Origin of the sequence: Psychroserpens algicola (assembly GCF_014526325.1) — a bacterium.
GTDB lineage: Bacteria > Bacteroidota > Bacteroidia > Flavobacteriales > Flavobacteriaceae > Psychroserpens > Psychroserpens algicola.
On record NZ_JACNMJ010000001.1, the window covers coordinates 1,095,441 to 1,153,111 of the forward strand.

The following is a 57,671-nucleotide window of genomic DNA, read 5'->3' on the forward strand; positions in this document are numbered from 1 at the left end:
ACACCTCTGATATACTTCCTTTGGTTTCTAAAGAATTACTTAAAAATAAAAGTAAGCGAATGGAGTTTGCTAAGCGTAGTAGAGAAAAACTCAAAAAATATAATGTGATTTGGGTAAATCGCTTAGTAACTTCTGATGCAACATTAAGAGAAAAGATGACCTTGTTTTGGGCGAATCATTTTGTATGTCAAGACCAAAATATCTTTCATGTACAACAATATAATAATACCCTAAGAACCTATGCTCTTGGTAATTTTGGTGATTTTGTAAAGGCAATTTCAAAAGAGGCTGCTATGCTTAAATATTTAAATAATAAGCAAAACCGAAAGCAAAAGCCAAATGAAAATTTTGCCAGAGAACTTATGGAGTTGTTTACTTTAGGAGAAGGACATTACTCAGAAGACGATATTAAAGAAAGCGCTAAAGCTTTTACGGGCTATGATAATAATTTCAAAGGTGAATTTATACTTCGAAGGTTCTATCATGATGATGATTTTAAAACTTTTTTTGGACACACAGGACGTTATGATGGCGATGATATTATTGATATCATTTTAAAACAAAAGCAGTGTGCTCGTTTTATATGTGGAAAAATCTACAAGTATTTCGTTAGTGACACTATACATGAAAAACGAGTTGAAGAATTAACAAATATCTTTTTCAAAGACTATAATATTGAACGCTTAATGCACCATGTGTTTATGTCTGACTGGTTTTACGAAGAAGCCAATATAGGAACAAAGATAAAATCTCCAATTGAGTTTTTAGTCGGTATGAGAAAAACAGTACCTGTCACTTTTGAAAAAACGAATGATGTTTTAAAAATTCAAAAATTACTCGGACAAACATTATTAAATCCACCAAATGTAGCAGGATGGTCTGGTGGAAAAAACTGGATCGACAGTAATACTATTATGTTGCGATTAAAGTTACCATCAATTATTTTATCCAATGCTAAAATATCAATACGTGAAAAAGGTGAGTTTGAGGATACATTTGAAACATATTACAACAGTAAAAAGAAGAATAGGTTTGTAACCGTAAAAGTAGACTGGGATACATTTAATACTCAATTTAAAAGCTTCTCGGCTAACGAATTAAAGTCACAAATTATAGTTCCAAAGTTAAGTGATGGAACTGAAACTTATCTAAAGACATTAAGTCAATCGTCTAAACAAGACTTTTGCGTTCAATTGATGTCAATACCTGAATATCAAATGTGTTAATTATGGATAGAAGACATTTTTTAAAACAATCAAGCCTTGCAAGTAGCCTTTTTTTTGTGCCTAGTTTTATAAAGGCATTTGAAAACTTTTCAGCGTCTAGTTTGGGGTATAAACGATTAGTGATTATTCAGCTGTCGGGAGGAAATGATGGTTTAAATACAGTTATTCCGTTTAATAATGATACATATTATCGCAATCGCCCCAAAATTGCTATTCCCAAAACAGATGTGCTAAGACTTACCGATGAATTAGGGTTTCATACCAGTTTATTGCCACTTAAAATATTATATGATGCAGGTCAACTTACTATTATAAATAATGTAGGATATCCAAATCCTAATCGGTCTCATTTTAGAGCAACCGATATATGGCAAACAGGAAGTGGTGCACACCAATATATACAAACCGGTTGGATTGGACGCTATTTGGATGCCTACGGAAATAAGCCATATAATGCGATCGAAATTGATGATAGTTTGTCCTTGGCTTTAAAAGGAAAGCAAACCCATGGGATTGCAACAACTAATCCCGAAGTGTTGTTTAGAACATCTCAAGACCCATATTTTAAAAATGTTCTTAAGCATTATAAAGATGAGCATCTCAGTGAACATAATTTAGGTTATTTATATAAAACAATGATTTCGGCAGAATCTTCTGCTACATATATTTTTGAAAAACATAAAACAGCATCTAGCACGCAAGAGTATCCAAAGAATACATTTGCTAATCAGTTAAAAACAACGTCTAGACTGATAAGCTCAGGTATAGAAACAAAAGTATTTTATGCGTCTCTTGGCGGATTTGACACACATGCTGGTCAATTAAATAGTCAATCACGTTTGTTAAAAATATATGCAGATAGTATTCAAGCTTTTGTTAAAGACCTAAAGCAGCAAGGAACTTTTAATGATACACTTATTTTAACATTTTCAGAATTTGGTAGACGCGTAAAACAAAATGCCGCTAATGGGACAGATCATGGTGCTGCAAGTAATTTATTTGTTATTGGAAACCAGTTAAAAACTCCAGGTTTTTATAATGAATTAGCTAGTCTTTCTGATTTAGATAGTAATGGAGATTTGAAGTATACTGTAGATTTTAGATCAGTATATGCTACTGTTTTAGACAAGTGGCTGGCAGTTGAAGATGATGCAATCTTAAATGGATCTTTTCAGAAATTAAATTTTATTTAAATGCCTAAAAAACAAAAACCCTGTTTCACATTCGATACATCGACAATGAAACAAGGTTATATGTAATTGATTAATAGCACTGCTAAAATCGTAAAAATTAAGGTTGCTTTCTAAAAAAAACTATAAGTGGTAAAAAAAACTGTATGAATGGTAGTTATAAAATTTTTCTAAGCTAAAAAACGGAATTTTTAAAACAATTTGGAAAGATTAGTAATCTTATAAAAAAACAAAAACCTTATTTCGTATTCGATACATCGACATTGAAATAAGGTTATATGTAATTGATTAATAGCAATCCAAAAATCGTAAAATGCTTAGTAATTGTAGAATTAATACTACAAGAGGCAAAAAAAAAGGTATGAATGGTAATTTATACCAAATTACTTCGATTAACTGTACTTAACCTTCCTTAATATTCGAGTAGCTTCTTGATATGAACTATACACAGATGTACTGTGTTTTTTTAAATATGGCTTAGCTTCGTTAAGTTTGTCTATTGCTTCATGAAATAAGTTAAGATAGCAAATAAGATAAGTTGCAGGTAGGTTATTAAGGTCTAACTCCTCATTTTTGTTAAGAGTCAACCCTTTCTTTAATTTTTCTAAAATAGCATTATTGGCATTGTAGATATGGTGTAAAACTTTCTTATCAAATTGTGGTGGTTCAAATAAGAGTTTGGTTTCAATATTATAATGAGCATTATCTTCAAAATGAATGATGGTTTCTTCGAGTTTATAATATTTGTTTTGATTTTGAAGTCCTAAGCTAACATATTCAACAATCTTAAATGTATCATTATTATAGGTTATAGCGACTTCATCAAGAGTAGAAAAAAATAAACGTACCTGCTCATTAATTAATTCAATATCAACTCTTGAGTAAAACACATCTTCTTTAATTATTTTTTTCTGTCCAGACCAACACAAGACAAAATATTCCTTAAATACTTTGTATTGAGGGTTGTAATCTTTTCGCTTATTCATAAAATCGAAAACGCCATCTAAAGTGTACTCGATATTATTTTGAGCATGAGACTCAATAGCATGAACAATTTTTGAATTAACATCTTTTATTTCAATATCAAAAACCTTGGGCATACTCATACTGCCATCTCTAAAGAAGACAGAACCACCATAATATTTCCAGATATTTTTTCTTAACGATGTAATTTTATCGATAGGTCTGATAGTGACCAATCCAACAACCTTATCGTCTGGTAAATGTGGAAATGGAATATTTTCGTACTGTACAATTGGAGGATTTGTAAGATAAGCATTGATGAGGTTTTGAATTTTGCTGTCATCAAAAAAGTTAACACCAATTATCTTGTTGTCTTCATCTTCAACACCAATTACGATATACGAATTGTTTTTAGGATTGCTGTTTGAAAGTGCACATATATGCTTTAGAAACTTCGCCTTTCCTTCTTTATGAGTGATATCTACTTTTCGCTTCTTATCATAAAAACTGTTCTCATCATTGTGAGCAAGTAAATTTTTAATAAGTAAACGTTTGTTAATCATTCTTTAATTTCAGCAATTATAACTCCAAAATGTCCATCTAATTGCTCCCATTTTTTCTTTGGAAGGTATGTTCTTGAAATAAAACCGTCCAGATACAATGCGTTTTCGCAGCCCTGACTTTTAAAAAAATCAGCAAAATCGTATAAGGTTATTGTGTCTTTAGACATGGCAAATAATAGCTTCCCGTTAGGTAAAACACCAACACCGTTTCTAATATGAAAATGTTCAGAATTTTTTTTAAAGACAGCATGAATTTTACCGTCAATAACAAGCATTGGTCCAGATTGAGTAGCATAGGTAATTTTAGGACTGTATGTATATTGTGACGTCTCACAAACTATCGCCTTATTCTCATTCGTTATATAAAACACACCATTAGGTTGTAAATAAAAGTTGCCATACCCTGATTTTATAGTATTAACGGGTTTTTTTATGGTTCCGTTTTCGATATATAAACCTTGAGGAGAACCGTCTTTGAGGTACATCCCTCCATTTGTGGCAAAAATGAGTTCCTTGTTTTTGGTTTTCAATTCGTTTTTAAGTTCGTAATGATTTCCAAAATTATATCCGTTGTCATTTTTTAAGTAAAACTTTAATGTTTGTTTGTTTAAATCTACAATATAACTCACAAAGCGTTCATCATCAATTTGTTGTGCAGAAGATGAATTTGCTAATAGGAGCATTGAAAAGACAATAGTACATAAGAATAGATGTTTCATAGTTATAATAAACTGATTTCTTTTTTTAAATTGATACGTGCTTGCTCTTCATATTTATTTTGATAGTATTCAGTAAAGTAAATTGTTGGACGCTCTAAAAAATGTAACATGGCTTTTTTACGACCTTTTTTATAAATGAAATCGGGATATATGGCATATTCTTTTCTGATATTCTGAGTGTAGGCTTCATACAGATTCCAATCTGTACCCAAAATGGACAAATCCATATCTAACAAATAAGCATTGTCGCTTGTTGTGTTCAATAGAATATCGTGTTTTTGAGTTGATTTTATCAATTTATTGACGATTTTCAGGCTTTTTTGATCAAAATTTAAAGATTTTAGTCGTTTTTCGGAAAATTCTGCACTTTTTGTTTCGTTATTCTTTTTAGTGGCGTTATAAATAATATCATGATACCATATAGCAAACCGAAACGTATTATAATCAATAATAGTAGCTTTTAGATTATGAGCTTGTTGCAGCATGTTATAGATATGAGACAGATTGTGATAATGTCTGTTTTTAGAGGTGTAATGGTTTTCGATATCTTCCCAATATTCTGAAATGACTGCATCATCTTTAGTATACAATGACACTAAAGTTTTCCATTCGTTACGCAGCCAATCAATCATGAGTCTTTTTTTACAATTGTAGAATTAGCCTGTGCTGTACAAAATAATAGTACATCTGCAATATTTACATGAGCGGGTCGGGAAATGGCGAACTGAATAACTTCAGCAATATCCTCAGCCTGTAAAGCTTTGTAGCCTTTGTATACGTTATCGGCAATAGCATCACCTTTAAAGCGGACTTGTGAAAATTCGGTTTCGACAAGGCCAGGATTTATAGCAGTAACTTTTATTCCAAAAGGATTCAAATCAATACGCATCCCTTCAGTTATGGCCAGAACGGCATGTTTACTTCCGCAATATACATTGCCTTTTGGATATACTTCTTTTCCAGCAGACGATCCAATATTGATAATATGTCCGCTTTTTCGTTCAGTCATTTGAGGAATAATAGCTTTACTCACATATAATAAACCTTTAACATTAATATCCATCATGGCATCCCAGTCGTCTATATTTCCAGATTGAATAGGATCTAATCCGTGAGCATTTCCAGCATTATTGATTAAAATATCAATGGTTTTAAAATCATCAGGAAGTGAGGTAATAGCATTAAACGTCGCATCTTTATCTCTTACGTCAAAGTTAAGTGTATGCACTTGAGTTTGTTTACTTAATGCTTGTTGAATCGTGTGTAGTCGTTCTTGTCGTCTACCACAAAGAATCAAATGAATCCCGTGTTTTGCAAATTCATGAGCAGTTGCCCTTCCAATTCCACTGGTAGCTCCAGTTATTAATGCTGTTTTAGTCATAGTTATTTTTATAAGTTATGGAACTTCAATGCCTTGACTAGCTTCTAAGATTTTAAACCAGTCTTCTAATGCCAAATCAATGGTTAGCGCTTTGACAGCATCTGAAATTCGTTGTTTTGTAGTTGTGCCAATAACAGGATGAATTTGTGAAGGATGCTTTAAAAGCCAGGCCAATAACAATTGATCTTCAGTAGCATTATAGGTGTCTAGTAATTTCCCGAGTTGTTTGTGTATGCGTCGTGTTTGTTCATTGTCTTCCCTAAATACACTTCCTAGTGGTGACCAGGCCATAGGTGTTATATGTTTTGTGGCCATATGGTCTAAAGTGCCATCATACATGGCATTATTTTGGGTTAGGGAGCATTCTATTTGATTAACAGATATATCAACAGATTTTGATAACAACTCTAGTTGAGACACTGTAAAATTAGACACTCCAAAATTTGCAATCAAGCCTCTGTCTTTTAAATTCAATACTGCTTCAGAAATCTCGTCAGGTTGCATTAGTGGGCTTGGCCTATGTAATAAAAGCAGATCGAGATAATCGGTTTTTAATTGTTTTAAGGATCTTTCGGCAGACCATATAATATAGTCTTTGTTATAATTATAGTGTTTTACCGAATTCTTTCTATTGGCACTTTTCAGTTGAATTCCGCACTTACTAATTAGTTGAATATCACTTCTGCTTATGCCACTTTCAGCATACGCTTTACCAAAATTGGCTTCAGTGGTATAGTCGCCATAAATATCAGCATGATCAAATGTGGTGATATTTAGGTCAATACAAAAGTGTAGTAAGTCAATTATTTTGGTTGTATTGAGTTGTTTGCCCCAAATTCCCCAGGTCATTGTACCTGCAATTAATCGAGAATATGTCACTTTTTTTTCTGTTTATGCGGATTTTTTTGCAATTCACGTATAAAAATAGTCAAATAATGAAGAATGAGGTATTATTGATTTGTAATTATTTAATGTCCCAATCATGAAATATTTTAAAAACCATTACGCGACTATATATAGTATCATTCTTTTGTTATTTATGACAAGCTGTTCTAAGGAATACGATACAGAAACATACGATAATAGTAGTTTGGTTACAATAAAACTTCAAGGAACCGAAAGTATTTACAGTAAAGTTAATATTGAAATAATAGACGTGCAGTTTAGAGTTTTAGAAGATGAAAACGACCCGAATGCATGGATAAGTTTGAATACAGTAAACATAGGAATTCATAATCTGACAGATATTACCGATAATCAAGTTGTTACTTTAGTCGATTTTGAAGAAGTACCTTCAGAGTTTGTTTACAATATCAAACTAGTATTAGGAGATCATAATACAGTCGTTAAAAATGGTGTTGAATATGAACTGGATATGTCGCCTGAAAGTGAAAACACTTCAGTAAACATAGTAGAAAAACAATTGATTTCTAATAAGTTGTATGATTTTGTGATTGAATTTAATCTCGATGAATCTATAGAAATGTCTTCAGAAGGTAATGCAAATCTCAAACCTAAAATGAATACGTTGATGAGACTTTTTAATTTATTCTAAGTATTCTAACATCTTAACAGCTTACCTTAATCGTATATAGTTTGTAACAAATAAATGATAATATGAACTTGAATACTTTTAAAACTTTTTTATTTATAGCCTTTTTTTCACTTACTGCTCTAAGTTGTAGTGATGATGACTCATCTTCGATCACACAAGGTTCTTCTAAATTAACGATAAAATTAGTGGATAATCCTGGAGATTATGATCATGTCTATGTTGATGTAGTTGATGTCATGGTTAAAGTCAATGATGATACTGATGATGATAATGGTTGGCTGAGTTTAGAGGCAATTAATACAGGTGTCTATGATTTATTAGAATTAACAGGAGGTTTAAATGTTTTATTGGCTGATAATTACGAAATCCCTTCAGGCACTCTCAATCAAATTCGTCTAGTCCTTGGTGATAATAATACTATTGTTATTGATGGAGACACATTTCCATTAACAACGCCAAGTGCGCAGCAATCTGGACTTAAAATTCAAGTCAATGAAACCTTAGAACCTAATTTTGAATATACATTTTGGTTAGATTTCGATGTTTGCCAGTCAATTGTTGAGGCTGGAAATTCTGGAAATATTATTTTAAAACCAGTAATAAGAGCTGTAGCTGAAGTCTCTACGGGAAATATTAGCGGAAGTATTTTACCAAGTAATGTGCAAACCCAAATTAGCGTGATAGTAGGAACTGATGTAATTTCTACTTATACAGATGAAAATGGAAACTTTATACTAGTTGGCTTGCCTTCAGGAACTTATGATGTGATCGTGAATCCAAATCCTGAATCTGGCTTTGAAGAAGCTACTCTAGAAGATGTGGTCGTTGTTGTAGGTCAAACAACAGTACTTGAAACTATAGAACTACAATAAAACAAAATTTAGTTGTAGATAAGGGTAATGCTAATGGTATTACCCTTATTTTTTTAACCAATTCTTAACAGCATTGCAACGAAAATTTTAACAATTTGCGTAACTAAATTAAAGCGTGTTAAACATAGCGTTAAAAACCTATAAATAATGGAAGAAACAGGTACAATTGACATTAAGAGCATTAATGAGAAAATAGAAAAAGAAAGTGCTTTTGTTGATTTGTTAATGATGGAAATGAATAAAGTCATCGTTGGACAAAAACACATGGTAGAACGACTACTTATTGGTTTGTTAGGACGAGGCCATATTTTATTAGAAGGTGTGCCAGGACTCGCAAAAACCCTAGCAATTAATACGCTTTCGCAAGCGGTTGCTGGAAGTTTTAGTAGAATTCAGTTTACACCAGATTTATTACCAGCTGATGTTGTTGGAACCCTAATCTACAATATGAAAGAGAATGACTTCTCAATTAAAAAAGGACCAATCTTCGCGAATTTCGTTCTTGCAGATGAAATTAACAGAGCGCCAGCTAAAGTGCAATCTGCATTACTAGAAGCCATGCAAGAAAAGCAGGTGACTATTGGAGACGAAACCTTTATTTTAGATAAACCATTTCTGGTAATGGCGACTCAAAACCCTGTTGAGCAAGAGGGAACGTATCCTTTACCAGAAGCTCAGGTTGACCGTTTCATGTTGAAAACAGTTATTGATTATCCAAAACAAGCCGAAGAGCAACTCATCATGAGAGCTAACCTTAAAGGTAATTGGGATAAGGTGAATCCAGTGGTGTCTGTGTCACAAATCTTAAAAGCACAGGAGGTTGTTAGAGACGTTTATATGGATGAAAAAATCGAAAAATATATCCTTGATATCATTTTCGCGACACGTTATCCGGAACAATACAAACTTGCCGATTTGAAACCACTAATTTCTTTTGGTGCTTCTCCTCGTGGTAGCATCAACCTTGCTACTGCTGCAAAATGCTATGCTTTTATTAAGCGTCGTGGTTATGTGATTCCTGAAGATGTTCGTGCCGTTGTTCATGATGTGTTACGTCACAGAATCGGAATTACCTATGAAGCTGAAGCAGAAAATATAACATCTGAAGATATTATCAATAAAATTGTAAACGAAATCGAAGTACCATAGTAGATACTGAATATCAGTAAAAGGATAAAGAGATTAATTAATAGCTATTTAATATATGCTGCTATTAAATTCTAAATGTGTGAAAGCGACTATAAATGGATACTAAGGAATTACTAAAAAAAGTACGAAAAATTGAGATTAAGACACGTCGACTGTCTGATCATATATTTGGAGGTGAGTACCACTCGACGTTCAAAGGTCGTGGTATGACTTTTTCTGAAGTAAGACAGTATCAGTTTGGCGATGATGTTCGTAATATCGACTGGAATGTCACCGCACGCTATAATGAGCCATTTGTTAAAGTGTTTGAAGAAGAACGCGAATTAACAATGATGCTCATGGTTGATATTTCAGGATCTGAATTGTTTGGAACCGAAGAACAATTTAAAAATGAAATTGTTACCGAAATTGCTGCCACATTAGCCTTTTCTGCTACTCAAAATAACGATAAAATCGGACTTATTTTGTTTTCAGATGATATCGAATTATATATTCCTCCAAAAAAAGGACGCTCGCATGTATTGCGAATTATTAGAGAATTAATTGAGTTTAAACCTAAAAGTAAACTCACTAACATCGCCGAAGCTTTTAAGTTTTTGTCTAATGTGATGAAAAAGAAAGCCATCGTATTTGTACTTAGCGATTTTATTGCTGATGATTATAAACAAAACTTGAAAATTGCTGCCGGACGCCATGATATTACAGGAATTAGAGTCTTTGATAAACGCGAGGAATCTATTCCAAACTTAGGAATGGTACAAATGGAAGATGAAGAATCTGGAGAACTGGTTTTGGTTAATACAGCGTCAAAATCTGTAAGAACCAACTACAGTAAATATTACCACGAAAAAGTAAATTATTTTAAAGATACATTTACAAAATCTGGGTCTGGTACTATCGATTGTCGCGTCGATGAAAGTTATGTAAAAAAACTATTAGGCTATTTTAAACGAAGAGGATAATCTGGTTAAAAATCAAAAATTGAATTCAATAAACATCCATAAAAAAGAAAATAATTACAGCTTCAAGGTACTGTGCTTCTTTACTATTGTCTTTTTTTTAGCGCCTTTATATTTGTGTGCGCAGGTCACTTCGTCAATTGATACAACCAGTATAAAAATTGGTGAGCAAATCACTTATAAAATTCAAGTTGAAGCCGATACTACCGATTTGGTTGTGTTTCCAGAGGGACAAACATTTATGCCTCTTGAGATGATTGAATCATATAAAGTCGATACTACAAAAGTAAAAGCCAGACTTAAACTCATTAAACGTTATGGCCTAACGCAATTTGATTCGGGCTCTTATACTATTCCGAAGCAAAAAATTGTCATTGGAACCAAAACGGTGTTTACCGATTCTTTAAAAGTTGAGGTCAGAGCCATAGCTGTCGATACTACAAAACAAAACTTGTATGATATTAAACCAATGATTGAGGTTGAAAAAGCCTCAAGTGACTGGTGGAAATATTTTCTTATAGGATTGCTAATTGCTGGCTTGGCAGGATTTTTATTATACTGGTTAATCTGGCGTAAAAAACCTTTAACCGAAGAAGAAGAAATCGCGTTGTTGCCACCTTATGACCGAGCAAAATTAGCACTTAAAAAGTTAGATGGCAGCGATTACCTTCAGCGGGAAGAATTAAAAGATTACTATTCTGAGTTAACGTTTATTATCAGAAAATATTTAGACGAAAAAGTATATGATCGTGCCCTTGAGAGCACAACCGACGAATTGGTGAACCGACTACATTTACTTCGCGATGCTAATAAAATTGAGTTAAGTACAGACGATATAAATAATATTGAAACGATACTGAAACGTGCCGACTTGGTAAAATTTGCAAAGTCAGCTCCAGATATTGAGCTTGCAAAAATTGACAGAAATACTATCGATCTCGAAATAGATCAGGTTCGAGACGCATTACCAGAACTTACAGAAGAACAAAAATTAAGAAATAAGCAATACGAACAAGAGCAGGCTAAAAAGAAAAAGTTAGAAAAAATACTGCTAACGGTTGCTGCAAGCATTCTTATAATGATTGCGACTTATGTTGGTTTCGGACTTAAATACGGGTTCAAATATGTTGCCGATTCAATTGTCGGAAGTGACACCAAAGAGTTATTAGAAGGTGAGTGGGTGCAAAGTGACTATGGTATTCCGCCAATTAGTATTTCTACACCTATAGTTTTAGAACGTGTTGAAATGGCTAAAGACACTACTCAAAACACAAAAGTTAGCATGTTTACTTATGGTAATTTTTCATCGCCATTATATATCAGTTTAAGCACCACAAAGCTTAGTGAAGACAATGAAACCGAACTGGATCCTTTAGCTGTTGCCGAAATGCAAATTAAAACCTTTGAAAATAATGGCACGCAAAATATCATTGTAAAACGCGAACAATTTATTACACCCAATGCTGCCGAAGGGTTAAAAGTTTACGGAACAGGAAGTTTACCTGGTGAGGCTGCTGGAGAGTTTAAACCTATGGAATATGCCGTTTTTGTATTTACGGCTAAAGGTGTGATGCAACAAATTACACTAATTTGGAACAATCAAGATGATTATACTAATCAAACCGTTGAACGAATCATAAATTCAATAGAACTTATTAAACCAAAAGAAGAGTGATGTTTGAAGGTGTAGAATTTTTAAATAAAGAGTTTTTCTGGCTGTTTTTATTACTGCCTCTAGCAATTGTTTGGTATGTTTTTAAGCGAAAGTATCAAACAGCTGAACTTAAAATGTCGAGTATTAAAGGGTTTAAAGTTGGTAACTCTATCCTGCCTAAATTACGGCCGCTATTGTTTGTGTTTCGATTACTTGCCTTAGCTTTTTTAATTACAGCCTTGGCACGACCGAGAACCTCTGATGAAACAACAAAAACAAAAACGACCAAAGGAATTGATATCGTCATGGCTATAGATGTTTCGGCAAGTATGTTGGCAAAAGACTTGCTGCCAAACCGTCTGGAAGCTTTAAAAAAAGTTGCTGCTGAGTTTATTCAGGGACGACCAAATGATCGCATAGGCTTAGTGGAATATGCTGGTGAAAGCTATACTAAAACACCAATTACCAGTGATAAAGCCATTGTGCTAAGGTCTCTTCGGGATATTAAATACAATACCATTATAGAAGGAGGGACTGCCATTGGAATGGGACTTGCAACGTCTGTTAATCGTATAAAAGATAGTAAAGCCAAGAGTAAAATTATTATTCTACTTACAGATGGAGTTAACAATTCGGGATTTATAGATCCTAAAATTGCGAGTGAGCTCGCTGTTGAATATGGTATAAAAGTTTACACCATTGGAATTGGGACAAACGGAATGGCACTTTCGCCATATACCATGTCAAAAAACGGAACATTTCAATATCGTAGAGTGCAGGTAGAAATCGATGAAGATTTACTTAACGAGATTGCTGATGTAACAGGAGGTCGCTACTTTAGAGCGACAAACAATAAGAAACTTAAAGAGATTTATAACGAAATAAATAAACTGGAAAAAACTGAAATTGAAGAAATCAAGTATACAACTTACGATGAAAAATATCGTCCGTTAATCTTGATTGCCATTGGGCTACTGCTTTTAGAAGTATTACTTCGATTAACTGTTTTTAGAAGCTTTGTATAAATAATATGTTTGATTTTCAATTAGAAGAAAAAATTTGGTTTTGGGTATTGCTGAGCATTCCAGTGATTACCTTGCTGTTTGTGATACTTCAAATTTGGAAACGAAGCGCGCAAAAGCGATTTGGTAACAGTAAATTATTAAAACGATTAAGTCCTAATCAATCGCTGTTTAAATCAATTTTAAAACTTGTGGTATTGTCTTTAGCCATTGCCTGCCTTACAATTGCTTTAGTTAATCCTAAAATTGGAACCAAGCTGGAAACAATAAAACGTCAAGGTGTAGATATTGTATTTGCTGTTGATGTATCCAAAAGTATGTTAGCCGAAGATGTGGCTCCCAACCGATTAGATAAATCGAAACAATTGGTAACTCAAATTATTAATAATCTTGCCAGTGATCGTGTTGGAATTATCGCTTACGCTGGTAAAGCATTCCCACAACTGCCAATTACTACAGATTATGCATCTGCAAAAATGTTCTTGCAAAACATGAATACCGATATGTTGTCCTCTCAGGGAACAGCAATCAATGAAGCTATAGAACTGGCAAAAACCTATTTTGATGACGATCAGCAAACCAACCGAGTATTAATTATCATTTCTGACGGAGAAGACCATAGTGATGTTGCTGGTAATGTTGCTGAAGAAGCCAGCAATGAAGGCATTCGTATTTTTACCATTGGTGTTGGTGATGTCAAAGGAGGACCAATTCCTATAAAGCGGAATGGTGTACTTTTAAACTATAAAAAAGACAGTCAGGGAGAAACTGTAGTTACCAAACTAAATGAAGATACACTCAAGGAAATAGCCGAAGAGGCTAATGGCGCTTATATCAACGGGAGTAATACTTCCGAAGTTATTAAAGAAATCAAAGACATTTTAAATCGAATGGATAAAACTGAATTTGAAGCTAAAGAATTTGCCGATTTCAAAGATCAATTCCAATGGTTTTTAGGGTTCGGTATTTTTTTCCTATTCATAGATATATTTTTATTAGAACGAAAAACGGCATGGTTAAAACGATTGAACCTGTTTAATGAAAATTTTTAATTTTTAGCAAAATAATTTCTTTTATTAAATAGAAGTTGAGTTTTTATAGTCTCAACTTCTATTTAAAACAGATACTTCTTTAAGGTATTATTTTCTAACTTACTTAAATCTTAAAGTATTATAATTATTATAAATCCTTTCTTATTTTTTTAATTTTAAGTTTCAAATATTTAACCAGAAGAATGTATAAATAAATGATTCCTGCATAAAATAGAATAATAGATAAAATGTAAAAAATTATAAGCAAATTGCTCGCTTCAAAAAAGGAATCATTCTCTACTTTATAAGTATAGTCTTTTTGAATTAAAAATAATAGTATTGCATTCATGTTTTAATTTGTTTTTCATTCTCTAATCATATAGTAATCTATTACTGAGCCCGTTGAGTAATCAAATACTTGTACTAAGGTAACTAATTCTGTGATTTTAAAAGGGTAACCATCGATTTTTATTCCGATTGTCAATTTACCTCTTGTGAAAACAGTTAGTTGATTACCGTTATCTGAAACCTGTGTACTATGGTTACCAACTTGTTCCCATTCGGCAAGTGTCGTATTGCCATATAAAATTGTGTTTACATCCGTTATTTCTATACATTCACAAGAATTAGCTGATGGTAAATTTGAATCAACCTCTACTCTTAAAGTAAAAGAAAACAAGCTTAAATCAAACTCGTAATTAAAAGTTGTTCTTTTGGAGACACCATCATCATTTTCTGTTTCAGAAGATCCATAACTTACATCATCAAATAAATCATAATAAAATTCTTCAAACTCTTCAACAGTATCAAACCCTATAACTTCATAGTCGGTTAATGAATCATCAAATGTATAATCACCTTCATTTATTATATCGTTTAGCCTATCCTCAATTGAAATAACTTCACTGGAATAACATCCTCCATCACTACCCGTTAACCCTACATTACCTGTTATGTCATCTTCACATGTATTAGAAGGCATTGGATTTGTAGGATTCGAATTTGGAGATCCTCCTCCTCCTGTATTAGGACCAGAAGGAGGGTCAATTGATTCATTTAACGGGTCATTTTCACTAGTTTCATAGCATATGTCATATGTTATATCAAACATATCGGATGGTGTACAATTTTCACCCGCTGCATGCGTTGTACCACCATTGTCGCAATAAGTTAGTGTAATAGATTTACAAATTCTTCTTGCATTCAAACCGTCTAAACTACCATCGTAATTTAAAGGTTCATAATTGATTGTCCCTTGAAAAGGAGTTTGATTATTAGTTGGATATGAATTTAAATAATCTTGAGAGGGAACATAATTAAGAATAAATGCTGTTGTTGGACTATCATCAATAAATTTTACAATAAGGTTGCTAAATTCGTAAATGTTTTGGTTATTTTTTTGAATTGCCAATGTGTAAGTTGTTGAAGTAGAATCAGTATAAATATATACCTCTTTGTCTTCAATGATTAAAAAATCATTATTATCTTCAATTGAAGTTCGGCTCATTTTGCTCACTTGATTTTTTTTAAGTGTTTTGACATAAGAAGATAGCTCTTCAAGGTTATAATACATTTCAGTTTTAATAACTTCATTAGAGCTATTGCTAATCAACTCTAATGTAGTTGTCTGTTGTTCGTCAATAGATTCCTCTTGACAACTGTTTAATACTACTAAGAACCCCATGATTAGGATCCCAGTTTTGGTCAGAATTTTAATTGTACTTTTCATAATTTCTTGGTATTTATTAATTCAAACATAGAAAATATTCTATACAATTCATCGAATTATATAAAAAATATAGAAAATATTCTATGATTAATATAAATTTATTTCATTTTTTTGATTTGAATTTATATCTCATAACTAATAAAAACCTAATCAATAATTTATAAATTCTTTAACTATATCAAGGCATTCAGTTTTTTATCTTGCTGCTTACTAATATGAGAAATCTAGGTGCAAACATATTCGTCTTATTTTATTTAGTTCCAATGTCTATAATTGGTCAAGCTAATGAATTGTCTGTATTTGACAATCTAATCCATAAAACATGGAGTGCTGAGGGTCGATGGGAAAATAATGGACCGCAATTTAAACAGGAAATCACTTTTCAATTTGATTTAGAAAACACCATTATTATTGCTGACTCTAAAGGGTTTATTGATAAAGAACAAACTAAGTTTGGCCATAGAAATCATGGAATACGTCAATATGATAAAGCGAGCAATACGATTAAGTTTTGGGAGTTTGATGTCTTCGGAAATGTAACTTCCGGAACCGTTTTTGCTGAAGGTAAAAACATCATTTATCAATATAAATATGGTGAATCTGTACTGACTGATATGTGGGAATATGTAGATGAGTCAACCTATAATTTTAAAGTTGGAACTTATAATAATGGGACTTGGGAGCAAATTTATCTCAATACTGTTTTTAAAGAAAAAATTAAATGAAACAATTATTTATAATGTGTTTAGCGTTGTTAACGAGTATGTCCTTTGCTCAGGATAAGGACAAAGAAAAAGAGCTACAACGCACCCTTGAGACAGCCAAAGATTATGTCTATCAAGGAAACGAGCTTGTTGATGCTGAGAATTACATCAACGCTGAAATGGAGTATAGAAAGGCTATTTCTAAAGCTCCATCTGTTGTTGCAGGTGCCTATAACCTCGGTAACTCCTATTATGAAAAGGGTAATTATGAGGAGGCTTTATTTCGTCATGCTCAGGCTGCTGAAACAGCGACATCTAAAGCCGAAAAACATAAGGCTTATCACAATATGGGAAACATCCTGATGAAAGAAGAACTCTGTCAAGAGGCTGTTGAGGCGTACAAAAATGCTCTGAGAAATGATCCTACAGATGATGAAACACGCTATAATTTTGTAATAGCTAAAGACTGCGCCGAACAACAAAAAAAGCAGGATCAGGACAAAGAGGAAGATAAAAAAGACGAAGATAAAGAGGACGACAAGAATCAGGAAGATAAAAAAGAAGACGACCAGAAAAAGGATGACCCTAAAGATGAAGGTGATCAGGATAAAAAAGATGGTGATGATCAAAACGATGAAGGTAAGCCTAAGGATGAAAAAGACAACGGTGAAGGCGATAAGAAAGAGGATCAAAAACAAAATGGAAAACCTAAACCACAACCTGGCCAATTATCGCCGCAGCAAATTAAAAACTTGTTAGAAGCCATGAATAATCAGGAACAAAAAGTTCAGGAAAAAATAAATGCAGAAAAGCAAAAAGGGGTAAAAGTAAAAACAGAAAAAGACTGGTAAAAAAAGCAAATATGAAATTCATAAAACCTAGTTTAATGTTTGTCTTGTTACTGTTGTGTAGTAGTTTTACTAATACAGAATCAAAACTTACGTTTAGTACTTTGGAATTAGATAATGCTGTTCATTTCGTTGTAGAAGTTACCAATAATCATATAGCCTTAGGGCAATCTACCGAAGTAACACATAAACTCTATGTATCCCAAAGCGCAGGTATTTCGAATTGGAAAAACTTCAAGACACCGAACTTTAATGGTTTTGATGTTGAAAACATTGATGCGAAATCTATGAAGGTATTCACCGAAAAGTTTAAAGGAGAAACCTATCGATATGTTATATTGCGCAAATCAATATTAACAGCAAAACAAAAAGGAGAGTTTCAGTTTGAACCATCACAACTCAATGTGACTATTGAGATACCTTCCCAAAAAAAAGATAATAACGGTTTAAGGGCTTTAGAGACCGTAAATAAGGATTTTGAAACGGAACCTTTTACGATTACTGTCAAATAATTTAAATTGAATTGATAACTGAGATGAAAGTCTTAAAACACATCACATTACTTTTAATTGTACTATGCTCAGGTACAATGTTTGCTCAGGTCAAATTTGAAGCAAAAGTAAGTAAGGAAAAACTAGGAATTAACGAGCGCTTACGCATTGACTTTGTCATGAATCAGGATGGCGATAATTTTAGTCCGCCAGATTTTTCAAATTTTAATGTTGTTGGAGGCCCAAATACATCTGTAAGTAATTCATGGCTCAATGGGAAACATTCCTATACAAAAACATATAGTTATTTTTTAGCACCAAAAAAACAGGGTAAGTTCACCATAGGTCAAGGAAGTATTGAAATTGACGGTGAAGTATATAAGTCACAAGCTGTAACAGTTCAAATAACTAAAGCAGTACAACGACCAAATGATCCTTACAATGTTGAAGGTGTTGCTTCGGAGAACATTCACTTAGTCGCCGAAGTTTCTAAATCAGACCCTTATCTCAATGAAGCCATAACTGTCGTTTACAAGTTATACGTTTCGGCAACTACAGGTGTGAGTAACTGGAGAGAAGTTGAAAACCCTAGGTATAATGATTTCTGGAGCCAGAAAATCGAAACCAAAGGCCTGAAAATTCAAAATGGAACCTACAAAGGTGAAGATTATCGATATGTTGTACTTCGCAAAACAGTACTCTATCCTCAAAAAACTGGAAAGCTAGAAATTGAGCCATTAACACTTGATATCACAGTTGAGGTTCCGACGGCACGTCGTGATATTTTTGGAGGAAGACATATGGCACAAATAAACCGAACAGTATCAGCAGGAAGTAGAACTATCAATGTAAAACCTCTACCTGAAGCAGGTAAACCTGATGATTTTACAGGAGCTGTTGGTGATTTTGAATTCAATGTGATTACTTCTAAATCTGAACTTAATGCTTCCGAATCGTTACAAGCTAGAGTTGAAGTTACTGGAAAAGGAAACCTTAATTTGTTTCAGTTGCCTAAATTATCATTGCCAAGTTCTTTAGAAGTTTATGAGCCGGAACATAATGAAACTATCAGAACAAATTTAAGCGGCATGCAAGGTTCTATTTCTGATAATTACACCATTGTGCCACAATACAAAGGAAAATACCCTATACCAAGCGTGTCTTTTTCATATTTTGATTTAGAAACGGAAACGTATAAGCGGGTGTCTTCAGGAGAAATTATTATTGATGTTATTGAAGGTCCTGTGAATAATTCTTCAGGAGATGATCATTTAACAACTGCTACTGGAGATAAAAAAGAAGTAACATTAAGTAGCGATCAGTTTGCGTTTATTAAAACTAGCGCTAATCTGAAACCAATTGAAGGCGATAATTTCTTTAAATCTACAGGGTTTTGGAGTTCGTTATTACTTCCGTTATTGGCAATTCCATTAGCTATGGTTTATCGTAAAAAGAAAGAAGAACGCGATGCTGATGTCTTTGGAAATAAAATTAGAAAAGCCGATAGATTAGCTAAACGCTATTTAAGCGAAGCAAAAAAAGCACTAGGACAAAAAGAAGCATTTTACATCGCTCTTGAAAAAGCATTGCATAATTATTTAAAGGCGAAACTTCAAATTGAAACAAGTGATTTTAGCAAAGAAAAAATCGAACATATTTTATTAGAGCGTCAGGTCAATGAACCTTCTGTCAAAGAGTTTATTAGTATCTTAGAACATTGTGAATTAGCAAGGTATACACCTATTACAAATGTTGAAATGAAACAGGATTATGAAAAGGCAGCTTCAACAATTTCTATAATCGATAAAGAAATTAAATAGTGATGAAACAATTAATTTATGTGCTACTGCTATTATTTAGCGGATTGACATTTGCTCAAAATAATGCAGATTTCGAAAAAGCAAATACCTTATACAACGAAGGTAATTATACAGAGGCATTAGAAACATATAAGTCTGTTTTAGAAACCGGAGTGCATTCTGCTGAGCTGTATTTTAATATGGCTAACACACATTACAAGCTCAATCATATTGCGCCAAGTATTTATTATTATGAAAAAGCTCTGCTGCTTAAGCCAAATGATAAGGACATTCTTAATAATATAGCTTATGCCAGAAATATGACGATCGATAGTGTTGATGAGGTTCCTGATGTCGGATTTAGCAGATTAATTAATAATGCAACACATACGTTGAGTTTTGATAACTGGGCAAAACTATCAGTGGGTCTAATGATACTTTTCGTTTTATTATTCTTAGGCTATTATTTTTCTTATAAGACATCAAAAAAACGTTTAGCTTTTGTGACGAGTTTGTCATCCTTAGGTTTAGCTGTGGTAGCCATATTATTTGCATTTCATAAATATGAGTTGGTTGAAAAAGACCAGCCAGCAATAGTTTTTGCTCAGGAAGCTCAAATCAAAACGGAACCCAATCTGAGAAGCAATGAAGCTTTTAAAATTCATGAAGGCACTAAAGTGCAAGTGCTAGATACGGTTAACAATTGGAAGGAAATTAAACTGGCCGATGGCAAAACAGGATGGGTTGTTAGCGACGATATCAAAATGATAAAAACGTTTTAAAGTTTTTTTAACAAAAAAATTAATGTTCAAACCTTATCTTTGTACATTAAGCCCAACTATGAAATCAAAGCTTTCAGCGATTTTCTTTCTTTTGATATTTTCAGCGCTCATTACAGCGCCTTCCATACTTGTGGCTATTGATGACTCGATTGATATCACTTGTTTTTACACTATAACTGAAGAAGAGGAAGAATCAGGGCACCAAATTTCTAAGGAAGGTAAAGTGTTTTATCAGGAGTCAACAAATATGATAAACTACTTAAAAGGGTTTGAAAAAAATAGGCAACAAGCGTATTATTTTAAAAACTACCCCAAACCACATCTCAATTTAATTTCTCCTCCTCCCGAATTCATTTTATAATTTTTAACGTAACGGAAGGGATGATTACTATATCCCCAAAAAATTATTAAAAAATTAAGCTATAGAAAAGCATTCTATAGTACAAATGAATTATATATATGTTTAAAACTATTAAAAGCGACTTGCCAGCGAGTTTAGTCGTGTTTTTTGTTGCATTACCATTATGCTTAGGTATTGCATTAGCCAGTGGAGCACCTCTTTTCTCTGGTTTAATTGCTGGAATTGTAGGAGGAATTGTTGTAGGATCATTAAGTGGTTCTAAAATTGGTGTTAGTGGTCCTGCCGCAGGACTAGCTGCAATTGTATTGACTGCTATCGGAACTTTGGGTGGTTATCAAAACTTCTTGGTTGCCGTTGTTTTAGGTGGAATTATCCAACTTATATTTGGTTTTCTTAAAGCAGGAGTTATTGGGTATTATTTCCCTTCTTCTGTAATTAAAGGGATGCTTACAGGTATCGGTATTATAATTATTTTAAAACAAATACCTCACTTTTTTGGGTATGATTCTGAACCAGAAGGTGCTGATAGCTTTTTTGAAGCTTCAGGAGAAAACACCTTTTCAGCGATTTTAAATATCGTTGATAATATCACTATAGGATCAATGGTTATTGGTATGATTGGCTTAGCAATTCTATTACTATGGGATAAAGTGCTATCAAAAAAAGGAAAGATTTTTCAACTTATTCAAGGTCCTTTAGTAGCTGTTGTTGTCGGAATTATTTTCTTTTCATTAACACAGTCTAGTGAGTCTTTAGCAATAAGTCAATCGCATTTAGTTAGCGTTCCTATACCAGAAGATGCTGCATCATTCTTAGGACAATTTAGTTTTCCTAATTTTTCAGCCATATCAAATCCAGATATATGGATTGTTGCATTTACTATCGCACTTGTAGCAAGTTTAGAAACCCTACTTTGTGTTGAAGCGACAGATAAACTTGATCCTGAAAAAAATGTAACTCCAACAAATAGAGAATTATTAGCACAAGGAACAGGTAATATTGTTTCAGGACTAATAGGAGGTTTACCAATTACTCAGGTAATTGTTAGAAGTTCTGCCAATATCCAATCAGGTGGTAAAAGTAAAGCTTCAGCCATCATTCATGGGTTTTTCTTATTAATATCAGTAATTCTAATTCCAAGGTTGCTTAATATGATTCCGTTATCTGTTTTAGCTGCGATCTTATTTATTGTGGGATTCAAATTAGCAAAACCTAAACTGTTTAAGCAGATGTATCTGTTAGGATGGAAGCAATTTGTGCCTTTTATTGTAACTGTTTTAGGAATTGTTTTTATCGATTTACTTTGGGGAATTGGCTTAGGCTTAGCCGTTGGTATCGTTGTGATATTACTTAAAAGCTACCAAAACTCTCACTTTTTACATATGGTAGATGAAAGTAATGGGAAACATAAAATTAAAATGACTCTAGCAGAAGAAGTAACCTTTTTTAATAAAGGTGCCATTTTAAAAGAGTTAGACAGCTTGCCAAGAGATACCTATTTAGAACTGGATGTTAGAAAGACCAGATATCTTGATAACGATATAATTGAAATTCTAGATGACTTTGCCTTTAAAGCAAAAGAGCGAAATATTGATATTAAATTAGTATCTGAACGCGGTATCGTTGAGAATCCAGATAGTTTTATAGAATTTTTCAAACTAAGGCCCAAATCAGCTTAAATATAAAATGATATGACAAATAATAATAAATATAAGATATTGGTGCTTTCAGATTTAAAAGAAGGCACCAGTACTGCTTTAAAAAACACAATCAGCTTATCAAAGATGGTTGATGCCGATATTGAGTTGTTCCATGTGATAAAGCCAATTGATGTTGTAGAGACCGATAGTCAGTTGTCTGCTATGCGAACCATTAGTAAAAAGCATATTAAAGTTGAGAAAAAAATAAGAAAACTTATTGATCCAATTTCAGAAGACTATGGTTCAATTATCCATTCGTCATTTACAATTGGGAATGTGAAAAACGAAATAGAAGATAAAATCAAAAAAACTAAACCCGATATTATTGTTTTAGGGAAACGTAAACCTAAAAAATTGAGTTTTATCGGTGACAGTATTACAGAATTTGTTTTAAATACACACAAAGACATTGTAATGATAGCTTCTGGAACACAGAGTTTAGAACCTGAAAAGAAACTGTCATTAGGTTTTTTTAATAATGAGAAACAGTCTTTTGAGTCTAATTTAATCGAAACATTAATTAGTCAAACAGATCAATCTTTAAAATCGTTTAATATTATTGATAAATTAAATCAAACACCTAATGAATTGCCTAGTACGACTAATAAAAAGGTAGATTTTGTGTTCGAAAAAAACGATAATGTTTATCAAACACTATCTAGTTATTTGGTTAAAAATAAAGTCAATTTATTATGTGTAGGAAGAATTGATCAAGCCAAAACGCAAAAAGTCAATACAGTCAAATTACAAGATGTTATTGATAAAGTTGATGTCTCGTTGCTATTGACAAGCTAAAGACAAATTGTAATACGTTAATAAGTTTAAAGTTTATATATGAAATATCTGAAGCTCATTTCAATCGTCACACTTTTTCTCACATTAGTGTTTCCAAAAACAGCGCTTGCGCAAGAGAGTAATTTAGGTAATTGGCTCATTTATATTGGGAATAAAAAACTCAATGAAAAATGGAACATCCATAATGAAGTTCAATACAGAAATTATGACGCTATTGGAGATTTAGAACAATTATTGTTACGTACAGGATTGGGCTATAATTTAAGTGAAAACAACGATAATATTTTATTAGGATATGGTTATATTCTATCTGAAAATTATATCGATAATACCACTGATAAAATATCTGTAGAAGAGCATCGTATTTTTCAACAGTTTACCACCAAACAAAACGTAGGTAAAGTTGGGCTAAGTCATCGCTATCGATTTGAACAGCGATTCGTGGAAGATGATTTTAAAATGCGTTTCAGATACTTTTTAGGAATTAAGATTCCGCTTCAATATAAAGAAGACCATAAAAACCCATTGTATCTATCAGCATATAATGAGATATTTTTAAATACCGAAACGTCTGTTTTTGATAGAAATAGAGTCTATGGAGGCTTAGGCTATGAGTTTTCTAAAGCATTGCGTTTAGAATTGGGTTATATGAATCAATTTTTTGAAACTTCGGGTAGAGACCAAGTTAATATTATAGCATTTGTAAATTTCTAAATAATGTTGAAGATAGAATTTTAAAAACCTAAAAATTAGGTTAACTTAGGGAATCATGTAAAAACTAAATTATGAAAAACTTATTTTCAAACATCAAAGGAGACGCTTTTGGTGGAATAACAGCAGGAATTGTTGCTTTACCACTAGCTTTAGCCTTTGGGGTTTCCTCCGGATTGGGTCCCAGTGCAGGACTTTATGGAGCTATTTTTATTAGCTTCTTTGCCGCACTATTTGGAGGAACAAACACGCAAATATCCGGTCCTACGGCTCCTATGACAGCTGTGAGTATGGTCGTTATTGCGGGTATTATTGCTGCCAATGACGGAAGTATAGAAAAAGCACTTCCTGCAATTTTAACGGTTTTTCTATTGGCAGGTTTGATGCAAATAGGTTTGGGAGCTATTGGTCTGGGGAAGTATATACGATACATTCCTTATCCTGTAGTATCTGGTTTTATGACTGCTATTGGTGTCATTATTTTGGTCACACAAATTCTACCTTCAATTGGTTATTATCCAAAAGAAGATATGGATTTTGTAAATCAATATAAGCCGCAGGCAGAAGAAGTGATTCTTGAAAACATTCTCAAGGATGAAGCAGGAGAAGGTATTTTAGTTCTTGAAAATTTTAAAGAAACAATATCCAGAGCTGAGAAAATTACCCAAGACGATATTTTAAAAGAATCTCAAACATTAGCTGCTAAAAATGCTTCAGGTGTTTTAGGAGCAATTAAAGTGTTGCCAAGAGCCGTTAAAAACATCAATTGGTTAGAATTACTATTAGCTTTAGGGACCATTTTTATCATCTACGGATTTAAACGAATTACAACTAAAATTCCGAGTACGCTAGTCGCCCTCATCGTTATGTCCGCAATAGCCATACTCTTTAACTTAGATTATCGTCCCATTCCTGAAATTCCTCAAGGACTTCCAGAACTAAAGACAGAAATCTTTACCAATTTTAGCCTGGGAAGTATAACGCCCTATATTTTTACGGCGCTTACTTTATCCTTATTAGGAGCTATTGATTCATTATTAACGAGTGTTGTAGCCGATAATATGACAAAAACCAAGCATCAACCAAATAAAGAACTGGTTGGACAAGGTATCGGAAATAGTATCGCAGCTTTGTTTGGAGGAATCCCAGGAGCAGGTGCAACAATTCGTACGGTAGTCAATATAAATTCTGGAGGGAAAACAAAGCTTTCAGGGATGATAGCAGGTATTTTGTTGTTTATTATCTTACTGGCATTAGCACCAGTAGCATCACAAATTCCAGCAGCGGTTTTAGCAGGAATATTAATAACTGTTGGTATTGGTGTAATGGATTATAAAGGCTTACGTGCTATACCAGCATTGCCTAAAGATATCAAACTGGGTCCACTAAAATTAAGTTCAGAAGTATTAATTATGCTAGTCGTTTTAGTACTCTCGTCGTTTTGGGACCTCGTTTATGCAGTAGGTATCGGACTCATAATTGCCTCTTTAATGTTTATGAAGAAAATAGGAGACCTAACTGCCGAACGCTCTGATGTCAAACCGTTAAAAGAAGAAGCCTGGGCTGACGAATCTGAATTTCCAGCAAAATTAAAAGAAGAAGTGTTTATCAAACACTTAAAAGGACCTTTGTTTTTTGGTTCAACATCCGATTTCCAGCAGCTTACTTTGCAAATTCCAGAAACTGCATCTATAGTTATTTTACGATTAGGTAGAATGCAGTACATGGACCAGTCAGGATTGTACGCTATGGAAGATATGCTTCAAGAACTTAAAGCAAAAGGCGTCGATGTGTTATTTGTAAACGTATTAAGACAGCCTCGATATATGATGGAACGCATCGACATCATACCAGACTTCATTTCTGAAGATCACATATTTAAATCCTTTAAAGAATGCTTGACATGGATTAAAGAAAACGTAAAAGATGAATATTAAAAAAATAAAATATTAATAAAATGAAAAATATAGCAATTACAAAAGAAGTACAAAGTACATTAACACCTAGCAGTGTATTAAAAGATTTATTAGAAGGTAACAATCGTTTTGTTAGCGGAAATTCTCAAGCTACAGATAATTCTGCATTAGTAAATCAAACGATTGGAGGCCAGTTTCCAAAGGCTGTCGTATTATCTTGTATCGATTCTCGTGTTCCTGTTGAAACTGTTTTAGACCAGGCTATTGGTGATGTTTTCGTAGCCCGAGTTGCAGGAAACTTTGAAAACACAGATATCTTAGGAAGCTTAGAATATTCATGTAATGTTGCTGGAAGTAAACTAATTTTAGTACTAGGCCATGAAAGTTGTGGCGCAGTAAAAGCCGCTTGTGATGGAGTAGAACTCGGAAACATTACAGCAATGTTAGATAATATTATGCCTGCTGTTAGAAAATCAGCTAATGAAGTTGATGGCGAAGCTAATTCTTCTAATAAAGAATTTGTTGCTAAAACAGTAGAGAATAATGTAAAACTAACCATAGAGCGAATTCGTGAAAAAAGTCAGATCCTAACCGAAATGGAAGATAATGGCGATATCAAAATTGTTGGTGGTGTATACAGTTTACATACTGGAAAAGTAGAACTAATTTAAAAAGTAAATCACTTTATTTATAATCAAAACTGTCTATAGATTATAGGCAGTTTTTTTATGCTTCAGAATTTGCTTCTGTTTCGTCATCAGCATCACTTTTTCCCTTGTTTAAAATACTCGGAAAAATCATAGGCGCTAACGACTTAACAGGCTTGTAAAGTATAGACGTTTCCAAATCCTCTTCATCTGCAAAAGGAATAGAATTATTCATCGTATCAAAAACAATAAGCAATACACTAAGAATCAAGCCAATTTTTAAAGCACCAAAAAGACCTCCCAGAAGTTTGTTTAAAATCCCAAGTGCAGCAAAATCTGCAAGTTTAGTCAATGCTTTTCCCGCAAGTGCAATAATCAAAACAATAACCACAAAGGTGATTGCAAAAGCAACGATATTGATATACTTTTCATCCCAATCGACTTTACTGTCCAGAAACTCCGCAGCAAAATTACTAAAGTGAATCGCGCCATAAACACCAGCAATTAAAGCTACTAGCGAAGCAATTTCCACAAAAAAACCTTTCATAAAACCTCTAATAAGTCCAAAAAGTAAAAGGGCTGCTAAAATAATATCGATCAATGCCATAATGAAGTGCGTTTTAACAAACCTACATAAATTTTCTCATTTTAAAATAATAACGCGTATCGTGCGATTATAGTTTATTAACTTTGCAATCTAATTTTCTTTGATAGAAAACTTATGGCAAGAGACGAGCAGTTAAAACAACGTTGGGAACAAATAGTTAAAAAGCTTTCAGAACGATTTTCTGATGGAGATCCGCTAGATTTAGATGCCATCATATATTTAATTGGTGTTCAAGAATTAGGACAATTGGATCGTAAATTTAAAAAAGATCACAAACTCGATTTAATGCACATCGCCATTTGTAAATTATTGACGCCTTATGGGTATTATGAGTTCGATTTTGTAGATGACGAAGGCTGGCCACATTATAAAGTTAAAGAAGCATTACCACCACTAAAAGCTGGTGAACAAAGTGTTTTAATGAAAGATGCTATCGTTAATTATTTTATAGAAACTCAATTTATAGACTAATTTGGGCGTTACGCTCTTACGTACACAACTCCAGAGCGCCAGGCTCTCGGTAGTCGCTCTCTTCGAGGAGCTCCAACAATACCTCCATCCTTAACGCAACCCCTTGACACTTAATGCAAAAAAATTAATGAACGAAATATCTTACTCTAAATTAATTTTTTAAGTTTGCAGACTTAACCTTAAAATTTCAACAATGAAAAAAATTATTTTAGCCCTAAGTGTATTTGCTCTTCTTTTTACATCATGTAGTAGTGATGACGATTCAGGATCACGAGATCCATTCATCGGAAACTGGATATTTTTCCAAAGTTTAGAAAATGGAACTGAAGTTGCATTAGAAGATTGTGAATATGAAACTACAATCGTAATTACGTCTAGTGGTACCTTTACAACATCACTTTATGACGATGATTTAGATGGAGGATGCGAATTAGAATTTACCGTTTCAGGAACATGGGAAAACTTAGGTAATGGTCAATATGCAACCACTACTGATGGTGATACTTTTGTTCAGGAAATAAATTTTGAAGGCAATACAATGTCCTTCGAAGATGTTGAGGATGGAGTTACCTATACCGATGTTTTCATAAGACAATAATAGTCAATCACCTTATAAACAAAAAACTCCTTGATTCAGGGAGTTTTTTGTGTTTAAAATCCCTAAATTTGCGTTTCATTTTTAGGTATCATGATAGATAAGATAAAAGAACTCATAGAAGAAGCCGAAGCATTTACAACCCAGTCTAAAGAAGAGGTTGAAGCTTTTCGTATTAAATATTTAGGGTCTAAAGGACTTCTAAAAGCATATTTTGCTGAGTTTAAAAATGTGGCAAATGAACAAAAAAAGGAATTTGGCCAAACCATTAATCAGCTTAAAAAAACTGCCGAAGACAAGGTTAATGCTTTAAAAGAAGAGCTAGAAAGTAAAGAAGAAACCAAGAGTGTTTATGGTGACCTTTCGCGTCCAGGAGAACCTATAGAGATTGGTGCACGTCATCCAATTTCCATAGTAAAAAACCAAATCATAGATATCTTTTCTCGTATCGGTTTTAATGTGAGTGAAGGTCCAGAAATTGAAGATGACTGGCATAACTTTACTGCACTAAATTTACCCGAGTATCACCCAGCACGCGATATGCAGGACACGTTTTTTATTCAAACCGATCCTGATATTTTATTACGCACACATACCAGTTCGGTTCAGGTACGTTACATGGAAAACAACAAACCTCCAATTCGTACCATCTCACCAGGCCGTGTGTTTCGTAACGAAGCAATTTCGGCACGTTCCCATTGTTTCTTTCATCAGGTAGAAGGTTTATATATTGATAAAGACGTAAGTTTTGCCGATTTAAAACAAACCCTTCAGTATTTCACCACCGAAATGTTTGGCAAATCTAAAATTAGATTGCGACCATCGTATTTCCCGTTTACTGAGCCAAGTGCTGAGGTCGATGTGTATTGGGGACTAGAAACCGAAACCGATTATAAAATGACTAAAGGTACAGGTTGGTTAGAAATTATGGGTTGTGGTATGGTGGATCCAAACGTTTTAGAGAACTGTGGTATCGATTCTAAAACTTATTCAGGTTTTGCCTTCGGAATGGGAATCGATCGTATCGCCTTGTTACTGCATCAAATTAGCGATATCCGCTTACTAAGTGAAAATGATGTGCGTTTTTTAGAGCAGTTTAAGAGTGCTTTGTAATTAATATAGTGTGTATTTACTCACTTGCGTTAATAAGCATTTAATGTATTCTTCTATATCATTTGCTGCATTTACAAATTTAAAATCTTCAGTTGTTACTATGAACTAAGTTTTTAGAGTTAATTGATTTGGTTTTTTCAAATTCCTCCACGTCAATAACATAAACCTCTGATGAATCTACCATAAGCATTTGAAACGGTACCTATATCTCCCTTTTTGGCATAGATTGAAACGCGCTCTAAAGGAACATTGGTTTCGGCTAAAATTGTCCCTTGATCGTTTGCGTCATCAAAGTAGATGTTAATAGCAAGAACAATAAAACGAGTCTCATAGGACATGGAATGTTTAGGCTGTAAGACGAAGTTCGATTATTTATGCGAGATTATCAAAATCTTAACTATATGTTTTAGTTTTGTGACATGAAAAAAGACATTCAAATTCCTCAAGTAAAAGATGTACATGTTGCTGTTGTTCAAGAAGAGCATATCGAATACAAAACCAAAGACTGGAATGCCTACATCATTAATAATACAGATAAAGATTTAGAAACGGTTCTTATCGTGTCTCAAGGGTATACGGATACCAAAATGACACCACCAATGCGTCATACCATTTCAAAATTGCCAGCCAGAAGTTATGCTAAAATTGAGTATTTACAAGAACAAGTTTTAGAGCTAAATAACACCTTTAAGGTGACCTTTTTTGAAGGAAATCAAATGTTTGATAAATCGTATCTATTTAGAAAAAATACCATTAATACAAAAGCATTACAAACCATTCCTTTAATGCAGTTGAAGGGTGTTTTGGTGAAATAATTTCGCAATTGATGTGGAATCTGCTAGGATGAGATCCTGAAACGAGTTCAGGATGGCAAAAAAATTAATCCAGCTTATCGGTTAATTTTTTAAAGACTTTTTTAGGATCTTTATTTTCATAAAGCACATCGTAAACTGCATTAATAATAGGTAAGCGTGTTTTCTTTTTATTCTTTTGGTTCAGCAAATGCGCACTTTTGGTAGCGTAATAGCCTTCGGCAACCATATTCATTTCCATTTGTGCCGATTTTACCGTATAACCTTTCCCTATCATGTTTCCAAACATCCTGTTTCTAGAAAATGTTGAATAACCTGTAACCAGTAAATCACCCAAATACGCCGAGTTATTGATGTTGCGTTTCATCTTGTGCATTTTTTTGATAAAACGTTTCATTTCCCGAATCGCATTACTCATCAATACACTTTGAAAATTATCACCATAACCCAAACCGTGAGCAATTCCGGCAGCAATCGCATAAATGTTTTTAAGCATCACAGCATATTCTGTCCCAATGATATCATCACTAATTTTGGTTTTGATATAATCGCTAGATAAGGCATTGGCTATGGTTTGCGCTTTTTCGGCATCGGCACAAGAAATAGTCAAATACGATAAGCGTTCGAGCGCGACTTCTTCGGCATGACAAGGTCCTGCAATCACTGCAATATTTTCAAACGGAATGTGATAAATATCGTGGAAATGCTCGCCTACCAATAAACCAGATTCGGGCATAATTCCTTTGACTGCCGAAACAATCGTTTTTTCAGAAATATCAACAGTCAGCTTTTCTAATTCTGAATGAATAAAAGCCGACGGAATCACAAAAATCAATATATCGGCCCATTCAGCAATGTCATTGATATCATTACTCAGTTTAAGTTGCTCTGTTTTAAATTCTACAGAACTTAGATAACTAGGGTTGTGTTGCTCTTTTAATAAATGCTCTTTGGTATATACGCTACGCATGTACCAACCAACTTCGTCTAAATTTTCACAAAGCATCTTTACGATGGCTGTTGCCCAGCTTCCTGCGCCAAAAACTGCATATTTTAATGGTTGACTCATAAATGGATTATCAATTTCGGTTACCCAAAAATAAGCATTTTATAGGCTTTTTACGAAGAGAAATCCATAGACTTTCGTTTTTGGCACGTGTTTTGAAATCTAATACATAGAAATCAAAAAACGGAAGATTATGAAAACGATAAAACTACTCTTAGGCTTTGCTTTAACAGCAACACTATTTACTTCATGTTATACAGATGAGGTTATTATCAATGATTTTGACAATCAGCCAGGTATTACCATAAATCAGTTATTGAATTCGTATGAATTATGGTATGTAGATGTCAATCAGACTTTAGGTCCGGGTGAAACACCGTTTTTACAAATTGCATTTACAATTTCATTTAGAAACGGCGTACTTTACGCTAATAATAATTTAGTTGGTATTGGAAGCCAAGGTAATGGCTACGGAATCGACGTCGGAAGCTACGATGCCTATAATATGATTTTAGATATCAATCATGATATTGACGGTTTTGAAACCTTTGATGTCTATCAAATCGATAATAATACCATCGAATTATATAACCCATTTAATGATACCTCTTATTTTTTAAACGGATATCAAAGAAGTACGTTTGATTATGATTTTGTATTCTATGATAATATTCACTATTTCTTACAAGAGTACGAAGCATGGGAAAAAACATATACCAGTGAGTTTGGAGCGATAAATGAGTTTGACGAAGAAAACTATTTACAGTTTTTAGCAGGCGGAAATGATTCAGAATTTAGAAGCTCTCAAGATGTAAACATTGGAAATCCAGATAATATTTACTGGGATTATACAGGTGTTTACGGTGTTGGAAATGTTAGTGGAAATATGTATCTGAAAACATTAACACTAGATTATGATTTCTTCGACAATGAATACTTCGAGTTGAGCGTTATTAATGATCAAAGGATAGAATTATTCCATCCGTCGTCTGAAACGATATATGAATTTACCGGACGAGGATATATTCAATTCTTAAGAGAAACAGATGCCTTAGGAAGAAAGGTTGAAGGATCAAAACAATTAAAAAAACGTAAGCAGAAAACTGCTAAAAAAGAGAACCCTAGGGTCAATACAAGGAGCTAGATTTTGGTTGGTTATTTAGACTCCAGAAACGTCCACCTCATTTATTTGAGTTGGGCGTTTTCTTTTATATTCGGTTTGTGGTTTAAAAATAGTGACTTCTACAGTTATAACTGTGTCGAATAATGTAGTTGGTCATATAATTGGAATTCACAAAGAATTTCGCCAACTTTACAAATACAGATTTATAACCTTAAAAACAACAAACAATTATGGGACTATTTTCATTTATTAAAAATACAGGTGCTAAAGTTTTCGGTATTGGAAAAACAACCGAAGAAGAAGCTGCCGAAGCAAGAGCTAAAGCAAAAAGAGAGGCAGATGCAGCTGAGTTACGATTAGAAGAAGCTGCTGCAAGAAATTTAGAAGAAACGATTACTGACTTACAATTACAAGTAGAAGATTTAAACATATTTGTAGATGACGATATGGCTAGAATATCAGGAAAGGCATATGATCAAGCCACTAGAGAAAAAGTTATTTTAGTCGTTGGTAATACTGCTGGAATTGCTACTGTAGATGATAACATGACTGTAGAACACGTAGAGCCAGAAGCACAATTTCATACGGTTGTAAGTGGCGATACTTTAGGTAAAATTGCAAAGCACTATTATGGTAATGCCATGAAATACCCTGAAATTTTTGAAGCCAATAAACCAATGCTTACCGATCCTGATAAAATTTATCCAGGTCAGGTATTACGTATTCCTAGCTTAGACTAAGTTTAAAGTTTAGATATAAAAAAAAGCACAACATTTAGTTGTGCTTTTTTTGTGTTAAGTTTTCTGTAAATACATTATACCTAATAGACCTACCATGTAGTAAACTATTAATTTTTTAGGAAATTCTGATATAGGTTATCACCTATAAAATCATAATTAAATGCTTTTAAATAATTAGTTAACAGCACTTAACGTCTGTATGCTTAGCCTATTTAAAAGTGTAGTAAAAGCTTTTATTTCAAAGCCTTTTCCAAAGCTTCTAAATCATAAGGTTTAGCAATGATATGTTTGTCTTTATCTAATATAAAATACGAAGGTGTCGATTCTATACCATAAGCATTTGCTGTAGGGTTATCCCATTTGCCTAAACCTAAAACATGTATAAAATCGGGATAGTCTGTGATTTTTGTCTGCCAGCTGTCTGGTTCGTCTTCTAGTCCGAAGGCAATGACTTTGATATCCTTTTTATCGGCTAGCATAGTTTTAACTTTTGGCAGTTCATCTAAACAATGTCCGCAACCACTACTCCAAAAAATCAACAGATATTGATTGGCACTATCTAAATCATGAAGCGTTGTTGTTACAGTGGTTCCATCTTTTGTAACAGCTAAGTCAAAATTGGTAGCCTTATTACCTATGGTATTTGTTTTGTAGGTAATTAATTGTTCGGTCAACGCATCATAACTTGTTTTTTTAGATAACTCAAGCAAGTAATTATCAGTGACATAATTAGCTAATTCAGGATTATTCATGCTTTTAAACCGTCTCCATATCATTTCAAATAAAATCGTTTTAATTTCAATCTGACCTTCGCCTATGGTCTCCATTAAATCATCGACATCTTTTTTATAAGTATCATTGGTGGTGTTTGCGGTCATTCCGAAGATGTAAGCCAGCACGCGATCTACTAAGAAGTCTGAGCTTTGTAATAGTGGATTACTAAAATCTACATGCTCTAAATAAGTGCGTTTTAAGTTTTTTGAATAGGTCGATAAGTCTTCAAAACCCTGAGGAATATAAGGTGAGTTAGCTTTAATAAATACAGAAGCTAAGGTGCCTTCAGCAGATGTTTCATAAGCCGATTGCGTATCTTCTAAGGTTTTAATGATGTCGGCGTAAGCTTTTTTATCAGTGCTTTCTTGTGTGTAAAAATTACTAATGGTTCTGTTTACCATGTCCATACTTTTTGTGTAGGATGCCCATAGTTTATTGTCTTGACCGTCGGTAAACTCTAATCCGGTGTCTAGACTAAAGGTAAATGCAACTGACTCTTTTCCGTTGTAAATAAAATCAAAATTATTCTCTTCAGGAGGTAAGGCATAAACAATTTTATAAATGCCTGGAGTTGCTGTTGAATCAAGAGGAATACTAAAACTTCCGTCGACACCTAATTGTGCTCTATTGACATAATCTGAATTTGTTGGTGTTGCATGGTATAAAAAGGCATACGTAAATTCTTCAGCAGGAGAAAATATACCACTAATGGTATTTTGAGCACAAATAAATGTAGGAATAAGTGCCAGTGCTAATAAGAGTTTTTTCATGAGTATTAATTTTTATTTACTATTATAATATTCGTCATTCTGAACTTGTTTCAGAATCACATAAAAACTTATGTCTATCTACTGAATGAGACCCTGAAATAAATTCAGGGAGACGTAACAGTGTCATGAGAAAAGCAGATAAATATAATTTTTAAACACGTGTTCAATTTCAAATATCAAGCCAAATATCAGAATTTTTTTTATTTCGAGCGTATACTTTCAATAACGACTGTTGAAATGATTAATGCACCACCAATAAATGTATTCCAGGTTGGGACTTCTTTTAAAAATAAAAAGGCGATGATGATACCAAAAATAGGCTGTGTACTCGATATGATACTTGCGGTACTTACTTTAAAATATCTTAAACTGTTTACAAATAGTGTATGACCAATAGCTGTAGTTACAAGCGCAAGAGTAATAACATAAGGATATTGTGTTTTGATGTCAGAAGTCCCATTAATCAATAATGCAGGTGCTAAAACAAATGTTAGAGCCAAAACCTGATAAAACATTAACATGCTTCCATTATAAGCTGAAATATGCTGTTTTAGTAGTAGTGTTCTTATGGCATAAGAAATGGCAGAAATCATTCCCCAAAGTACACCCTGTAATTGCGAATTTTCTAAGTCAAAATCTGGCGCTAAGAAGTAAATACCAAGTAAAATCAATATTCCAAGCAGTATGTGAATCGGGTCAAATTTTACTTTAGTAAACAAGGGTTCTAAAATAGCGGTAAACACCGGAAATGTAAAAAGCGAGAGCATCCCTATAGCTACATTAGATACTTTTAAGGCATGAAAATATGTAATCCAATGCACTCCCAAAAAAAGAGCAGAGACAATAATTGTCATTCTATCCTGATTCGAATTAAATTTAAGCGTTACATTTTTGAATTTACAATAGAAGAGTAAAAAAAAGGCAGCTAAGGCACTTCGCCACCAGATAACGACACTAATAGGCATATCTATAAATTTACCTAAGGCTCCAGAAGTACTAATACATATAGTAGCGAAAGTGAGCCAAAAGATGTGTTTTAAGTGCGTGTCTTTCATATGTCCTGAAGTCTCGTAAGTGCCTGTTGAACAGATTTAATATGCTCAAAAGTAAGTAGTAGACGTAAACCATTTCTGGTTTGTTTTTCTTTCATTTTACAGTCTTTCGGACGCGTTTGTATGTATTGCAATACTTTAGTAAAGTTGTCACTTTGATAAAACGGACTCTGTTGATCGTTTATAAAATAACCTACAAAACGCCCTTTTTTCATGATGATTTTTTCGAGTCCGATTTTGGTTGCAATCCACTTGATACGAACACTGTTTAATAAATCGACAACCTGAATTGGTAATTCGCCAAAACGATCGACGATTTCAGTTTCAAAAGTTTGTAATTCGTCTTCTGTTTTAAGGGTATTAAGTTTGGTATAAAGGTTTAAGCGTTCGGTAATATTATTGACGTAATCATCTGGAAATAATAATTCGAAATCAGTATCAATAGTGATGTCTTTAACGTAATCTTTCTCTTTACCAGTATCTTGATATAGATCTTTAAACTCATTTTCTTTGAGTTCTTCAATAGCTTCGTTTAATATTTTCTGATAGGTATCAAAACCAATATCGTTGATAAATCCGCTTTGTTCACCACCTAATAAATCTCCTGCACCTCGAATTTCTAAATCCTTCATTGCAATATTAAAACCACTTCCCAGTTCGGTAAATTGTTCTAAAGCTGTGATACGTTTTCTGGCATCATTTGTCATTGCCGAATATTCTGGTGTAATAAAGTAGCAGAAGGCTTTTTTGTTACTTCGTCCAACACGACCACGCATTTGATGTAAATCACTGAGACCAAAATTATTGGCATTATTAATAAAAATAGTATTAGCATTAGGAACATCTAATCCACTTTCAACAATAGTAGTACTTACCAATACATCAAAATCACCATTCATAAACGCCAGCATGAGTTGTTCAAGTTTTTTGCCATCCAATTGGCCATGACCAATGCCAATTTTAGCATCAGGCACTAAACGCTGAATCATACCAGCGACTTCCTTAATATTCTCAATTCGATTGTGAATAAAAAAGATTTGTCCGCCACGCTGAATCTCATAAGTAACCGCATCTCTAATGGTTTCTTCATTAAATCGTATCACATGACTTTCTATCGGATAACGGTTTGGAGGTGCTGTAGTAATGACCGACAAATCTCGGGCGGCCATCAAGCTAAACTGTAATGTTCTTGGGATAGGTGTTGCAGTAAGCGTTAGCACGTCTACATTATCTTTTAAGGTTTTAAGTTTTTCTTTCACGGCAACTCCAAATTTTTGTTCTTCATCGACAATAAGTAAGCCTAAATCTTTAAATTTTACGTTTTTATTGACCAGTTGATGTGTTCCAATTATGATATCGACATGTCCTTTTTCAAGCTTTTCTAGAGTGATTCGTTTTTCTTTAGCTGTTCTAAAGCGATTGAGGTAATCGACAGTAACTGGAAAATCTTTAAGGCGTTCGGTAAATGTTTTATGATGTTGGTAGGCGAGAATAGTTGTTGGAACCAAAACAGCAACTTGCTTTCCGTTGTCAACAGCTTTAAAAGCAGCTCGAATAGCGACTTCAGTTTTACCAAAACCAACATCACCACAAACGAGGCGATCCATAGGACGCTCACTTTCCATATCAGCTTTAATATCTGCGGTTGATGAGATTTGATCAGGCGTGTCCTCATAGATAAACGAGGCTTCTAATTCATGCTGAAGGTAGCTGTCAGGTTTATATTGGTAGCCTTTTTCTAGTTTACGTTTAGCATATACCTGAATTAAGTTAAATGCTATTTCCTTAACGCGTGACTTTGTTTTTTGCTTGAGCGTTTTCCAGGCTTTACTACCAAGTTTGTAGACTTTTGGTGGCTTCCCATCTTTACCATTAAACTTTGTGATTTTATGCAAGGAATGAATGCTCAAATAGAGCACATCACGTTCACCATAAACCAGTTTAATGGCCTCTTGTTTTTTGCCTTCCACATCAATTTTTTGGAGTCCGCCAAACTTCCCAATACCATGATCAATATGAGTGACATAATCTCCAATATCTAAATTGGTAAGTTCTTTAAGCGTAATGGCTTGCTTTTTCGCATACCCGTTTTTTAAATGAAATTTATGATAGCGTTCAAAGATTTGATGATCGGTATAACAGGTGATTTTTTGATCGTGATCAATAAAACCTTGATATAAAGACAGTACAATCGTTTTATAATGAACATCTTCTTCTACGTCTTCAAAAATATCATGAAATCGTTTAGCTTGCTGGTCACTTACGCAAGCAATATAATTGGTGTAGCCTTTATCGTGATTGGAGTTTAAATCTTCAATAAGTAAGTTAAACTGTTTATTAAATGACGGCTGAGGCGAGGTGTTATATTCAATGTTTTCTTTAGAAAATAAACTTGCTGTACCAAATTCAACTAAGCTAAACTCAAGTAATTGACGTTTTAATAACTCCGAATTGCAGAATAACTCTTCGGGTTTAGAATGTTTTAATTCTGAAGATAGCGTTTTAAAAGTCTCTTCAGCCTTTGTGAAAAACTCATCAATTCTAGAAAACAGAACATCTGTATTTTTAGAAAACACCACAGTTTTTTGAGCAATATATTTTAAGAAACTCTGCCTGCTTTCTTCTAAAAACTTATTGGCAACATTTGGAATAACACCAATTTTTTTAATCTGTTCTGTTGAAAGTTGTGTCTCTACATCAAAAGTTCTGATGCTATCTACTTCGTCACCAAAAAACTCAATACGATAGGGTTCATCGTGTGAAAAAGAAAAGACATCAACAATACCACCACGTACAGAAAACTCTCCAGGCTCAGTTACAAAATCGACACGCTTAAATTTATATTCAAATAAAACTTCATTAACAAAATCGAGTGATAATTCATCACCAACTGCAATTTTAAGTGTGTTTTTTTCGAGTTCACGACGGGTTACAACTTTTTCAAAAAGCGCATCAGGATACGTGACAATAATTGCAGGTTTTTTCCGAGAATTGATTCGGTTTAAAACTTCAGCTCTTAATAATACATTGGCATTGTCGGTTTCTTCTATTTGATACGGTCTTCGGTAACTTCCAGGATAGAACAAAACATCTTTGTCGTTAAGCAAAACTTCTAAGTCGTTGAGGTAGAAAGCTGCTTCTTCTTTATCGTTAAAAACAAGTAAAAACGGGAGTTCAGAAGCTTTAAATGCTTCACTAATAACGAGAGAAAGTGATGAGCCAACGAGACCTTTAAGATGTAGTTTTGCCTTATTTTGGGCAATAGTAGTTTGCAGATTTTGCATTTGCAAAGTCTGTGCATACGTTTGCGAGAGAATGGTTTTACTCAAGGCATTTTATTTTGTGCAAATATAAAATTTTTGTGTCATTGGTTATTGTTAAAATGTATTAATAAAACTATCTTTGTGCTACTTAAACAACAAATAATATGTCATTTTCAGAATTATTCGAAAGCGGATTTAAAAAGCGTAATGAGGATCACTTTGCAGCTATTGTTAGAGTTGCAATGAGTGATGGGATTATTAATGAAGCTGAAAAAACCTTTTTAGACCGTTTGGCAACGCGTTTAGATATAACAGAAGCCGATTATAAAGAGATATTAAAAGATTATCAAAGTCATCCTATTAATCCGCCTACATCTTATGATAGTCGTTTAGAGCGTCTTTATGATTTAGCACGTATGGTATGGGCAGATCATATTGAAGGAGAAGATCAAATACGCTTATTAGAAAAGCTGTGTATTGGTTTAGGTTTTAATCAGGAAAATGTAAAATATATTACAGATAAGGCATTAAACTTGGTACATCTTGAAGTAGATTTAGATGAGTTTACTGAAAAAATGAAACTCATGAATCAATAATTAAGATTCAAAAGATAAAAATGAAGCAGCCTTAGGGTTGCTTTTTTTATGCATTACGCATAAATTCTTCAGCTTTTTCGACCATGTTGCTACTACCACAAATAAAAGGGACACGTTGGTGTAATTCTGTTGGTTGGATATCCATAATGCGTGTAAATCCGTCACTGGCTCTACCATTAGCTTGCTCAGCAATAAATGCCATTGGATTACATTCGTAAAGTAAACGCAATTTACCTTCAGCGTTTTGTGAACTTTTAGGATACATGTAAATACCACCTTTAATCATATTTCTGTGGAAATCGGAAACTAACGAACCAATATATCGACTTGTGTAAGGTCGGTCACCTTCTTCCATTTGGCAGTATTTGATATAGTTTTTAATCCCTTGCGGAAAGTGAATATAATTACCTTCATTTACCGAATAGATTTTTCCATCTTTAGGGAATTGCATATCTGGATGTGATAAATAAAACGTTCCAATAGCAGGATTTAAAGTAAAGCCATTAACACCATCTCCTGTAGTATATACAATCATGGTTGATGTACCATACACAACATATCCAGCGGCAACTTGCTTATTTCCTTGTTGAAGAAAATCTTCAATTGTTACAGGAGTTCCAACAGGAGTTACACGCCTATAGATTGAAAAAATAGTTCCAACAGATACATTGACGTCAATATTTGAAGATCCATCCAAAGGGTCAATTAACACCACATACTTATTTTGATGATTTTCATCCTGACTATTAATCGAAATAAAATCGTCTTCTTCTTCACTTGCAATTCCACAAACAATATTTCGCTTAGTCATTGTTTGTATGAACTTATTGTTGGCATAAACATCCAGTTTTTGCTGGTCTTCACCTTGAATGTTTGTCTCGCCTGCAGCTCCAATGATATCAACCAAGCCAGCTTTATTTACTTCATGGTTAACGACTTTTGCGGCTAAACGAATAGAGTTTATAAGACGTGATAATTCACCAGATGTGTATTTAAAAGAAGATTGATTTTCAATTATAAATTCACCTAGTGTTTGATTTTTTCTAGACATGTAGTGTGGATGTTTTTACAAATATCTCATTTTTTTAATCAACTACAACGTTATAGCAGAATTATTATATGACTAGATTGTTAAGTTTTAGATTATATTTGGGCTAAAAACTATGGTAACCTTAATAAGAAAGGCAACTAAAACCGACATGACAAGAGTTCTGGAGCTCATAACAGAACTTGCTGTTTTTGAGAGAGAACCTGAAGCAGTTGAAATTACTGTTGAAACACTTATAAAAAATGGTTTTGAAGATCCAAAACAGTTTGTGTGTTTTGTTGCGGAAATCGACGGTGTTGTTGAAGGTATCGCTTTGGTTTATAACCGCTTTTCTACCTGGAAAGGACCAATTATTCATCTTGAAGATTTAGTTGTTAGCCAGAATAAAAGAGGAACAGGTTTAGGAACTGCGCTTTTAGACGAAGTTGTAAAATACGGATACAGTTTAGGTGTTAAGCGTATAAGCTGGGAAGTGTTAGATTGGAATGAGCCAGCCATTAGCTTTTATGAAAAAAAGGGAGCAGATGTTAAACGAGATTGGGATGTTGTTCATCTCAATGAAGAAGGAATAAAAAATTATATAGCACATATTTAAAATGCAAGTATTTAAGTTTGGAGGAGCATCGGTTAAAAATGCCGAAGGTGTAAAAAATTTAGCTTCTGTATTGCAAGAAGTAGGTTATGACGAAACATTAGTAGTAGTCTCTGCTATGGGAAAAACGACCAATGCTTTAGAGTTGGTGATTAAAAACTACTTTGATAACAAACCAGAATTACAAAACGCTATTCAAGAGGTTAAAACCTATCATGAAGACATCATGAAGGGGCTTTTTGAAAATACCCATCATCATATATTTAAAAAAGTGGCTACAATTTTTGATGACTTAGATGCTTTTTTACGACGTAATAAATCACCAGATTATAATTTTGTTTATGATCAGGTTATTGGTTTTGGAGAATTAACTTCAACCACTATTATTTCTGGTTATCTCAATGATATCGGATTAAAAAATAATTGGTTAGATGTAAGAGAGTTTATAAAAACGGATGATTATTATAGAACGGCAAATGTCGATTGGGAACAAACACAATCTAATATTAAGGCAAATTTTGATACTAAGGTTCTTAATATTACGCAAGGGTTTTTGGGAAGTGACGCCAATAATTTCACAACCACACTTGGGCGAGAGGGAAGTGATTATACCGCTGCAATTTTTGCTTACTGTTTAAACGCCGAAGCCGTCTCTATCTGGAAAGATGTTCCAGGTGTGTTAAATGCAGACCCTCGTTATTTTGAAAATGCTCAGCTGTTAAACAGTATTTCTTACAGAGAAGCAATTGAATTGGCTTTTTATGGTGCATCTGTGATTCATCCAAAGACATTACAGCCGTTACAACAAAAAGAGATTCCGTTGTTTGTAAAATCATTTTTAAACCCTAAAAATGCTGGTACTCGAGTTGGTAAAGGTTTTGGAATAGAACCTAACATCCCTTGTTATATCGTTAAGAAAAACCAGGTATTGATATCGTTATCATCTCTAGATTTTAGTTATATCGTTGAAGAAAACATTAGTGAAATATTTAAATTACTGCATCTATATAAGATGAAAGTTGATGTGATTCAGAACTCTGCTATTAGTTTTTCGGTATGTTTTGATAACACCTATAATAATCTAGAGCGATTGCTTCAACATTTAAAAGCAAAATTTAAAGTAACAGTTTATGATAATGTGAGTCTATATACTGTGAGGCATTATAATGAGCAGGCCATATCATCAATAGAAAAAGATAAAGAATTGTTATTAAAACAGTTAACTCAAGAAACCATACAAATCGTAACTAAATAAACAATTTAGTACTTTTACAGTCATGACCAAGCAACAAGAAATAGGACTAGTTACCGCAAAAGAAGTCGCCAAGGCAATCCATGCAGATAAGTATGGTTTTCTCGGAACCTTTTTTGGCTGGTTGTTGATGAAGGTCTTAAAAATTTCGACACTCAATAAGATTTATAAACGTAATAAACACCTTAGTGATGGTGAGTTTTTGAATGCTATTTTAGATGATTTTCAGATTAAATTTGAAATTCCTGAAGAAGATTTAAAACGTCTTCCTAAAGATGGCGCTTTTATTACAGTCTCTAACCATCCACTTGGTGGTATTGATGGCATCTTACTACTTAAATTAATGATTGAACAACGCAAGGATTTTAAAATCATTGCCAATTTCCTATTACACCGAATAGAACCTTTGAAGCCTTATATCATGCCTGTAAATCCATTTGAGGACCGAAAGGATGTGAAATCAAGTATCGCAGGTTTTAAAAATGCAATTTTACATTTACGAGAAGGTCATCCATTAGGAGTGTTTCCTGCTGGTGAGGTTTCGACTTATAAAGACGGAAAATTGGTAGTCGATAAACCCTGGGAAGAAGCTGCGATGAAGCTGATAAAAAAGGCTGAAGTTCCTGTTGTTCCTATATATTTTCATGCTAAAAACAGCAAGTTATTTTATAAGCTTTCAAAAATAAGTGACACTTTTAGAACAGCAAAATTACCTTCAGAATTATTAACTCAAAAAAACCGAATCATAAAGGTTAGAATTGGGAAAGCGATTTCAGTTAATGATCAAAAAGAACATGAAACCCTATCTGATTTTTCAGAATTTATTAGACGAAAAACCTATATGCTCTCTAATGCTTTTGAGGATAAACCTAAGATTTTAGATAATATATCCAACACCTTAAAGCCACCAGCAAAGCCACCTAAACGTATTGTGGGTTCTGTAAGCACAGAGAAAATGGCTGCTGAAGTTGAAGCATTACGGGAAGGGGATTTCAGATTATTGGTGAGTAAAAATTACGAGGTGTATTTAACACCTGCTGATCAAATTCCAAACATTCTTCATGAAATAGGCCGTTTGCGAGAAATAACATTTAGGGCTATTGGCGAGGGAACTAATGAAGCTATAGATTTAGACAGTTTTGATACGTACTATCATCATATGTTTTTATGGGATACTGAAACCAAGCAACTGGCTGGTGCCTACAGAATGGGATTGGGATCTAAGATATATGCGCGTTATGGTATTGATGGATTTTATCTACAAGACCTTTTCAGGTTTGAGCCTGAATTGTATAAAATGATGAGTGAATCTATTGAAATGGGTAGAGCATTCATCATTAAAGAATACCAACAAAAGCCCATGCCGCTTTTTTTACTCTGGAAAGGTATTGTGCATACCACCTTGCGATATCCAGAGCATAAGTTTTTAATTGGAGGTGTAAGTATTAGTAATCAGTTTTCTAACTTTTCAAAATCCTTGATGATAGAGTTTATGAAATCACATTACTACGATCCATATGTAGCTCAGTATGTTCATCCTAAAAAAGAATTCAAAGTCAAATTAAAAGATGCTGACAAAGATTTTGTATTTGATGAGGCTGAAGCCGATTTAAATAAATTTGATAAAATCATTGATGAAGTAGAACCAGGAGCTTTACGACTCCCGGTTTTACTCAAAAAGTATATCAAGCAAAATGCTAAATTGGTGGCATTTAATGTTGACCCATTGTTTAACAATTCTGTCGACGGGTTGATGTATATTAAAATAGCCGATTTACCTGAAAGTACTGTGAAACCTGTAATGGAAGAGTTTCAAGCTGAATTAGAACGCAAATTTTCTAACGGTAATGCCGAAGACCATTAGAGGTATGTATTTGCAAAATTTTCGCAATACGCTTTAATTTCATTCCTCGCTTTAAAAAAGGCCGCATGTTTTTCTTCATCTGTTCCAATGACTTTAGACGGATCATAAAAATTATGATGGAGTCTTAAAGCATTTTTACTAGGAATAAAAGGACAATTTTCATTAGCATGATCACAAACTGTAATGATGTAATCAAAATCGATAGCAGTATATTCATCAACATGATTTGACGTATGATTTGAAATGTCAATGCCATCTTCTTTCATGATAGCTACAGCACCAGGATTTAGACCGTGAGTTTCAATTCCTGCGCTATAAACAGAGGCTTTACCATTAGTAATTAGGTTTAAATAACCATGAGCCATTTGGCTTCTACAAGAATTTCCGGTACAGAGAACGAGTATATTTTTCATTTGATTTTTTTCTTTTTTAACAACAACCACTTTTTGGAGAACAGCATGTCTCAACATTTGTTTTAACAGTTTCTAATGTATTTATTACGGTTTCAGGAATACCACAAAGTTCTTTTGCTTTACAATTGGTTTTTTGTATTCCTAAATTAAGAATGAGTTTTGTATTATCTAATGTAAAATCATTGACAAAGAGTTGTGCGGTATGAAATGCTGAATTACTATATTCAAATTTAACTTCAGCACTCAAATCATAAGGTTTAATTTCCCCCACTTTTTTTAGAATCTCTAAGGCTTTTAAAACAGACATGTGTTTTATTTTGTTGGTTTCTAACGGACTTTCCCAAAGCTGTATAATGGTTTCATTCCAGGCATCGGTTTGAGATCCACAATCTACAGAATCTACGGCAATGTGTTTCACTTCAGTAATGTGATAATTTGCACCTACAAAGGCATTTGGAGCATATTCAAAGCGTAAAGTTTTATCTTTATGTTGCTCTAATAATGAAAATAATTCTTTTGTATTCATGTTTTCTAGTTTTAATCTGCTAACAGCAATTAGACGTTGTTTTTATAAAGAAAACGTTCATTAAAATTTGAAATTCTTTAAAGCGATCACTATTGAGGCAGTAACATTTTCTTTTACCTACAAACCTGCCTTGTAGTAGTCCAGCATCACCAATAACACTAAGATGTTGCGAAATAGTGGCCTGAGATAAGCCAATGTCTTCAACTAAGTCGTTGCAAATACAACCTTCCTGCTCGCTGATATATTTTAGAATTGCCACTCGAGCAGGATGAGCAAATACTTTAGCAATATTGGCTATTTCATTGCAGCTATCGGTATACATAAAATGCTTTGTAGCTCCCATTAATTATAATTGTAATACAAAGGTAAACATTATCATCGTAATATCGCAATATTACGATGATAAGTTTTTAAAAAAAGCCAGAAACTATGTCTGGCCTATGTTTTATAGTGATTTGAACCAGTCTTGAAATTGGTCACCAACTACAGGTAGCGATTTTTTTTCACCACTCAGTGCTCCAATTAAACTTATGATCCATAAGATAAAAACGATTATTCCAATAATACCACCTAGTAATGGTGAAATAAAATACATCCCGTAATTAATGATTGAAAGCACTAACAATCCTAATGTTTGTTTGATGTAAAATGAACCTAATTCGGTTTTATTTCCATTATTCATAACAATAGCAATAATCCATCCTATCCACCATAAGTGGGCAATAATGGCTACGTTTTTTCCGTCACTTAATACTTCTTTAGCATCATTAGCAAACTCTTTAGCAGAGGCTTTGGCCTCTTCGGCAAATTCGGATGCCTTTTCTTTGGCATCATCGGCAAACTCACTTGCTTTATCAGCAGCTTTTTTCGCACCTTCTTTAGCGTCACCTAACATATCATTAAGGTCATCGCTTAAATTTTTACTATCATCAGACATTATTTATAGTTTATGGTTATGCCTATAAAGTTACTAAAAATAGACAAACAGAGTTTATTTTTTACCAAATAGCTTTTGAAAAAAGCCTTTCGTTTTTTCTTTAGCTTCGATGTAGGTTTCTTTAGCGTCTTCAGCCAAATCTTCAAGTTTGTCTTCAGCTTTGTCAGCAAATTCTCCTAGTTTATCTCCTGCTTCAATTGCTAATTCAGAAGCCTTTTCTTTAGCTTCATTGTAAGTTTCTTTAAAGTCTTCTGAGAGTTCTGCTGTTTTTTCTTTTGCATCAGCAGTAAATTCATTTAGCTTTTCACCAGCTTCACTAGCTAATTCGGAGGCTTTGTCTTTAGCAGTATTAAACATTTCTTTTCCGTCACCTTCGATAAATTCGGTTGCTTTGTCTTTTACATTTCCTAAAATTTCTTTGGCTTCATTTGCTAATTCATTAGCTTTTTCCTTTGCTGAGTTTAATGCTTCAGTAGCATTTTCTTTTATATCATTTGATGAGCCGTTAACGCTATTAGTGCTTTCAGTAAAAGAGTCTTGCTTAGGTAAAGATGTGTTGTTTAAATCATCATTTTGTGTATTGTCTTCAGTCATTGTATGTGTTTATTTATGAGTAGTTTAAACAAGACATTTGTTACACGACTAAAGAAAAGCTTGGTCAACAGGTTCCCAGAGTTCAATTTTATTGCCTTCGTTATCTAGTATCCAGCCAAATTTCCCGTAGTCGTATTCTTCCATGTCTCCTACTATTGTGACCCCTTCTTCTTTTAAAGTCACTAATAATTCTTTTAAATTTTCAACACGATAGTTAAACATAAACTCTTTTTTTGAAGGCTTAAAGTATGTGGTATCATCTTTAAATGGGCTCCATTGTGTCGAACAATCTTTACCATCTTTGTCTTTCCACCAGAATGTGCAACCATAATCATCGGTATTAAATCCTAGATGTTTATTGTACCAATCTTTTGACGCTTTTGGGTTTTTAGATTTAAAAAACAATCCGCCTATTCCTGTAACTCTTTTTTTCATTTTATTTTTTCTTTAATGCTGTTTCGTAAATATCTATCCATTCTTCGCATGTCATTTTTCGCGTAAGTTCACCAATCAATTCATAAGGAATATCTTCTACCTTTTTAAACCTGATACAACTTTTTCCCATATCTAATTTACGAGCACAGTGTTTTGGGTATTCAGAGACAAACCAGTCGTGTAGTTCTTTTTTGGCATATATTCCACTATGGTAAAGATTAATAGAGTTTTTTTGTGAGGCAAAACTCATAAAAGGCAGAGGCGTTTTAGGGTCACAATGATAACCATCTGGATATACAGAATGAGGTACATAGTAGCCTATCATTTTGTAAATCATACCTTCTTCAAACCCTTTAGGTAAGTTATCTTTTATAATATGCCTTAGTTTTTTTAGTGCATCATGACGCGCTTCGGGCGTTTGATTTATGTAATCTTCTGGAGATGTTGCTTCGTATGTCATACTTGATGTTTTATTTACGTTGAAGAATTAATGCTGAAATTAAAGATATAATAAATCCAATAATAGTTACAAGTACAAGCATAAATAATGCTGCAGTTGTACTTGTCATTTCTAAGATTTCATCGGCTTTTCCTTGTTCTATTAGTGCTTTTTGATAATCGCTAAAAAAAGAAGGATTGATAAATTTTGTATATATAAAATCGGCAATTGCTATTCCTAAGCCAGCTAATATAGAAATTAGGACACCAATTAAAATTGCTTTTCCTAAAGAAATTACACCACTATTGACATGGTCTCTGTAATGCTTTATCCCAAAATAAATAAATGAAAGCGATAAGAAGATGGATACATAGCCAAGGACTTCGTTTGTTGCATAGTCAAATGTGTTTATACCTACAATTAGATGAATTGTAAATATTATAAATCCGGTTATGAGTCCGTAAAGACCGTATTTGAGAACTGTTTGTTTCATGATTTGATGTTTTGTATTGCGTTAAAAATTACACATGTTGATCAATTAGAATGGTGTTCCCATCAGGATCGTATAAGACAATACTTGCAGGACCAGAGCTGCTGCCATCGGTTTCACGCTCTAAGCTTATATTATGAGCTTTGAGATGTTTTTGAATGGTTCTCACATCGTCGTAATTATCAAGCGTTTTTGCCTCTTGATCCCAACCTGGATTAAAGGTTAAAATATTCTGTTCAAACATCCCTTGAAAAAGTCCGATAAGCGTGTCTTCGTTTTTCATGATGAGATAATTACGTTCAATATCTCCTGCAAAAACTGAGAAGCCCAGAGTTTCATAAAATGCTTTAGAAGCATGAATGTCTTTGACATTCAAACTCATTGAAAATGCACCTAATTTCATAATGATTGGTTTTAGATTAATCGTTAACAAAACTATGAGAAGTACTTAAAAAATGGATCATACTAAAGTACCAAATCACTCATACTTTAGTTTAAAAGTATATAATTTATATGATATTGGAGTCTTTTGCAATTTGTAGAGCCTGAGTGCGACGCTTCGCATTTAATTTTGAAAGTAAGTTAGAAACATGTGTTTTTACAGTACTTTCTGAAACAAAAAGTTTTTCACCAATTTCTTTATTAGATAAGCCTTCAGAAATTCCTAAAAGCACTTCGTATTCTCGTTTACTAATGTCTAAATCTTTAATTTTTTGATGATTGATATCTTCGGAAACAGGCGTTGGTTTGTGTAAACTTTTTTTGTTAATGAAGATGCCGACACAAAAGAAAACAAGCGCAATTATAGCGATGATAATTTCAATTTTTAGATGACTTGAAATTAAGGCATACTTACTAAACTGAAATAATAAAAGCAAAGCAAGAATGAGCAATCCAAAAACAAAAATGATTTTTTTCATGGATTAAATTTAGCAAAATTCTGTTTTAATTTTATCCACTATGGTTTGTGCTAATTTTATTTTGCTTTCAACGGTCCAACCCGCAACATGAGGTGTGAGTAAAACATTTTCTAAGGACATAAGCTGTTTAAAAGCCTCTGGCATTTCTGAAGTAAACAGATGTTCAAACGATGATTTTTCGTATTCTAAAACATCAAGACCAGCACCGAGAATTTGACCAGATTCTAAAGCAGAAATCAAATCTTGAGTGACGACACTTTTGCCTCTTGCTGTGTTGATGAGCCAAAATGGGTTTTTAAAACCGTTGATAAACTCAGAATTTACCATAGCTATGGTTAGAGGTGTTTCAGGAGTATGTAAACTTAGGACATCTGCTTTTTCCTGAAGTTCTTGTAATGATACTTGAACAGCGTTAGCATCTCCAACATTAGCTTTAATGTCGTAACATAATACGTCAACATCAAAACCTCTAAGCTTTTTAGCAAAGGCTTTTCCCATATTGCCATAACCAATGAGTCCTACAGTTTTCCCGTCGAGTTCTAGTCCGCGATTGTCTTCGCGTTTCCAGTGACCTTGTTTAACCTCTCTATCGGCTTTGTTGAGTTTATTAAAAAGAGACAGGAGCATGGCTAAACTATGTTCGCCAACGGCATTGCGATTGCCTTCAGGAGCAGCAATAAGTTTAATGCCTTTTTGAGCGGCATAATCTGTATCAATATTTTCTAATCCTGCCCCAACTCGTCCAATAAATTTTAAATCTTGCGTAGCATCTAAGAAGGCTTTATCAATTTTAAACCGGCTACGAATGATGAAGCCATCATAGCGATGTATGTGTTGCTCTATAGTTGCTTTTGAAGAGGTGTAATCTTCGTCGTTTGTAAAACCTAAAGCATTGAGTTGCTCAATGAGTAGAGGATGGTTGTTATCTAAGTGAAGTATTTTCATGATAAAATAATGCGATACTGAAACAAGTTTAGTATGACGTTAATGGTATTTATAGTTCTGGATATTGGGTTTGAGTGCGTTCGTGCTCAACGTTTCCTGTATGGGCTGTGTCGAGTTTTTCGAATAGTAATAGATGCACTTCTTCGCCATTTTTGGTTGACGGATTATGTTCAACACCTTTAGGAACGACAATAAGCTCACCTTCTTTAACCACTTCTGTTCGGTCTCTAAACTGCATGTGTAACGTGCCTTTTATCACTTGAAATAATTCGTCTTCATTATCGTGACTATGCCAAACGAATTCTCCTTGTATTTTAGCTAAGATGACTTGCATATTATCGACAGTAGCAATACGATGCGGATGCCATTGTTTAGAAAATAAGGTATGTTTTTCTTTAATATTAATAGGTTTCATACGTTAGTAACTTTTGTGTGTTTAAAGTTACAAAGTTTTGCGTTAGTGATTGTAGAGAAAATCCTTTTACGACAGTAAAAGATTGTAACGGAAAGCGCGACCTGAAAGGGAACGCCCAAAGCATTAAATTCCTAAAATCAATCTGGCAATCCAGAAGTAGATAAGAATTCCGAAAATATCGTTACTGGTAGTGATAAAAGGTCCTGTGGCGATAGCGGGATCGATGCCTCTTTTGTCTAAAAATAAAGGGACAAATGTACCAATTAGTCCTGCAACGATTATAACGGCAATTAAGGATGTGGATATGGCAAGTGCTGTTGTAAAATCACCTTTGGTAGCCCAAACAAACAGAAACAAGAATAAGGCTAAAATGGTTCCGTTTAGAGCGGCTAAAAGCATTTCTTTTATAAGTCGGCTATTGATACTTCCTTTAACATCATCGTTAGCTAAACCCTGTACGATAATTGCACTGGATTGTACACCAACATTTCCGGCCATAGCGGCTATTAATGGCGTAAAAAAGAATAAAACGAAAGCTTTTCCTTTAAAAGCTTCTTCAAAACCTTCCATAATTAAAAAGGCACCAACACCACCAACAAGGCCCAGAAACAGCCATGGTAATCGAGCTCGTGTGAGTTCTAAAATACTATCATCGGCTTCGACATCTTGTGTAATACCTGCAGCTAACTGGTAATCTTTATCGGCTTCTTCTTTTAAGACATCTACAATATCATCAATGGTGATTCTACCGAGTAAGGTTTGTTCGTCATCGACAACAGGAATGGCTTCTAAATCGTATTTAGCCATGACTTTTGCTACATCTTCAACATCATCAATTACATTAACAAAGTCGACATTATCTTTAGCGATGTCTGAGATTTTTTGTTCGCTTTTGGCAACGATTAAATCTTTAAGTGACAATCGGCCAATCAATTTTTCTTCTTTATTGACGACGTAAATAGAGTGTACTCTTGTGACATCTTTTGCCTGTCCTCTAATACGACGCAGGCATCCTGCAACTGTCCATGTTTCATAGACTTTAACCAGTTCTTTTGCCATTAAACTACCAGCAGTATCTTCGTCATACGCCAAAAGTTCGGTAATTTCTTCTCTATGTTCGTTGTCTTCAATTTTAGAGATGACTTCAGCTTGTCTTTCTTCTGGAAGTTCGGCAATCATATCTGCCGCGTCATCGGTATCTAACTCTTCAATTTCTTCAGCAATTTCTTTTGCCGAGAGATGTTTAAGTACTTTTTCTCTAATGTCTTCATCGAGTTCCATTAGAATATCTGAAGTGGTTTCAGAATCCAGCAATTTGATGACATAGACCGAATCTTCAAGGTCTAGTTCATCTAAAATTTCGGCAACATCGGCATGATGGTAGTCATTAAGTAGTCGTTTGAGCTCTTTGTCGTTTTGGGTTTCGACATAAAGTTCAACCTGCTCTATGAGTTCATCGGTAAGCTCAAATTGGATATTTTCTTTCTCTTCAATCAAACGTAATGGCTTTGCTAGTTTTGCTCGTCGTTTTCAATGTGTTGCGTAAGTTCTAAAAACGAATCTACGCTTAGTTGTTCTGGACGTTTGCCAAATATAACATTTGCTTTTAAATTATCTGAAAGATTAAACGTTTTTAAACTGTTACGTAAAGTTTTTCTACGTTGCTGGAATGCAGTTTTGACAACTCTAAAAAAAAGGTTTTCGTCTACAGGAAGAGTATAGTTTTCTTTTCGTTTTAATCGTAAAACACCAGAATCTACTTTTGGAGGCGGATTAAACACATTTGGTGGAACCGTAAATAAATATTCGGCATCATAAAAGGCCTGAGTTAATACTGAAAGGATACCATAGACTTTACTGCCTTCTTTAGAACAAATACGAGCAGCAACTTCCTTTTGAAACATGCCTGAAAACTCTGGAATCTGATCACGCATTTCAAGTGTTTTAAAAACAATTTGTGTTGAAATATTATACGGAAAGTTACCGATGATAGCGAATGGTTCTTGGTTGAAAATTTCAGTTAAATCATATTTCAAAAAGTCTTTGTCATACACGCGATCTGCTAAGTTGAGGTAATTGGCTTTAAGATATTCTACCGATTCATCATCGATTTCTATAACGTGAGTTTTTATAGGTTTTTCCAGTAAATATTTAGTTAAAACACCCATTCCAGGACCAATTTCAAGAACGTGTTTATAGCCTTCTAATGATAAGGTGTTTGCAATATTTTGAGCAACAGACTCATCGGTTAGGAAGTGCTGACCTAGATGTTTTTTTGCTTTAACTTGATGGTTGTTTGACACGTTATTTAAATTTTACAGAGTATTCATCTACAATATGGAGTTCGGTTCTAAAGGCTAACATTTTATCTGAAAATTTCTTTAAACCTTCAGTTCGCAACACATCTGCATCTTCTCTGTAATAAGCATCGAGTGCTTCTCTAGAGTATGAACGGTATTGAATGGAATAGGTTTGCCCTCCCATTTCTTCTTCAACCAGTACTTTTGAAAGTGTTGCTTTTTCAAACTTCCCGGTTCCTAAGACTTTAGGGATATGTTCCGTTTTCATCCATTGTAACCATTGGTCATGAACGGTATCGTCAATATTGACTGTGACATTGTATATAATCATTCTATTGTTTTTATGGGTTTCACATCGTTTATGATATGAAAATCACTATAAATCTTTTGCAAATAACAGAAGTTCTTCGTCGTTGTCAAAAGGTTTTACGCTTTTTTGGTAAGATAAGCCTAATTTTTCCAAAAGATGAATAGAAGCTTTGTTTTCTGGAAGTGTAATAGCGCACAGTTTTTTTATATCGAATTTAGTTTTGGCGAGGTTCATAACGGCAGTAGCACCTTCAAGACCATAACCCTGACCTTCGTATTCAGGTAGTAATGAAAAGCCAATATCAACAGCATCGAGCGTATCACGTTTTAATAGGCCAAATGAGCCAATGGGCTTTAAGTTGTCATTTTTAAGCTGAGCTTTATAATAGCCAAAGTCAAAGTTATCGTATGCTTTTAGTTGATTATTCTGAAGGTAATTTGCAGCATCTTCGACCGTTTTTACGTGTCGGTCACCAATAAATCTCAGCCATTTAGGTGTATTCATTAGTTCTAAAATAAAAGGTGCATCTTCTACTGTAAATTTAGAAAGGACAAGTCGGTTAGTTTCAGCGATTATCATTAGTCTTAACTATCTAATTTATGGCATCACCTCGTAACATTCTGAAACGTTTTCTTGCTTCAATAAAGTAAATACTGTCTTGATGATTAAAGATAATATTATCGTAAAGTTCTTTAGCTTTTTCGGGAAGACCTAATTCATTTTGGTAGAGTTCGGCTAAGTAGTACAAGGCGTCATCTGCCAGAATTTCGTCTCTGTAATTATCAATAATATATTGGTAACTGGCCACAGCTTTATCGATTTGTTTTGTCTTTTCAAATAACTTGGCTTGCAAAAACAAAGCCTGATCTTCAATGGTTTCGCCTTTATGCTCGGTTAGAATTTTATCTATAAGTGCTATGGCTTCATTATTTTTGTTTTGAAACGCCATTAAATCAGCTTTTGAATAGAGTTTTAATGCTGTTTGAAGTGAATCTTCATCTTTGTTATCAGAAATTAGCAGTTTTAATTCTAAAGCATCATTTGCAATAAGTTGTGATGTTGAAGATTTTAAGATTTTTAATTGCGATTCTGCCCACTCAAAATCCCCTTTATAGTAACTGGTTTTAGCAACTTTAAAACGTGCTTCTTGTGAAATGGTGCTGTTTTTTAAATTGGCTTGAATTTGTGTGTAATAAATTAAAGCTTCATTAAAACGCTCTTGAAATACGAGGATATCTCCTAATTTAAGTTTTACAGTTGCTTCCTGAAATGTTGATAAAGGAAGATCAAGGCTCTTTTTTAAAAATTCACTTCCTAATTTGGGTTGATGTTTGTGAAAGGCTAGGAAATTTCCGTAGGCAATTTGTAGTGCTATGGTTTGTTCATATAATCCATATCGATCAAATAGCGCTTGAAATTGTTTGTCTATAGCATCGAATTGTGATGTGTCGGCATCAGCAATTTCTATATCAAGCATATATTGATGAGCTGTTAATCTTGTATCGATATCCTGAGAGTTATCTAGAACAAATTCGAAAATTGAATTTGAAATCTCTTTTTCGTTTTCATTAACCGTTGTGAGTGCCAGATCTAAAATACGACTCAAACTCTCACGGGTTCTACGATATAAAGCTTTTTCTTGTGTAAATGCTTTGTTGTATTCTTTTTGCTGAATATATAACCAGCTTAGTAAATCATACCAATAAGGTTCAGGGTTTGATTGTAATTTTTTAAGGAGTAATGTTCTTAAAATAAGGTTGTTTTCATTCTCTTTATTTTCAGAAACGAAATCACTAAAAACGCGTTTGGCATTACTTTGAAAAGTAGGTTTTGCTTCAATATAATCGAGATAATTTGAAAAGAGTAATTCGATATTACCTTGTTCGCCATAGATGCGAGCCATTTGCATGTTAAAGTTAAGCTCAGGGTTGACTTCCATGCCTTTTTTATAAGCTTCCAGAGCTTGTTCTAAAAGGGAGTGATCTTCAAATTTTTTGGCAATTCCGTAGGTGTATGATGGTTTTTCTTCAACTTTTAAAATGGCCTCTTGATAGTACTTCTGCGCTTCATCCATATTCCCTTTTAACTGATAATTATAGCCTAGCTCTACCAGAAGTCCGGGATAATTGATTTCTTTCATGCGTTGTGTAATTACATCTTGTGCTTCATCATAACGTTCTAATTGTTGAAGTGTTTCTATAATTTTATAGATGTATTTCGAACTTTTTTTCTTCTCGTTAAGTTTTTGATAGGAAAGTAATGCTTTTTCAAATTCACCACGATTAAAATAATCTTCGGCCAATTGCTCGCTTTGCGAAAATATAAGTCCGCAACTAAAAAGTGTTATAATGATAACGAGGTGACGCATATCTGTTTTAGTTTATGTAAATATAACAAATGCAATTACGAGATATTGTGAATGTTTTTATAATTGTTTTGATAAACGGTAAAAAAAAATGCCTAAACGCAAGTTCAGGCATTACCAACAAAATAAATGTGCTATTAATCTATTCTTTTCAAAATGATTCAGTTATCCTGCTATGGCTTTTTTAAGGTCGTTTTAAATGTCTTCAAGGCTTAAAGGAAGACTTTGCTAGCTAGGACGATTAAGGTCACTAGTAATACTATACGTTTGATGTTTTTCATAATAAGTAGGTTGGTTCTTATTTGGAATACTAACATCACAAATAATAACTAAAAAACAAAAGAAAATGCTAAAAAATCGTTGAACAACGTTAAATTTTAGCATTTAAACGATTAAATATAGTATAATTCTTACAATTTAAATTTTATCAAATCCTGTATATGGAATAAGAACTTCAGGAATTTGTATACCATCTTCGGTTTGATAGTTTTCAATAATTCCAGCTAAAACTCTAGGTAAGGCCAGAGCGCTTCCGTTAAGTGTATGGCATAATTGAGTTTTACCATCTTCATTTTTGAAGCGTAGTTTCAAACGATTAGACTGAAAAGTTTCAAAATTAGAGACACTCGAAATTTCTAACCATCGATCTTGTGCCGTAGAGAAGACTTCAAAATCGTATGTTAATGCAGAAGTAAACCCTAAATCGCCACCACATAATCTTAAGATTCTATACGGTAATTTTAATTCTTGCAGAATGCCTTTGATATGGTTTACCATTTCGTCTAAAGCGTCATATGAACGATTAGGATGTTCGACGCGTAAAATCTCAACCTTATCAAATTGATGCAAACGGTTTAATCCTCTAACATGAGCACCATAGCTTCCAGCTTCTACACGAAAACAAGGTGTATACGTTGTGAGTGATTGCGGCAATTGAGAGAGGTTTAGTAACTCATCACGATAGATGTTAGTTGCAGGTACTTCTCCAGTAGGAATGAGATATAAGCTAGGTTCTACGTTTGTAGCATGATACATTTGTCCGTCTTTGTCGGGCAACTGACCAGTACCAAATCCAGAAGCTTCATTCACTAAATGCGGCACTTGCACTTCAGTATAACCTGCAGTAGTATTTTTATCTAAAAAATAAGCAATAAGGGCACGTTGTAACCTTGCACCTTTTCCTTTATATACAGGAAAACCTGCTCCTGTAATTTTATTACCTAATTCAAAATCGATAATATCGAGTTCTTTAACCAAATCCCAATGTGGTTTAGCATTTGCATGAAGCGTTGGAATGTCACCTGCTCTAAAGACCTCTTCATTATCTTCATCTGTATTTCCTGCTGGAACAGAAGGATGAGGTACATTAGGAATTTTATAGAGTACAGTATTTAAGGTGTCAACTTTTAAATTAAGTTGCTCCTCTAAAGCTTTAGAATCTTCTTTAAGCTGAGCCCCTTTATCTTTTAGAGAAGTTGCTTCAGCAGCTTTACCAGACTTGTAGAGTATGCCTATTTCTTTTGAAATGGAGTTAGACTCAGCAAGTGTATTATCAAGTTGTGTTTGGAGTTGTCTACGCTCTTCATCTAAAGTGATGACATCATCAATCATTTGAGATGCATCAATGTTTCGTTTTGCTAAGCGATTGATAACATCTTCTTTGTTTTCTCTAATAAATGCAACTTGTAACATGGTATTATTTAAATTTTTACATCAGACTTATGGTGCTGATGAGTATTTTTTGAAAGGCCAAATTTAAGGAATTGTCAGTTATTCTCGTCTCGATTTGAAGGTAAAATCCAATCGTGATGTTTAAAGTGATTCCATTCTTCATTGGCCAGGTCGACTTCCGGGTCAATAAGTTGCTTGCTGGGCTTTCCGTTTACACTGATATAAGCAGAAACATATACTTTGATATCTATTCCTTTTTCGGCATAAATTTGCTTTAAACGTTTTGCAAATTGCCACATAAAATCGGGTTTAGCACTTACAGCTCTTATTTGTTTTCTTGTAAGGTATTCGCTAAGTCGTATGTCTGTTACGTTATTAGTTGCTTTGTCAACCACTTTGAAACTGGTTTTTCCTCGTTTGGATCGCAACATCATTCGCCAGGACATGCGATGACCTTCTTCAGTCC

General features: G+C 33.7%; 62 protein-coding genes (2 of these 62 cut by a window edge). 30 read left to right on the forward strand and 32 right to left on the reverse strand.

The genetic code is table 11. From position 1 onward, the window contains the following. Both H7350_RS04550 and H7350_RS04555 read left to right on the forward strand, forming a co-directional pair. On the forward strand, positions 1 to 1,226 hold the 3' portion of the coding sequence (locus tag H7350_RS04550; RefSeq protein ID WP_204344677.1) for a DUF1800 domain-containing protein. Its footprint begins 148 nt before the window's first position; the window shows 1,226 of its 1,374 coding nt (coding positions 149-1,374); its start codon lies off the left edge, out of view; it ends in the stop codon at positions 1,224 to 1,226. 2 nt (positions 1,227 to 1,228) lie between these two features. Next, complete coding sequence (locus H7350_RS04555; RefSeq protein WP_204344678.1) at positions 1,229 to 2,419, forward strand: DUF1501 domain-containing protein; 1,191 nt, start codon at positions 1,229 to 1,231, stop codon at positions 2,417 to 2,419. 389 nt (positions 2,420 to 2,808) lie between these two features. Here H7350_RS04555 and H7350_RS04560 read toward each other — a convergent pair whose 3' ends face one another. Genes H7350_RS04560 through H7350_RS04580 form a run of 5 tightly spaced genes read right to left on the reverse strand, consistent with a single transcriptional unit; the run spans position 2,809 to position 6,921 of the window. Further along, the gene (locus H7350_RS04560) at positions 2,809 to 3,942 is read right to left on the reverse strand and encodes an ATP-binding protein (RefSeq protein WP_204344679.1); all 1,134 of its coding nucleotides are present in this window, start codon (positions 3,940 to 3,942) and stop codon (positions 2,809 to 2,811) included. Further along, entirely contained in the window at positions 3,939 to 4,661 is a 723-nt protein-coding gene (locus tag H7350_RS04565) for a phosphodiester glycosidase family protein (RefSeq protein WP_204344680.1), read from the reverse strand. Before H7350_RS04565 ends, H7350_RS04560 begins: the two co-directional genes overlap by 4 nt. 2 nt (positions 4,662 to 4,663) lie before the next feature. After that, positions 4,664 to 5,293 carry an HD domain-containing protein gene (locus H7350_RS04570; RefSeq protein ID WP_235989256.1) on the reverse strand — a complete coding sequence of 210 codons (630 nt, stop codon included), beginning with the start codon at positions 5,291 to 5,293 and terminating at the stop codon, positions 4,664 to 4,666. Next, positions 5,290 to 6,042: an SDR family NAD(P)-dependent oxidoreductase gene (locus H7350_RS04575; protein ID WP_204344681.1), complete on the reverse strand. Its 753-nt coding sequence runs from the start codon at positions 6,040 to 6,042 to the stop codon at positions 5,290 to 5,292. Before H7350_RS04575 ends, H7350_RS04570 begins: the two co-directional genes overlap by 4 nt. A 15-nt stretch (positions 6,043 to 6,057) precedes the next feature. Continuing rightward, positions 6,058 to 6,921 carry an aldo/keto reductase gene (locus H7350_RS04580; RefSeq protein ID WP_338105758.1) on the reverse strand — a complete coding sequence of 288 codons (864 nt, stop codon included), beginning with the start codon at positions 6,919 to 6,921 and terminating at the stop codon, positions 6,058 to 6,060. Between the two features lie 103 nt (positions 6,922 to 7,024). Here H7350_RS04580 and H7350_RS04585 point away from each other — a divergent pair, with 103 nt between their 5' ends. The 7 genes from H7350_RS04585 (at position 7,025) to H7350_RS04615 (ending at position 14,305) form a co-directional block, all read left to right on the forward strand. After that, entirely contained in the window at positions 7,025 to 7,597 is a 573-nt protein-coding gene (locus tag H7350_RS04585; protein WP_204344682.1) for a DUF4382 domain-containing protein, read from the forward strand. Positions 7,598 to 7,659: 62 nt separating this feature from the next. Beyond that, positions 7,660 to 8,469 (forward strand): DUF4382 domain-containing protein, encoded by an 810-nt coding sequence (locus H7350_RS04590; RefSeq protein ID WP_204344683.1) that lies wholly within the window; start codon positions 7,660 to 7,662, stop codon positions 8,467 to 8,469. A 147-nt stretch (positions 8,470 to 8,616) separates the two neighbouring features. Next, positions 8,617 to 9,618 carry an AAA family ATPase gene (locus H7350_RS04595; RefSeq protein ID WP_204344684.1) on the forward strand — a complete coding sequence of 334 codons (1,002 nt, stop codon included), beginning with the start codon at positions 8,617 to 8,619 and terminating at the stop codon, positions 9,616 to 9,618. 95 nt (positions 9,619 to 9,713) lie between these two features. Further along, the gene (locus H7350_RS04600) at positions 9,714 to 10,580 is read left to right on the forward strand and encodes a DUF58 domain-containing protein (protein WP_204344685.1); all 867 of its coding nucleotides are present in this window, start codon (positions 9,714 to 9,716) and stop codon (positions 10,578 to 10,580) included. 28 nt (positions 10,581 to 10,608) lie between these two features. Next, on the forward strand, positions 10,609 to 12,252 hold the full coding sequence (locus tag H7350_RS04605) for a BatD family protein (RefSeq protein WP_420825362.1): 1,644 nt from the start codon (positions 10,609 to 10,611) through the stop codon (positions 12,250 to 12,252). Then, the gene (locus tag H7350_RS04610) at positions 12,252 to 13,256 is read left to right on the forward strand and encodes a vWA domain-containing protein (protein WP_204344686.1); all 1,005 of its coding nucleotides are present in this window, start codon (positions 12,252 to 12,254) and stop codon (positions 13,254 to 13,256) included. Before H7350_RS04605 ends, H7350_RS04610 begins: the two co-directional genes overlap by 1 nt. A gap of 5 nt (positions 13,257 to 13,261) precedes the next feature. Next, complete coding sequence (locus H7350_RS04615; RefSeq protein ID WP_204344687.1) at positions 13,262 to 14,305, forward strand: vWA domain-containing protein; 1,044 nt, start codon at positions 13,262 to 13,264, stop codon at positions 14,303 to 14,305. Between the two features lie 343 nt (positions 14,306 to 14,648). Here the strand turns inward: H7350_RS04615 and H7350_RS04620 are convergent, their stop codons facing one another. Next, on the reverse strand, positions 14,649 to 16,013 hold the full coding sequence (locus H7350_RS04620) for a hypothetical protein (RefSeq protein WP_204344688.1): 1,365 nt from the start codon (positions 16,011 to 16,013) through the stop codon (positions 14,649 to 14,651). A 263-nt stretch (positions 16,014 to 16,276) separates the two neighbouring features. Between H7350_RS04620 and H7350_RS04625 the strand changes: the two genes are divergently transcribed. From H7350_RS04625 to H7350_RS04675, 11 genes are all read left to right on the forward strand, one after another. Beyond that, positions 16,277 to 16,738: a hypothetical protein gene (locus H7350_RS04625; RefSeq protein ID WP_204344689.1), complete on the forward strand. Its 462-nt coding sequence runs from the start codon at positions 16,277 to 16,279 to the stop codon at positions 16,736 to 16,738. After that, complete coding sequence (locus H7350_RS04630; RefSeq protein WP_204344690.1) at positions 16,735 to 17,568, forward strand: tetratricopeptide repeat protein; 834 nt, start codon at positions 16,735 to 16,737, stop codon at positions 17,566 to 17,568. The genes H7350_RS04625 and H7350_RS04630 overlap by 4 nt, the downstream gene beginning before the upstream one ends. An 11-nt stretch (positions 17,569 to 17,579) precedes the next feature. Continuing rightward, positions 17,580 to 18,077, forward strand: a complete 498-nt coding sequence (locus H7350_RS04635; RefSeq protein ID WP_204344691.1) for a BatD family protein — start codon at positions 17,580 to 17,582, stop codon at positions 18,075 to 18,077. A 23-nt stretch (positions 18,078 to 18,100) separates the two neighbouring features. After that, positions 18,101 to 19,876, forward strand: coding sequence for a BatD family protein (locus H7350_RS04640; RefSeq protein WP_204344692.1), 1,776 nt, complete (start codon positions 18,101 to 18,103; stop codon positions 19,874 to 19,876). Positions 19,877 to 19,878: 2 nt separating this feature from the next. Then, the gene (locus H7350_RS04645) at positions 19,879 to 20,637 is read left to right on the forward strand and encodes a tetratricopeptide repeat protein (RefSeq protein WP_204344693.1); all 759 of its coding nucleotides are present in this window, start codon (positions 19,879 to 19,881) and stop codon (positions 20,635 to 20,637) included. 58 nt (positions 20,638 to 20,695) lie between these two features. Beyond that, the gene (locus H7350_RS04650) at positions 20,696 to 20,998 is read left to right on the forward strand and encodes a hypothetical protein (protein WP_235989258.1); all 303 of its coding nucleotides are present in this window, start codon (positions 20,696 to 20,698) and stop codon (positions 20,996 to 20,998) included. A gap of 98 nt (positions 20,999 to 21,096) precedes the next feature. Further along, a complete protein-coding gene (locus H7350_RS04655; protein WP_204344694.1) occupies positions 21,097 to 22,677 on the forward strand; it encodes a SulP family inorganic anion transporter in 1,581 nt (526 codons plus the stop codon). Positions 22,678 to 22,689: 12 nt separating this feature from the next. Then, a complete protein-coding gene (locus H7350_RS04660; protein ID WP_204344695.1) occupies positions 22,690 to 23,493 on the forward strand; it encodes a universal stress protein in 804 nt (267 codons plus the stop codon). A gap of 39 nt (positions 23,494 to 23,532) precedes the next feature. After that, entirely contained in the window at positions 23,533 to 24,207 is a 675-nt protein-coding gene (locus tag H7350_RS04665) for a DUF2490 domain-containing protein (RefSeq protein WP_204344696.1), read from the forward strand. Positions 24,208 to 24,278: 71 nt separating this feature from the next. After that, complete coding sequence (locus tag H7350_RS04670; protein ID WP_204344697.1) at positions 24,279 to 26,141, forward strand: SulP family inorganic anion transporter; 1,863 nt, start codon at positions 24,279 to 24,281, stop codon at positions 26,139 to 26,141. 20 nt (positions 26,142 to 26,161) lie between these two features. After that, entirely contained in the window at positions 26,162 to 26,791 is a 630-nt protein-coding gene (locus tag H7350_RS04675; RefSeq protein WP_204344698.1) for a carbonic anhydrase family protein, read from the forward strand. 55 nt (positions 26,792 to 26,846) lie between these two features. Here the strand turns inward: H7350_RS04675 and H7350_RS04680 are convergent, their stop codons facing one another. Further along, positions 26,847 to 27,374 carry a CvpA family protein gene (locus tag H7350_RS04680; RefSeq protein WP_204344699.1) on the reverse strand — a complete coding sequence of 176 codons (528 nt, stop codon included), beginning with the start codon at positions 27,372 to 27,374 and terminating at the stop codon, positions 26,847 to 26,849. A 114-nt stretch (positions 27,375 to 27,488) separates the two neighbouring features. Here H7350_RS04680 and H7350_RS04685 point away from each other — a divergent pair, with 114 nt between their 5' ends. The 3 genes from H7350_RS04685 (at position 27,489) to pheS (ending at position 29,553) form a co-directional block, all read left to right on the forward strand. Further along, the gene (locus H7350_RS04685; RefSeq protein WP_204344700.1) at positions 27,489 to 27,845 is read left to right on the forward strand and encodes a hypothetical protein; all 357 of its coding nucleotides are present in this window, start codon (positions 27,489 to 27,491) and stop codon (positions 27,843 to 27,845) included. Between the two features lie 193 nt (positions 27,846 to 28,038). Next, the gene (locus tag H7350_RS04690) at positions 28,039 to 28,443 is read left to right on the forward strand and encodes a lipocalin-like domain-containing protein (RefSeq protein WP_204344701.1); all 405 of its coding nucleotides are present in this window, start codon (positions 28,039 to 28,041) and stop codon (positions 28,441 to 28,443) included. A 90-nt stretch (positions 28,444 to 28,533) separates the two neighbouring features. Beyond that, entirely contained in the window at positions 28,534 to 29,553 is a 1,020-nt protein-coding gene (pheS, locus tag H7350_RS04695; RefSeq protein ID WP_204344702.1) for a phenylalanine--tRNA ligase subunit alpha, read from the forward strand. 152 nt (positions 29,554 to 29,705) lie between these two features. On the opposite strand, the gene H7350_RS04700 is transcribed toward pheS, so the two are convergent. After that, entirely contained in the window at positions 29,706 to 29,891 is a 186-nt protein-coding gene (locus H7350_RS04700) for a peptidase associated/transthyretin-like domain-containing protein (protein ID WP_204344703.1), read from the reverse strand. Between the two features lie 81 nt (positions 29,892 to 29,972). Between H7350_RS04700 and H7350_RS04705 the strand changes: the two genes are divergently transcribed. Further along, positions 29,973 to 30,368 (forward strand): hypothetical protein, encoded by a 396-nt coding sequence (locus H7350_RS04705; RefSeq protein WP_204344704.1) that lies wholly within the window; start codon positions 29,973 to 29,975, stop codon positions 30,366 to 30,368. A gap of 64 nt (positions 30,369 to 30,432) precedes the next feature. On the opposite strand, the gene H7350_RS04710 is transcribed toward H7350_RS04705, so the two are convergent. Next, a complete protein-coding gene (locus H7350_RS04710) occupies positions 30,433 to 31,434 on the reverse strand; it encodes an NAD(P)H-dependent glycerol-3-phosphate dehydrogenase (protein WP_204344705.1) in 1,002 nt (333 codons plus the stop codon). Between the two features lie 130 nt (positions 31,435 to 31,564). Between H7350_RS04710 and H7350_RS04715 the strand changes: the two genes are divergently transcribed. Together H7350_RS04715 and lysM are read left to right on the forward strand one after the other, a co-directional pair. Next, positions 31,565 to 32,515, forward strand: a complete 951-nt coding sequence (locus H7350_RS04715; protein WP_204344706.1) for a nicotinic acid mononucleotide adenyltransferase — start codon at positions 31,565 to 31,567, stop codon at positions 32,513 to 32,515. A gap of 209 nt (positions 32,516 to 32,724) precedes the next feature. Continuing rightward, positions 32,725 to 33,234, forward strand: coding sequence for a peptidoglycan-binding protein LysM (gene lysM, locus H7350_RS04720; protein WP_204344707.1), 510 nt, complete (start codon positions 32,725 to 32,727; stop codon positions 33,232 to 33,234). Between the two features lie 233 nt (positions 33,235 to 33,467). On the opposite strand, the gene H7350_RS04725 is transcribed toward lysM, so the two are convergent. From H7350_RS04725 to mfd, 3 genes are all read right to left on the reverse strand, one after another. Further along, positions 33,468 to 34,778: a TlpA family protein disulfide reductase gene (locus H7350_RS04725; RefSeq protein WP_204344708.1), complete on the reverse strand. Its 1,311-nt coding sequence runs from the start codon at positions 34,776 to 34,778 to the stop codon at positions 33,468 to 33,470. Between the two features lie 200 nt (positions 34,779 to 34,978). Then, positions 34,979 to 35,833, reverse strand: coding sequence for a DMT family transporter (locus tag H7350_RS04730; RefSeq protein ID WP_204344709.1), 855 nt, complete (start codon positions 35,831 to 35,833; stop codon positions 34,979 to 34,981). Beyond that, positions 35,830 to 39,159: a transcription-repair coupling factor gene (mfd, locus tag H7350_RS04735; protein WP_204344710.1), complete on the reverse strand. Its 3,330-nt coding sequence runs from the start codon at positions 39,157 to 39,159 to the stop codon at positions 35,830 to 35,832. The genes H7350_RS04730 and mfd overlap by 4 nt, the downstream gene beginning before the upstream one ends. A gap of 98 nt (positions 39,160 to 39,257) precedes the next feature. Between mfd and H7350_RS04740 the strand changes: the two genes are divergently transcribed. Then, positions 39,258 to 39,689 carry a TerB family tellurite resistance protein gene (locus H7350_RS04740; RefSeq protein ID WP_204344711.1) on the forward strand — a complete coding sequence of 144 codons (432 nt, stop codon included), beginning with the start codon at positions 39,258 to 39,260 and terminating at the stop codon, positions 39,687 to 39,689. A gap of 46 nt (positions 39,690 to 39,735) precedes the next feature. On the opposite strand, the gene fbp is transcribed toward H7350_RS04740, so the two are convergent. Beyond that, on the reverse strand, positions 39,736 to 40,740 hold the full coding sequence (gene fbp / locus H7350_RS04745; protein WP_204344712.1) for a class 1 fructose-bisphosphatase: 1,005 nt from the start codon (positions 40,738 to 40,740) through the stop codon (positions 39,736 to 39,738). 112 nt (positions 40,741 to 40,852) lie between these two features. Here fbp and H7350_RS04750 point away from each other — a divergent pair, with 112 nt between their 5' ends. The 3 genes from H7350_RS04750 to H7350_RS04760 are packed head-to-tail and all read left to right on the forward strand — an operon-like array spanning position 40,853 to position 44,445. Continuing rightward, positions 40,853 to 41,332 (forward strand): GNAT family N-acetyltransferase, encoded by a 480-nt coding sequence (locus H7350_RS04750; protein ID WP_204344713.1) that lies wholly within the window; start codon positions 40,853 to 40,855, stop codon positions 41,330 to 41,332. A 1-nt stretch (position 41,333) separates the two neighbouring features. Continuing rightward, a complete protein-coding gene (locus H7350_RS04755) occupies positions 41,334 to 42,584 on the forward strand; it encodes an aspartate kinase (protein ID WP_204344714.1) in 1,251 nt (416 codons plus the stop codon). A gap of 22 nt (positions 42,585 to 42,606) precedes the next feature. Continuing rightward, positions 42,607 to 44,445: a GNAT family N-acyltransferase gene (locus H7350_RS04760; RefSeq protein WP_204344715.1), complete on the forward strand. Its 1,839-nt coding sequence runs from the start codon at positions 42,607 to 42,609 to the stop codon at positions 44,443 to 44,445. On the opposite strand, the gene H7350_RS04765 is transcribed toward H7350_RS04760, so the two are convergent. The 19 genes from H7350_RS04765 to H7350_RS04855 all read right to left on the reverse strand — a co-directional run. Then, positions 44,442 to 44,858, reverse strand: coding sequence for an arsenate reductase ArsC (locus H7350_RS04765; protein ID WP_204344716.1), 417 nt, complete (start codon positions 44,856 to 44,858; stop codon positions 44,442 to 44,444). The two genes, H7350_RS04760 and H7350_RS04765, sit on opposite strands and share 4 nt — an antisense overlap. Before the next feature lie 16 nt (positions 44,859 to 44,874). Then, the gene (locus H7350_RS04770; protein WP_204344717.1) at positions 44,875 to 45,384 is read right to left on the reverse strand and encodes a DUF6428 family protein; all 510 of its coding nucleotides are present in this window, start codon (positions 45,382 to 45,384) and stop codon (positions 44,875 to 44,877) included. A 19-nt stretch (positions 45,385 to 45,403) separates the two neighbouring features. Further along, positions 45,404 to 45,727 carry an ArsR/SmtB family transcription factor gene (locus tag H7350_RS04775; protein WP_204344718.1) on the reverse strand — a complete coding sequence of 108 codons (324 nt, stop codon included), beginning with the start codon at positions 45,725 to 45,727 and terminating at the stop codon, positions 45,404 to 45,406. Positions 45,728 to 45,829: 102 nt separating this feature from the next. Next, positions 45,830 to 46,321: a YtxH domain-containing protein gene (locus H7350_RS04780; protein ID WP_204344719.1), complete on the reverse strand. Its 492-nt coding sequence runs from the start codon at positions 46,319 to 46,321 to the stop codon at positions 45,830 to 45,832. A gap of 54 nt (positions 46,322 to 46,375) precedes the next feature. Further along, positions 46,376 to 46,915, reverse strand: a complete 540-nt coding sequence (locus H7350_RS04785) for a hypothetical protein (protein WP_204344720.1) — start codon at positions 46,913 to 46,915, stop codon at positions 46,376 to 46,378. 48 nt (positions 46,916 to 46,963) lie between these two features. Further along, complete coding sequence (locus tag H7350_RS04790) at positions 46,964 to 47,350, reverse strand: VOC family protein (RefSeq protein ID WP_204344721.1); 387 nt, start codon at positions 47,348 to 47,350, stop codon at positions 46,964 to 46,966. Between the two features lies 1 nt (position 47,351). Then, on the reverse strand, positions 47,352 to 47,810 hold the full coding sequence (locus H7350_RS04795) for a DUF1801 domain-containing protein (protein WP_204344722.1): 459 nt from the start codon (positions 47,808 to 47,810) through the stop codon (positions 47,352 to 47,354). Between the two features lie 10 nt (positions 47,811 to 47,820). Further along, positions 47,821 to 48,282 (reverse strand): DUF4199 domain-containing protein, encoded by a 462-nt coding sequence (locus H7350_RS04800; protein ID WP_204344723.1) that lies wholly within the window; start codon positions 48,280 to 48,282, stop codon positions 47,821 to 47,823. A gap of 28 nt (positions 48,283 to 48,310) precedes the next feature. Beyond that, positions 48,311 to 48,682, reverse strand: a complete 372-nt coding sequence (locus H7350_RS04805; protein ID WP_204344724.1) for a VOC family protein — start codon at positions 48,680 to 48,682, stop codon at positions 48,311 to 48,313. Positions 48,683 to 48,788: 106 nt separating this feature from the next. Next, positions 48,789 to 49,199 carry a response regulator transcription factor gene (locus tag H7350_RS17105; RefSeq protein WP_204344725.1) on the reverse strand — a complete coding sequence of 137 codons (411 nt, stop codon included), beginning with the start codon at positions 49,197 to 49,199 and terminating at the stop codon, positions 48,789 to 48,791. Positions 49,200 to 49,208: 9 nt separating this feature from the next. Further along, positions 49,209 to 50,144, reverse strand: coding sequence for a 2-hydroxyacid dehydrogenase (locus H7350_RS04815; RefSeq protein WP_204344726.1), 936 nt, complete (start codon positions 50,142 to 50,144; stop codon positions 49,209 to 49,211). 49 nt (positions 50,145 to 50,193) lie between these two features. Next, positions 50,194 to 50,559, reverse strand: coding sequence for a cupin domain-containing protein (locus tag H7350_RS04820; RefSeq protein WP_204344727.1), 366 nt, complete (start codon positions 50,557 to 50,559; stop codon positions 50,194 to 50,196). Positions 50,560 to 50,682: 123 nt separating this feature from the next. Then, positions 50,683 to 52,056 carry a magnesium transporter gene (mgtE, locus tag H7350_RS04825; RefSeq protein WP_204344728.1) on the reverse strand — a complete coding sequence of 458 codons (1,374 nt, stop codon included), beginning with the start codon at positions 52,054 to 52,056 and terminating at the stop codon, positions 50,683 to 50,685. 14 nt (positions 52,057 to 52,070) lie between these two features. Beyond that, positions 52,071 to 52,862 (reverse strand): 16S rRNA (adenine(1518)-N(6)/adenine(1519)-N(6))-dimethyltransferase RsmA, encoded by a 792-nt coding sequence (rsmA, locus tag H7350_RS04830; protein WP_204344729.1) that lies wholly within the window; start codon positions 52,860 to 52,862, stop codon positions 52,071 to 52,073. Position 52,863: 1 nt separating this feature from the next. Continuing rightward, a complete protein-coding gene (locus tag H7350_RS04835) occupies positions 52,864 to 53,190 on the reverse strand; it encodes a DUF4286 family protein (protein ID WP_204344730.1) in 327 nt (108 codons plus the stop codon). Between the two features lie 45 nt (positions 53,191 to 53,235). Next, positions 53,236 to 53,748 carry a GNAT family N-acetyltransferase gene (locus H7350_RS04840; protein WP_204344731.1) on the reverse strand — a complete coding sequence of 171 codons (513 nt, stop codon included), beginning with the start codon at positions 53,746 to 53,748 and terminating at the stop codon, positions 53,236 to 53,238. Between the two features lie 13 nt (positions 53,749 to 53,761). Further along, a complete protein-coding gene (locus tag H7350_RS04845; protein WP_204344732.1) occupies positions 53,762 to 55,537 on the reverse strand; it encodes a tetratricopeptide repeat protein in 1,776 nt (591 codons plus the stop codon). Between the two features lie 414 nt (positions 55,538 to 55,951). Beyond that, on the reverse strand, positions 55,952 to 57,226 hold the full coding sequence (serS, locus tag H7350_RS04850) for a serine--tRNA ligase (protein ID WP_204344733.1): 1,275 nt from the start codon (positions 57,224 to 57,226) through the stop codon (positions 55,952 to 55,954). A gap of 74 nt (positions 57,227 to 57,300) precedes the next feature. After that, on the reverse strand, positions 57,301 to 57,671 hold the 3' end of the coding sequence (locus H7350_RS04855) for an HTTM domain-containing protein (protein ID WP_204344734.1). Its footprint extends 952 nt past the window's final position; the window shows 371 of its 1,323 coding nt (coding positions 953-1,323); its start codon lies off the right edge, out of view; its stop codon occupies positions 57,301 to 57,303.

Coding starts and splice junctions, on each gene's coding strand:
- H7350_RS04555 (WP_204344678.1), top strand. CDS start 1,229: ATGGATAGAAGACATTTTTTAAAACAATCAAGCCTTGCAAGTAGCCTT.
- H7350_RS04560 (WP_204344679.1), bottom strand. CDS start 3,942: ATGATTAACAAACGTTTACTTATTAAAAATTTACTTGCTCACAATGAT.
- H7350_RS04565 (WP_204344680.1), bottom strand. CDS start 4,661: ATGAAACATCTATTCTTATGTACTATTGTCTTTTCAATGCTCCTATTA.
- H7350_RS04570 (WP_235989256.1), bottom strand. CDS start 5,293: ATGATTGATTGGCTGCGTAACGAATGGAAAACTTTAGTGTCATTGTAT.
- H7350_RS04575 (WP_204344681.1), bottom strand. CDS start 6,042: ATGACTAAAACAGCATTAATAACTGGAGCTACCAGTGGAATTGGAAGG.
- H7350_RS04585 (WP_204344682.1), top strand. CDS start 7,025: ATGAAATATTTTAAAAACCATTACGCGACTATATATAGTATCATTCTT.
- H7350_RS04590 (WP_204344683.1), top strand. CDS start 7,660: ATGAACTTGAATACTTTTAAAACTTTTTTATTTATAGCCTTTTTTTCA.
- H7350_RS04595 (WP_204344684.1), top strand. CDS start 8,617: ATGGAAGAAACAGGTACAATTGACATTAAGAGCATTAATGAGAAAATA.
- H7350_RS04600 (WP_204344685.1), top strand. CDS start 9,714: ATGGATACTAAGGAATTACTAAAAAAAGTACGAAAAATTGAGATTAAG.
- H7350_RS04610 (WP_204344686.1), top strand. CDS start 12,252: ATGTTTGAAGGTGTAGAATTTTTAAATAAAGAGTTTTTCTGGCTGTTT.
- H7350_RS04615 (WP_204344687.1), top strand. CDS start 13,262: ATGTTTGATTTTCAATTAGAAGAAAAAATTTGGTTTTGGGTATTGCTG.
- H7350_RS04620 (WP_204344688.1), bottom strand. CDS start 16,013: ATGAAAAGTACAATTAAAATTCTGACCAAAACTGGGATCCTAATCATG.
- H7350_RS04625 (WP_204344689.1), top strand. CDS start 16,277: ATGTCTATAATTGGTCAAGCTAATGAATTGTCTGTATTTGACAATCTA.
- H7350_RS04630 (WP_204344690.1), top strand. CDS start 16,735: ATGAAACAATTATTTATAATGTGTTTAGCGTTGTTAACGAGTATGTCC.
- H7350_RS04635 (WP_204344691.1), top strand. CDS start 17,580: ATGAAATTCATAAAACCTAGTTTAATGTTTGTCTTGTTACTGTTGTGT.
- H7350_RS04640 (WP_204344692.1), top strand. CDS start 18,101: ATGAAAGTCTTAAAACACATCACATTACTTTTAATTGTACTATGCTCA.
- H7350_RS04645 (WP_204344693.1), top strand. CDS start 19,879: ATGAAACAATTAATTTATGTGCTACTGCTATTATTTAGCGGATTGACA.
- H7350_RS04650 (WP_235989258.1), top strand. CDS start 20,696: ATGAAATCAAAGCTTTCAGCGATTTTCTTTCTTTTGATATTTTCAGCG.
- H7350_RS04655 (WP_204344694.1), top strand. CDS start 21,097: ATGTTTAAAACTATTAAAAGCGACTTGCCAGCGAGTTTAGTCGTGTTT.
- H7350_RS04660 (WP_204344695.1), top strand. CDS start 22,690: ATGACAAATAATAATAAATATAAGATATTGGTGCTTTCAGATTTAAAA.
- H7350_RS04665 (WP_204344696.1), top strand. CDS start 23,533: ATGAAATATCTGAAGCTCATTTCAATCGTCACACTTTTTCTCACATTA.
- H7350_RS04670 (WP_204344697.1), top strand. CDS start 24,279: ATGAAAAACTTATTTTCAAACATCAAAGGAGACGCTTTTGGTGGAATA.
- H7350_RS04675 (WP_204344698.1), top strand. CDS start 26,162: ATGAAAAATATAGCAATTACAAAAGAAGTACAAAGTACATTAACACCT.
- H7350_RS04680 (WP_204344699.1), bottom strand. CDS start 27,374: ATGGCATTGATCGATATTATTTTAGCAGCCCTTTTACTTTTTGGACTT.
- H7350_RS04685 (WP_204344700.1), top strand. CDS start 27,489: ATGGCAAGAGACGAGCAGTTAAAACAACGTTGGGAACAAATAGTTAAA.
- H7350_RS04690 (WP_204344701.1), top strand. CDS start 28,039: ATGAAAAAAATTATTTTAGCCCTAAGTGTATTTGCTCTTCTTTTTACA.
- pheS (WP_204344702.1), top strand. CDS start 28,534: ATGATAGATAAGATAAAAGAACTCATAGAAGAAGCCGAAGCATTTACA.
- H7350_RS04700 (WP_204344703.1), bottom strand. CDS start 29,891: ATGTCCTATGAGACTCGTTTTATTGTTCTTGCTATTAACATCTACTTT.
- H7350_RS04705 (WP_204344704.1), top strand. CDS start 29,973: ATGAAAAAAGACATTCAAATTCCTCAAGTAAAAGATGTACATGTTGCT.
- H7350_RS04710 (WP_204344705.1), bottom strand. CDS start 31,434: ATGAGTCAACCATTAAAATATGCAGTTTTTGGCGCAGGAAGCTGGGCA.
- H7350_RS04715 (WP_204344706.1), top strand. CDS start 31,565: ATGAAAACGATAAAACTACTCTTAGGCTTTGCTTTAACAGCAACACTA.
- lysM (WP_204344707.1), top strand. CDS start 32,725: ATGGGACTATTTTCATTTATTAAAAATACAGGTGCTAAAGTTTTCGGT.
- H7350_RS04725 (WP_204344708.1), bottom strand. CDS start 34,778: ATGAAAAAACTCTTATTAGCACTGGCACTTATTCCTACATTTATTTGT.
- H7350_RS04730 (WP_204344709.1), bottom strand. CDS start 35,833: ATGAAAGACACGCACTTAAAACACATCTTTTGGCTCACTTTCGCTACT.
- H7350_RS04740 (WP_204344711.1), top strand. CDS start 39,258: ATGTCATTTTCAGAATTATTCGAAAGCGGATTTAAAAAGCGTAATGAG.
- fbp (WP_204344712.1), bottom strand. CDS start 40,740: ATGTCTAGAAAAAATCAAACACTAGGTGAATTTATAATTGAAAATCAA.
- H7350_RS04750 (WP_204344713.1), top strand. CDS start 40,853: ATGGTAACCTTAATAAGAAAGGCAACTAAAACCGACATGACAAGAGTT.
- H7350_RS04755 (WP_204344714.1), top strand. CDS start 41,334: ATGCAAGTATTTAAGTTTGGAGGAGCATCGGTTAAAAATGCCGAAGGT.
- H7350_RS04760 (WP_204344715.1), top strand. CDS start 42,607: ATGACCAAGCAACAAGAAATAGGACTAGTTACCGCAAAAGAAGTCGCC.
- H7350_RS04765 (WP_204344716.1), bottom strand. CDS start 44,858: ATGAAAAATATACTCGTTCTCTGTACCGGAAATTCTTGTAGAAGCCAA.
- H7350_RS04770 (WP_204344717.1), bottom strand. CDS start 45,384: ATGAATACAAAAGAATTATTTTCATTATTAGAGCAACATAAAGATAAA.
- H7350_RS04775 (WP_204344718.1), bottom strand. CDS start 45,727: ATGGGAGCTACAAAGCATTTTATGTATACCGATAGCTGCAATGAAATA.
- H7350_RS04780 (WP_204344719.1), bottom strand. CDS start 46,321: ATGTCTGATGATAGTAAAAATTTAAGCGATGACCTTAATGATATGTTA.
- H7350_RS04785 (WP_204344720.1), bottom strand. CDS start 46,915: ATGACTGAAGACAATACACAAAATGATGATTTAAACAACACATCTTTA.
- H7350_RS04790 (WP_204344721.1), bottom strand. CDS start 47,350: ATGAAAAAAAGAGTTACAGGAATAGGCGGATTGTTTTTTAAATCTAAA.
- H7350_RS04795 (WP_204344722.1), bottom strand. CDS start 47,810: ATGACATACGAAGCAACATCTCCAGAAGATTACATAAATCAAACGCCC.
- H7350_RS04800 (WP_204344723.1), bottom strand. CDS start 48,282: ATGAAACAAACAGTTCTCAAATACGGTCTTTACGGACTCATAACCGGA.
- H7350_RS04805 (WP_204344724.1), bottom strand. CDS start 48,682: ATGAAATTAGGTGCATTTTCAATGAGTTTGAATGTCAAAGACATTCAT.
- H7350_RS17105 (WP_204344725.1), bottom strand. CDS start 49,199: ATGAAAAAAATCATTTTTGTTTTTGGATTGCTCATTCTTGCTTTGCTT.
- H7350_RS04815 (WP_204344726.1), bottom strand. CDS start 50,144: ATGAAAATACTTCACTTAGATAACAACCATCCTCTACTCATTGAGCAA.
- H7350_RS04820 (WP_204344727.1), bottom strand. CDS start 50,559: ATGAAACCTATTAATATTAAAGAAAAACATACCTTATTTTCTAAACAA.
- H7350_RS04835 (WP_204344730.1), bottom strand. CDS start 53,190: ATGATTATATACAATGTCACAGTCAATATTGACGATACCGTTCATGAC.
- H7350_RS04840 (WP_204344731.1), bottom strand. CDS start 53,748: ATGATAATCGCTGAAACTAACCGACTTGTCCTTTCTAAATTTACAGTA.
- H7350_RS04845 (WP_204344732.1), bottom strand. CDS start 55,537: ATGCGTCACCTCGTTATCATTATAACACTTTTTAGTTGCGGACTTATA.
- serS (WP_204344733.1), bottom strand. CDS start 57,226: ATGTTACAAGTTGCATTTATTAGAGAAAACAAAGAAGATGTTATCAAT.